Source organism: uncultured Christiangramia sp. (genome assembly GCF_913046405.1).
GTDB classification, from domain to species: domain Bacteria; phylum Bacteroidota; class Bacteroidia; order Flavobacteriales; family Flavobacteriaceae; genus Christiangramia; species Christiangramia marina.
The window spans coordinates 1-57,671 of the sequence record NZ_CAJWRQ010000003.1 but is presented as its reverse complement, the minus strand read 5'-3'; the positions used below and the strand labels follow the sequence as shown (position 1 = coordinate 57,671).

General features: G+C 39.3%; 53 protein-coding genes (1 of these 53 running past the window's edge). 30 read left to right on the top strand and 23 right to left on the bottom strand.

All coding sequences use genetic code 11. The features are described 5' to 3' along the window. Nucleotides 1-998, top strand: the 3' portion of a protein-coding gene (gene ffh, locus QZ620_RS00915; protein ID WP_295178098.1) for a signal recognition particle protein. 331 nt of this gene lie to the left of the window's left edge; the window shows 998 of its 1,329 coding nt (coding positions 332-1,329); the start codon falls outside the window, past its left edge; its stop codon occupies nucleotides 996-998. A 35-nt stretch (nucleotides 999-1,033) separates the two neighbouring features. Continuing rightward, nucleotides 1,034-1,939, top strand: a complete 906-nt coding sequence (locus QZ620_RS00910) for a bifunctional 5,10-methylenetetrahydrofolate dehydrogenase/5,10-methenyltetrahydrofolate cyclohydrolase (RefSeq protein WP_295178094.1) — start codon at nucleotides 1,034-1,036, stop codon at nucleotides 1,937-1,939. A gap of 30 nt (nucleotides 1,940-1,969) precedes the next feature. Here QZ620_RS00910 and QZ620_RS00905 read toward each other — a convergent pair whose 3' ends face one another. From QZ620_RS00905 to rluF, 4 genes are all read right to left on the bottom strand, one after another. After that, a complete protein-coding gene (locus QZ620_RS00905; RefSeq protein WP_295178092.1) occupies nucleotides 1,970-2,368 on the bottom strand; it encodes a YkvA family protein in 399 nt (132 codons plus the stop codon). A gap of 15 nt (nucleotides 2,369-2,383) precedes the next feature. Further along, nucleotides 2,384-3,403 carry an AI-2E family transporter gene (locus tag QZ620_RS00900; protein WP_295178090.1) on the bottom strand — a complete coding sequence of 340 codons (1,020 nt, stop codon included), beginning with the start codon at nucleotides 3,401-3,403 and terminating at the stop codon, nucleotides 2,384-2,386. Nucleotides 3,404-3,431: 28 nt separating this feature from the next. Beyond that, nucleotides 3,432-3,854, bottom strand: a complete 423-nt coding sequence (locus QZ620_RS00895) for a VOC family protein (RefSeq protein ID WP_295178088.1) — start codon at nucleotides 3,852-3,854, stop codon at nucleotides 3,432-3,434. Nucleotides 3,855-3,956: 102 nt separating this feature from the next. After that, the gene (rluF, locus tag QZ620_RS00890) at nucleotides 3,957-4,748 is read right to left on the bottom strand and encodes a 23S rRNA pseudouridine(2604) synthase RluF (RefSeq protein ID WP_295178086.1); all 792 of its coding nucleotides are present in this window, start codon (nucleotides 4,746-4,748) and stop codon (nucleotides 3,957-3,959) included. Nucleotides 4,749-4,867: 119 nt separating this feature from the next. Between rluF and QZ620_RS00885 the strand changes: the two genes are divergently transcribed. The 4 genes from QZ620_RS00885 (at nucleotide 4,868) to dnaG (ending at nucleotide 9,339) form a co-directional block, all read left to right on the top strand. Further along, nucleotides 4,868-5,431, top strand: a complete 564-nt coding sequence (locus QZ620_RS00885) for an RNA polymerase sigma factor (RefSeq protein WP_295178084.1) — start codon at nucleotides 4,868-4,870, stop codon at nucleotides 5,429-5,431. Beyond that, entirely contained in the window at nucleotides 5,418-6,188 is a 771-nt protein-coding gene (locus tag QZ620_RS00880; RefSeq protein ID WP_295178083.1) for a hypothetical protein, read from the top strand. Before QZ620_RS00885 ends, QZ620_RS00880 begins: the two co-directional genes overlap by 14 nt. Before the next feature lie 49 nt (nucleotides 6,189-6,237). Then, entirely contained in the window at nucleotides 6,238-7,266 is a 1,029-nt protein-coding gene (locus tag QZ620_RS00875) for a hypothetical protein (protein WP_295178081.1), read from the top strand. A gap of 114 nt (nucleotides 7,267-7,380) precedes the next feature. Next, the gene (dnaG, locus tag QZ620_RS00870) at nucleotides 7,381-9,339 is read left to right on the top strand and encodes a DNA primase (RefSeq protein ID WP_295178079.1); all 1,959 of its coding nucleotides are present in this window, start codon (nucleotides 7,381-7,383) and stop codon (nucleotides 9,337-9,339) included. Here the strand turns inward: dnaG and QZ620_RS00865 are convergent. After that, nucleotides 9,332-9,970, bottom strand: coding sequence for a response regulator transcription factor (locus QZ620_RS00865; RefSeq protein WP_295178077.1), 639 nt, complete (start codon nucleotides 9,968-9,970; stop codon nucleotides 9,332-9,334). The two genes, dnaG and QZ620_RS00865, sit on opposite strands and share 8 nt — an antisense overlap. A gap of 115 nt (nucleotides 9,971-10,085) precedes the next feature. After that, nucleotides 10,086-10,877: an NAD(+) synthase gene (nadE, locus tag QZ620_RS00860; RefSeq protein ID WP_295178075.1), complete on the bottom strand. Its 792-nt coding sequence runs from the start codon at nucleotides 10,875-10,877 to the stop codon at nucleotides 10,086-10,088. Nucleotides 10,878-10,983: 106 nt separating this feature from the next. On the opposite strand from nadE, the gene gldB reads away from it, so the two are divergent. From gldB to QZ620_RS00845, 3 genes are read left to right on the top strand one after another with little or no spacing between them, the layout of a single operon-like run. Beyond that, complete coding sequence (gene gldB / locus QZ620_RS00855) at nucleotides 10,984-11,943, top strand: gliding motility lipoprotein GldB (RefSeq protein WP_295178074.1); 960 nt, start codon at nucleotides 10,984-10,986, stop codon at nucleotides 11,941-11,943. Continuing rightward, on the top strand, nucleotides 11,943-12,281 hold the full coding sequence (gldC, locus tag QZ620_RS00850; protein ID WP_295178073.1) for a gliding motility protein GldC: 339 nt from the start codon (nucleotides 11,943-11,945) through the stop codon (nucleotides 12,279-12,281). The genes gldB and gldC overlap by 1 nt, the downstream gene beginning before the upstream one ends. Then, nucleotides 12,282-12,641, top strand: coding sequence for a GTPase (locus QZ620_RS00845; protein WP_295178071.1), 360 nt, complete (start codon nucleotides 12,282-12,284; stop codon nucleotides 12,639-12,641). On the opposite strand, the gene QZ620_RS00840 is transcribed toward QZ620_RS00845, so the two are convergent. Genes QZ620_RS00840 through QZ620_RS00830 form a run of 3 tightly spaced genes read right to left on the bottom strand, consistent with a single transcriptional unit; the run spans nucleotide 12,638 to nucleotide 14,728 of the window. Beyond that, on the bottom strand, nucleotides 12,638-13,345 hold the full coding sequence (locus tag QZ620_RS00840; RefSeq protein ID WP_295178070.1) for a hypothetical protein: 708 nt from the start codon (nucleotides 13,343-13,345) through the stop codon (nucleotides 12,638-12,640). The genes QZ620_RS00845 and QZ620_RS00840 overlap by 4 nt on opposite strands. Beyond that, the gene (yihA, locus tag QZ620_RS00835; RefSeq protein ID WP_295178068.1) at nucleotides 13,346-13,951 is read right to left on the bottom strand and encodes a ribosome biogenesis GTP-binding protein YihA/YsxC; all 606 of its coding nucleotides are present in this window, start codon (nucleotides 13,949-13,951) and stop codon (nucleotides 13,346-13,348) included. A 12-nt stretch (nucleotides 13,952-13,963) separates the two neighbouring features. Further along, nucleotides 13,964-14,728 carry an alpha/beta hydrolase gene (locus QZ620_RS00830; RefSeq protein WP_295178066.1) on the bottom strand — a complete coding sequence of 255 codons (765 nt, stop codon included), beginning with the start codon at nucleotides 14,726-14,728 and terminating at the stop codon, nucleotides 13,964-13,966. A gap of 290 nt (nucleotides 14,729-15,018) precedes the next feature. Here QZ620_RS00830 and mraZ point away from each other — a divergent pair, with 290 nt between their 5' ends. Genes mraZ through ftsZ form a run of 13 tightly spaced genes read left to right on the top strand, consistent with a single transcriptional unit; the run spans nucleotide 15,019 to nucleotide 30,504 of the window. Then, nucleotides 15,019-15,489 (top strand): division/cell wall cluster transcriptional repressor MraZ, encoded by a 471-nt coding sequence (mraZ, locus tag QZ620_RS00825; RefSeq protein WP_295178065.1) that lies wholly within the window; start codon nucleotides 15,019-15,021, stop codon nucleotides 15,487-15,489. Then, nucleotides 15,476-16,372, top strand: coding sequence for a 16S rRNA (cytosine(1402)-N(4))-methyltransferase RsmH (gene rsmH / locus QZ620_RS00820; RefSeq protein WP_295178097.1), 897 nt, complete (start codon nucleotides 15,476-15,478; stop codon nucleotides 16,370-16,372). The genes mraZ and rsmH overlap by 14 nt, the downstream gene beginning before the upstream one ends. A gap of 5 nt (nucleotides 16,373-16,377) precedes the next feature. After that, nucleotides 16,378-16,695: an FtsL-like putative cell division protein gene (locus tag QZ620_RS00815; RefSeq protein ID WP_141876881.1), complete on the top strand. Its 318-nt coding sequence runs from the start codon at nucleotides 16,378-16,380 to the stop codon at nucleotides 16,693-16,695. Between the two features lie 7 nt (nucleotides 16,696-16,702). After that, nucleotides 16,703-18,694, top strand: coding sequence for a penicillin-binding protein (locus QZ620_RS00810; RefSeq protein WP_295178062.1), 1,992 nt, complete (start codon nucleotides 16,703-16,705; stop codon nucleotides 18,692-18,694). Further along, nucleotides 18,694-20,160 carry a UDP-N-acetylmuramoyl-L-alanyl-D-glutamate--2,6-diaminopimelate ligase gene (locus QZ620_RS00805; RefSeq protein ID WP_295178060.1) on the top strand — a complete coding sequence of 489 codons (1,467 nt, stop codon included), beginning with the start codon at nucleotides 18,694-18,696 and terminating at the stop codon, nucleotides 20,158-20,160. The genes QZ620_RS00810 and QZ620_RS00805 overlap by 1 nt, the downstream gene beginning before the upstream one ends. Further along, a complete protein-coding gene (gene mraY, locus QZ620_RS00800; protein ID WP_295178058.1) occupies nucleotides 20,160-21,392 on the top strand; it encodes a phospho-N-acetylmuramoyl-pentapeptide-transferase in 1,233 nt (410 codons plus the stop codon). Before QZ620_RS00805 ends, mraY begins: the two co-directional genes overlap by 1 nt. Before the next feature lies 1 nt (nucleotide 21,393). Continuing rightward, on the top strand, nucleotides 21,394-22,728 hold the full coding sequence (gene murD, locus QZ620_RS00795) for a UDP-N-acetylmuramoyl-L-alanine--D-glutamate ligase (RefSeq protein WP_295178056.1): 1,335 nt from the start codon (nucleotides 21,394-21,396) through the stop codon (nucleotides 22,726-22,728). 27 nt (nucleotides 22,729-22,755) lie between these two features. Continuing rightward, nucleotides 22,756-23,964 carry an FtsW/RodA/SpoVE family cell cycle protein gene (locus tag QZ620_RS00790; RefSeq protein WP_295178054.1) on the top strand — a complete coding sequence of 403 codons (1,209 nt, stop codon included), beginning with the start codon at nucleotides 22,756-22,758 and terminating at the stop codon, nucleotides 23,962-23,964. Beyond that, nucleotides 23,961-25,058: an undecaprenyldiphospho-muramoylpentapeptide beta-N-acetylglucosaminyltransferase gene (murG, locus tag QZ620_RS00785; protein WP_295178052.1), complete on the top strand. Its 1,098-nt coding sequence runs from the start codon at nucleotides 23,961-23,963 to the stop codon at nucleotides 25,056-25,058. Before QZ620_RS00790 ends, murG begins: the two co-directional genes overlap by 4 nt. Next, on the top strand, nucleotides 25,058-26,416 hold the full coding sequence (gene murC, locus QZ620_RS00780) for a UDP-N-acetylmuramate--L-alanine ligase (RefSeq protein WP_295178050.1): 1,359 nt from the start codon (nucleotides 25,058-25,060) through the stop codon (nucleotides 26,414-26,416). Before murG ends, murC begins: the two co-directional genes overlap by 1 nt. Then, nucleotides 26,406-27,122 (top strand): cell division protein FtsQ/DivIB, encoded by a 717-nt coding sequence (locus QZ620_RS00775; RefSeq protein WP_295178048.1) that lies wholly within the window; start codon nucleotides 26,406-26,408, stop codon nucleotides 27,120-27,122. Before murC ends, QZ620_RS00775 begins: the two co-directional genes overlap by 11 nt. 3 nt (nucleotides 27,123-27,125) lie before the next feature. Further along, complete coding sequence (gene ftsA / locus QZ620_RS00770) at nucleotides 27,126-28,484, top strand: cell division protein FtsA (protein ID WP_141876890.1); 1,359 nt, start codon at nucleotides 27,126-27,128, stop codon at nucleotides 28,482-28,484. A gap of 28 nt (nucleotides 28,485-28,512) precedes the next feature. Next, nucleotides 28,513-30,504 (top strand): cell division protein FtsZ, encoded by a 1,992-nt coding sequence (ftsZ, locus tag QZ620_RS00765; RefSeq protein ID WP_295178046.1) that lies wholly within the window; start codon nucleotides 28,513-28,515, stop codon nucleotides 30,502-30,504. Between the two features lie 69 nt (nucleotides 30,505-30,573). On the opposite strand, the gene QZ620_RS00760 is transcribed toward ftsZ, so the two are convergent. From QZ620_RS00760 to QZ620_RS00735, 6 genes are all read right to left on the bottom strand, one after another. Next, nucleotides 30,574-30,771, bottom strand: a complete 198-nt coding sequence (locus tag QZ620_RS00760) for a hypothetical protein (protein WP_141876892.1) — start codon at nucleotides 30,769-30,771, stop codon at nucleotides 30,574-30,576. A 73-nt stretch (nucleotides 30,772-30,844) separates the two neighbouring features. Beyond that, on the bottom strand, nucleotides 30,845-31,441 hold the full coding sequence (locus tag QZ620_RS00755; RefSeq protein WP_295178041.1) for an inorganic diphosphatase: 597 nt from the start codon (nucleotides 31,439-31,441) through the stop codon (nucleotides 30,845-30,847). A gap of 1 nt (nucleotide 31,442) precedes the next feature. Next, nucleotides 31,443-32,000: a hypothetical protein gene (locus QZ620_RS00750; protein WP_295178040.1), complete on the bottom strand. Its 558-nt coding sequence runs from the start codon at nucleotides 31,998-32,000 to the stop codon at nucleotides 31,443-31,445. 15 nt (nucleotides 32,001-32,015) lie between these two features. Beyond that, complete coding sequence (locus tag QZ620_RS00745) at nucleotides 32,016-33,539, bottom strand: helicase HerA-like domain-containing protein (protein ID WP_295178038.1); 1,524 nt, start codon at nucleotides 33,537-33,539, stop codon at nucleotides 32,016-32,018. After that, nucleotides 33,536-34,588: an LD-carboxypeptidase gene (locus QZ620_RS00740; RefSeq protein ID WP_295178035.1), complete on the bottom strand. Its 1,053-nt coding sequence runs from the start codon at nucleotides 34,586-34,588 to the stop codon at nucleotides 33,536-33,538. Before QZ620_RS00740 ends, QZ620_RS00745 begins: the two co-directional genes overlap by 4 nt. Nucleotides 34,589-34,637: 49 nt before the next feature. After that, entirely contained in the window at nucleotides 34,638-35,900 is a 1,263-nt protein-coding gene (locus QZ620_RS00735; RefSeq protein WP_295178033.1) for a D-alanyl-D-alanine carboxypeptidase, read from the bottom strand. A 115-nt stretch (nucleotides 35,901-36,015) separates the two neighbouring features. Here QZ620_RS00735 and QZ620_RS00730 point away from each other — a divergent pair, with 115 nt between their 5' ends. Next, on the top strand, nucleotides 36,016-36,648 hold the full coding sequence (locus tag QZ620_RS00730) for a 7-carboxy-7-deazaguanine synthase QueE (protein ID WP_295178031.1): 633 nt from the start codon (nucleotides 36,016-36,018) through the stop codon (nucleotides 36,646-36,648). A 54-nt stretch (nucleotides 36,649-36,702) separates the two neighbouring features. Here QZ620_RS00730 and QZ620_RS00725 read toward each other — a convergent pair whose 3' ends face one another. Next, complete coding sequence (locus QZ620_RS00725; RefSeq protein WP_295178030.1) at nucleotides 36,703-37,281, bottom strand: DUF2911 domain-containing protein; 579 nt, start codon at nucleotides 37,279-37,281, stop codon at nucleotides 36,703-36,705. Nucleotides 37,282-37,539: 258 nt separating this feature from the next. On the opposite strand from QZ620_RS00725, the gene asnB reads away from it, so the two are divergent. From asnB to secDF, 5 genes are all read left to right on the top strand, one after another. Next, nucleotides 37,540-39,144 (top strand): asparagine synthase B, encoded by a 1,605-nt coding sequence (gene asnB / locus QZ620_RS00720; protein WP_295178028.1) that lies wholly within the window; start codon nucleotides 37,540-37,542, stop codon nucleotides 39,142-39,144. Nucleotides 39,145-39,327: 183 nt separating this feature from the next. Further along, entirely contained in the window at nucleotides 39,328-41,268 is a 1,941-nt protein-coding gene (gene gyrB, locus QZ620_RS00715) for a DNA topoisomerase (ATP-hydrolyzing) subunit B (protein WP_295178026.1), read from the top strand. 125 nt (nucleotides 41,269-41,393) lie between these two features. Next, nucleotides 41,394-42,389 (top strand): DUF6588 family protein, encoded by a 996-nt coding sequence (locus QZ620_RS00710; protein WP_366935404.1) that lies wholly within the window; start codon nucleotides 41,394-41,396, stop codon nucleotides 42,387-42,389. Between the two features lie 94 nt (nucleotides 42,390-42,483). Further along, nucleotides 42,484-43,410, top strand: a complete 927-nt coding sequence (gene mdh / locus QZ620_RS00705) for a malate dehydrogenase (protein ID WP_295178022.1) — start codon at nucleotides 42,484-42,486, stop codon at nucleotides 43,408-43,410. Nucleotides 43,411-43,577: 167 nt separating this feature from the next. Next, nucleotides 43,578-46,580, top strand: coding sequence for a protein translocase subunit SecDF (secDF, locus tag QZ620_RS00700; protein WP_295178019.1), 3,003 nt, complete (start codon nucleotides 43,578-43,580; stop codon nucleotides 46,578-46,580). A gap of 830 nt (nucleotides 46,581-47,410) precedes the next feature. On the opposite strand, the gene QZ620_RS00695 is transcribed toward secDF, so the two are convergent. From QZ620_RS00695 to folE, 5 genes are read right to left on the bottom strand one after another with little or no spacing between them, the layout of a single operon-like run. Continuing rightward, the gene (locus QZ620_RS00695; RefSeq protein ID WP_295178016.1) at nucleotides 47,411-47,908 is read right to left on the bottom strand and encodes a DUF192 domain-containing protein; all 498 of its coding nucleotides are present in this window, start codon (nucleotides 47,906-47,908) and stop codon (nucleotides 47,411-47,413) included. Nucleotides 47,909-47,911: 3 nt separating this feature from the next. Next, complete coding sequence (lgt, locus tag QZ620_RS00690) at nucleotides 47,912-48,724, bottom strand: prolipoprotein diacylglyceryl transferase (protein WP_295178014.1); 813 nt, start codon at nucleotides 48,722-48,724, stop codon at nucleotides 47,912-47,914. Nucleotides 48,725-48,768: 44 nt separating this feature from the next. Then, the gene (gene yidD, locus QZ620_RS00685; protein ID WP_295178012.1) at nucleotides 48,769-49,017 is read right to left on the bottom strand and encodes a membrane protein insertion efficiency factor YidD; all 249 of its coding nucleotides are present in this window, start codon (nucleotides 49,015-49,017) and stop codon (nucleotides 48,769-48,771) included. Nucleotide 49,018: 1 nt separating this feature from the next. Continuing rightward, the gene (cysS, locus tag QZ620_RS00680) at nucleotides 49,019-50,506 is read right to left on the bottom strand and encodes a cysteine--tRNA ligase (protein WP_295178011.1); all 1,488 of its coding nucleotides are present in this window, start codon (nucleotides 50,504-50,506) and stop codon (nucleotides 49,019-49,021) included. An 18-nt stretch (nucleotides 50,507-50,524) separates the two neighbouring features. Next, a complete protein-coding gene (gene folE, locus QZ620_RS00675; RefSeq protein WP_295178008.1) occupies nucleotides 50,525-51,202 on the bottom strand; it encodes a GTP cyclohydrolase I FolE in 678 nt (225 codons plus the stop codon). A 153-nt stretch (nucleotides 51,203-51,355) separates the two neighbouring features. Here folE and QZ620_RS00670 point away from each other — a divergent pair, with 153 nt between their 5' ends. Beyond that, nucleotides 51,356-53,185, top strand: coding sequence for a T9SS type B sorting domain-containing protein (locus QZ620_RS00670; RefSeq protein ID WP_295178006.1), 1,830 nt, complete (start codon nucleotides 51,356-51,358; stop codon nucleotides 53,183-53,185). 54 nt (nucleotides 53,186-53,239) lie between these two features. Here the strand turns inward: QZ620_RS00670 and QZ620_RS00665 are convergent, their stop codons facing one another. Next, complete coding sequence (locus tag QZ620_RS00665; protein ID WP_295178003.1) at nucleotides 53,240-54,751, bottom strand: outer membrane protein transport protein; 1,512 nt, start codon at nucleotides 54,749-54,751, stop codon at nucleotides 53,240-53,242. 69 nt (nucleotides 54,752-54,820) lie between these two features. Continuing rightward, nucleotides 54,821-55,957 carry a hypothetical protein gene (locus tag QZ620_RS00660; protein ID WP_295178000.1) on the bottom strand — a complete coding sequence of 379 codons (1,137 nt, stop codon included), beginning with the start codon at nucleotides 55,955-55,957 and terminating at the stop codon, nucleotides 54,821-54,823. A 106-nt stretch (nucleotides 55,958-56,063) separates the two neighbouring features. Between QZ620_RS00660 and proS the strand changes: the two genes are divergently transcribed. Then, a complete protein-coding gene (gene proS / locus QZ620_RS00655; protein WP_295177998.1) occupies nucleotides 56,064-57,542 on the top strand; it encodes a proline--tRNA ligase in 1,479 nt (492 codons plus the stop codon). The last annotated feature ends 129 nt before the right edge of the window (nucleotides 57,543-57,671 follow it).

Below are 57,671 nucleotides of genomic sequence, written 5' to 3'. Positions count from 1 at the left end.
GTAAGACCACTTTCTCCGGTAAACTCGCGAATTTCTTGAAAAATAAAAAAACTAAGAAACCCCTATTAGTAGCCTGTGATGTTTATCGTCCGGCCGCGATCAATCAGCTGCATGTTGTTGGAGAACAGATTGGAGTGGAGGTATTTTCAGATGAAGGGAATCAGGATCCGGTGGCGATCTCTAAAGCGGCAATTGCCTATGCTAAAGAGAATGGTCATAATGTAGTGATCATAGATACCGCAGGTCGACTTGCTGTGGATGAAGCGATGATGACCGAGATTTCCAATATTCACAAAGCGATCCAGCCTCAGGAAACATTGTTCGTAGTGGATTCCATGACGGGTCAGGATGCGGTCAATACGGCCAAAACATTCAACGAGCGCCTTAATTTTGATGGTGTTATTCTTACTAAACTGGATGGTGATACTCGTGGTGGTGCGGCAATCTCCATTAAATCTGTTGTAAACAAGCCAATCAAATTTATTGGTACCGGTGAAAAAATGGATGCGATCGATATATTCTATCCTTCGCGTATGGCAGACAGGATCCTTGGAATGGGTGATGTTGTATCGCTTGTGGAAAGAGCTCAGGAGCAGTATGATGAAGAAGAAGCTAGAAAACTTCAGAAGAAAATTGCTAAAAATAAGTTCGGTTTTGATGATTTTCTGAATCAACTTCAGCAGATCAAAAAAATGGGATCTATGAAAGATCTTTTGGGAATGATACCAGGAGCTGGAAAAATGCTGAAGGATGTAGACATTGATGATGATGCATTCAAGGGAATTGAAGCGATCATTCACTCAATGACTCCGTTGGAAAGAAGTGAGCCTAAAGTTATCAACGCCAGCCGTAAGAAAAGAATTGCTAAAGGTTCTGGTACAACAGTACAGGAAGTAAATCAATTACTCAAGCAATTTAATCAAATGGGTAAAATGATGAAAATGATGCAAGGTGGCGGAGGCCGAAAAATGATGCAAATGATGAAGGGAATGAATTAATTCCCTTTTTTAATACAACGCAAACAAAACACACAATGACAATACTCGATGGTAAACAGGTGAGTAGCGAAATCAAAATTGAGATCGCTGCTGAAGTTAACAAACTAAAATCTCGTGGAGAAAAAGTACCACATCTTGCTGCGATCATCGTAGGAAAGGATGGAGCAAGTTTAACTTATGTGAACAGTAAAGTAAAGGCCTGTGAAAGAGTAGGATTTCAATCCTCACTTTACAGAATGCCACATACTGTAAGCGAGATCGAGCTGCTGGACAAGATCCAGGAATTGAACGAGAATGATGATATTGACGGATTCATAGTTCAGCTTCCTTTGCCATCACAAATTGACACTCAAAAGGTATTGAATGCAGTTGATCCAGATAAAGACGTAGATGGATTTCACCCTACGAACTTCGGAAAAATGGCATTAGATATGACCACCTTCATTCCTGCAACACCATTTGGAATACTGGAACTTCTTGAGCGCTATGATATTCCTACAAAAGGGAAGCATACAGTGGTGATAGGAAGAAGTTATATAGTAGGCAGACCTATGAGCATCCTTATGGGGCGTAGTGGTTTTCCAGGGAATTCCACGGTAACCTTAACGCATGAGTTTACGAAAAATATCACGCAGGTGACGTCTCAGGCAGATATCGTTATCATCGCAGTAGGAATACCAGATTTTCTTAAGGCTGAAATGATCAAAGACGATGCTGTGATTATTGATGTTGGAATTACCAGAGTACCAGATGATAATACTGAAAAAGGTTATGTCATCAAGGGAGATGTAGATTTTGAAAACGTGAGCAAAAGAGCTTCATATATCACACCGGTTCCTGGTGGAGTAGGGCCTATGACGGTTTCAATGTTACTTAAAAATACACTTCTTGCAAGGGAGAGACATAAAAAAAGAGCAGATATTAAGTTGTTAGAACGATAAAAAAAAGAGGGAATTTAATTCCCTCTTTTTTTAAGCTTCCTCTTCAATTTTCCAGTCGAGATAATTATGAAGATCAGATTCTATAAATCTCAATCCAAAAGTAAAGATTGCCATATCATCAATATATCCCAGACCTGGAATAAAGTCGGGTATTATATCCAGTGGATTTAAAATATAAAGAAAGGAGAATGCTACAGTGGCAATGGTGAACCAGGGCACTTTATTATAAACTCCTTTTCTATAGTCTTTCAGCATTCCATACATGAGCTTCGCCAGCTCGCTATATTTCTGTAGTAACCCGGAATTGTTGATCTTATCATCAACCTTATCCTGGCTATCCATAGCGATACTTACATCATTGTTGTCAATCTTTGTTACTTCAGTTTTAAAGTAATCTTCGTCTATTTTTTTCTTTAGGTTTCCAAACATAGTTTTTTCTTTTAGTTATAATCGGTGGTGAGCATTTCCATACTCCTTCTTATAGATCTTCAGAATTAATAAGAATAAGGACACCAATAATGGTCCAAATATTAGTCCTATAAATCCAAATAGCGGTACTCCCACGATCACCCCGAAAAGCGTGATCAATGGATGAACACTTGCCAGTTTTTCAAGTACATAAAGTCGTATAATATTATCAGTTGAGCCTACAACCACTAGTCCGTAAATTAACAGAGCTATTGCCTGGAAGTCGTTTCCCTGCGCGAATAATAGAATGACCGCGGGTAGGACTCCTATAGCTGTTCCTATAAATGGAATCATCGAGCCAATTGCAGTGATCACAAACCAGAAAAAAGGATCTGGAACCCCAAATATCAAGTAACCTATAAGTGCTATTACACCCTGCACGATGGCTACCAGTGGAATTCCCAAAGCATTACTTCTAACCAATTGATCACTTTCGTCGCCAATCACCCGAATATTATCCTTTCCTAACGGGATATATTCGATTAGGGAATGTCTCATTGACTTCTGATTCATAAGCATGTAGTACAGCATGAAATACATGATCCCGATCGCAATAAAGGCATCAAATGTTCCACCGGCAAGGTTCTGTAAGTTGTTCGACAGCCATCCTGTAATTGCAGAAGTGTCAATACTCTCGCTTATATTATAACCTATGTACTCTTCGGCTATATTCAGCTGGTCTTTTAAAGCGCTAAGCACCCTTTCAGAATTTGCAACGGCTTTTCCTATTTTACTGGTAAGCATAATTGCAATTAGTGTGACTGGAACCAGGATGCCAATAATACTTCCGGTCATTAACAGCGTAGCTGCCAAGGCTGGTTTCCATCCTCGGTTTACCAGTTTTTTTTGCCAACCCTTCATGATAACATAAAGTGTTACCGCACCCAGAACTCCAGAAAGGTAAGGAATTACCTCCCTAAAGATCAATACTGAAAGGAACAGTATTAATAGTAATACAAAAATTTGCCGTACAAGTGACGGTTTCAGTTTATCCATTTGGTTGGTTGGTGATGAATAAAGGTTATTAACTCGCGAATAATTGACTCATGTCTTTAAAGGCTTTGAACTCCAATGCATTTCCGCAGGGATCTTTAAAGAACATGGTAGCTTGTTCGCCCGGTTTTCCCTCAAACCTGATATAAGGCTCGATAATAAAATCGATATGTTTTCGTTTTAGGAGGCCGGCAAACTCATGAAATACATCCCATTGCAATACTACCCCAAAGTGAGGAACTGGAACATCCTTTCCATCTACAGGATTGGAAGTAGAACTGGCGCTTTCTTGTGGGTCCTGATAATGTATTACCAGTTGGTGTCCAAAAAAATTGAAATCCACCCAGTGATCACTACTACGGCCTTCGCCACAACCTAAAGTTTCTTTGTAAAATTTTCTACAGGACTCCAGATCAGATACTGGGATCGCTAAATGAAATGGCTGTACTTTCATAAAATTAAAATTGGTTGGTTCAAAATCATGAACGCATAAGGTTCATCCTCTAAATGTAAAAAGAACTACCAATATTAGTACAATAACCAGCCTAATTCTGTGTTAAGATTTGGAGATTCTGGGACGCTTTTTCTTCCCGGTTTGACTATCGTCAAGTACAGAGCCCTCTTCGGTTTTGGTAGATTCGCCGGTGAGTCCATTAATAGTGTCAAGCTCTTCCCTCGTAAGATGACGCCATTCACCTACCGGAATATCCAGGGAAACGTTCATGATGCGTACCCTTTTTAAAGAGGTCACTTCATAGTCTAAATATTCACACATTCTACGAATCTGTCGGTTTAAGCCTTGAGTAAGAATGATCTTAAAAGTATGTTTGCCAAGTTTTTCCACTTCGCATTCACGAGTTACTGTATCCAGAATAGGTATTCCTGAAGACATTTTCTGTATAAAATCTGATGTAACCGGTTTGTTGACGGAAACTACATATTCTTTTTCGTGATTGTTTCGTGCCCGCAGGATCTTATTCACAATATCTCCGTCGTTGGTAAGAAAGATTAAACCCTCACTAGGTTTATCTAAACGCCCGATAGGGAAAATCCTCTTTGGATAATTGATGTAATCAACAATGTTATCTTTCTCAACCCGTGTATCTGTAGTGCAAACGATACCAACAGGTTTATTAAAAGCGATGTAGACATTAGGTTCTTTTAGTTCGGCTTTGGATACTGGTTCTCCATTCGCTTTAACCACATCTCCCGGTTTTACTTTAGTTCCCATTTCTGGAACTACGTCATTTATCGTGATGCGACCCTGGTCAATTAATTTGTCTGCCTCTCTACGAGAACAATATCCTAACTGACTCAAATACTTATTAATTCGAACTTCTTCTGCCATGTCACAAAGATAATAGATACAATCGGGACGTCGGAATTTGAAAAAAAATAAAATTTTTAAAACCTCAGGCCACCTTTCGTAACTTTCTCTCGTCTATATAAATAGAAGGTCTTTTAAAAATGGTAAAAGTAATACAGCTTTTTAAAAACGAATCCTCTCTTATCAAAAGAGCGAGTGCAGGAAACAGGGATGCCCAGAAGCAGATCTATGAAAAGCACGCTCCAAAGATGTTAAGTGTTTGCCGGCAGTATATAAAAGATCTGCAACATGCCGAGGATACCATGTTGAAGGGTTTTATGAAAGTGTTCACTCATCTGGATACCTTTAAAGATGAAGGTAGTTTTGAAGGTTGGATTAGAAAGATCATGGTGAGAGAAAGCATTAGCTTTTTAAGGCAGTTCAAAGAACTACAGTTTCAGGAAGACGACGAATTTGGTCATGAAGTGGCAAATAATATCAATTCTGAAATGGACGTGGCAGATATACAATCGCTTATAGATAGTTTGCCTGAAGGTTATAAGGCGGTATTTGTAATGTATGCCGTGGAAGGGTACAAGCATAGTGAAATTGCTAAGATGCTTGAAATAACCGAAGGGACCTCAAAATCCCAGCTGTTTAAGGCTCGAAAGATGCTTCAGCAAAAAATTAAATCTAATAATACATCTAGTTATGGCGCCAATTAAATTTGAAGAACATATCAGGGAAAAACTGGATAGCCGGGAGATTAGTCCATCAGCTGGAAGTTGGGATAAACTTAGTGAACAGTTAGATGAAAAGGAAAGCTCGGGAAAGAATAATAAATGGTGGATCTCCTCAATAGCTGCAATTTTTGTGCTTGCTCTCTGCGGAATCATTTACCTGAATATGAATAGAAGTGTCGAAAATACTATAGTGAATACTCCGGAAATCCAGAAGCCTTCTGAAAATGCAATTGATGAATTTGAGAGTCCGGTGCGATTAGCAGAACAGGAAAAAACTGAAGAATCCCAGGCCCAGCCGGAGTCAAAACCGAAGTATGTACAGAAAACTGCTTCCGAAGAGATAAGAACTACATCAAACAAAAAAGAGCAGATCGCATCAGTTGAAGTAGAGGAAATGATTAACAGAGAGCCTATAAAAACTGCAACACCAGCTAGTTTGCAGGAATTAAAAATTTCCGAAGAGGTGAATAAAGTATTGGCTGAGGTTTCCAGGCTAGAATCTCAAAACGGAGAGGTAAGCGATACTGAAGTGGAAGCACTGCTCAATAAAGCCATTGCAACTATAGAATATGAAAATGTGCAGAAGTCGAGTGAAATTTCGGCAGACGCTTTACTGGCCGATGTTGAAGCTGAGGTATACGAATCATTTAAAGAGAAAGTTTTTGAGATCGTTAAAAACGGTTACCAGAAAGCTGCGGTGGCGGTGTCCAATAAACTTGATCATTCAGAAGAAAAATAATTTTCCCTATCAGGGTCATTCATCAATCAATAACTAAATACCAAACATCATGAAATCATTACTAATTACATTCGCATTATGTATTCTCAGTTTTAGTCCATGTGACGCTCAAACTGTCGAAATCACAAATGGGAACAAGATCGAAGTTCTAAAGAAACAGCGCGAAAACATTATCAAACAGGAGAAGGACGAACTAAAGGCAGAAGTAGAAGCTATCAATGAGCGGCTGGATAACGAAGAAATTTCCATGCAGGAAGCTGATGAGCTAAAAGAGGAAGCCGCTAAAAAGCATGCGCTGAATATCGAAAATCGCTTGGCTATCCTTGATAATAAAATCGCACTTCTGGAAAGAAACGAGGAATCTAAAGTTGAAAGTGACAAAACATTCGTTTTCTCCTGGAAAGATGAGGACAACAAAGAAGATCCCGATTACGAGGACAAGCGTACAACTTCTACTTTAATGGTAGCTGCAGGATTCAACAATGCTTTACAAGATGGGCAGTCGCTCAATGATTCAGATTTCAAAATTGGCGGGAGTCGGTTTTTCGAAATTGGTTGGGTTTGGAGAACCAGAGTTTTCGAGGAATCTAACTGGTTAAGACTTAAATACGGAATTTCATTTCAGTTCAACGGACTCAAACCTACAGATAATAGATTTCTGGTTGACAATAATGGAATTACAGAATTACAGGAGTTTGAGTATGACCTGAACAAGTCAAAATTTAGAATGGATAACCTGGTCATCCCGGTGCATTTTGAATTCGGACCTTCAAAGAAAATTGAAAATGATGGGGATTATACATTTTCAACTTATAAAAAGTTCAAAATTGGTCTTGGTGGATATACCGGTTTCAGCTTAGGTGAAAGACAGAAACTGAAATATAAAGAGGATGGTGACAGAACCAAAGAAAAATTGAAATCTGATTATAACACGAACGATTTTATATATGGACTGAGTGCATATGTAGGATGGGGAAATACCTCGCTCTACGCAAAATATGATCTAAACCCGATCTTTGAAGATCCAAACCCAGAGTTGAATAATGTATCTCTTGGAATTCGTTTCGACCTTGATTAATTAGCCAATATAGTTTAGTTTCGCGGGGCTTTAAATTTGAGTAATCATTTTTAAAGCCCTTTCTTTTTTGAAGCCTTTACATTTTGTATTTTTCCATTAAATAGTTGTGAAAATTTGATCTCCAGAACCACCATAGATAATGTTTTTGAAACCGCCCGTGTAGAGGAGGTGATCGGGGATTTCGTACAATTAAAAAAGTCTGGTAGTAATCTGAAAGGGCTTAGTCCCTTTACAGATGAGCGTTCACCAAGTTTTATGGTTTCCCCGGTGAAACAGATCTGGAAAGATTTTAGTAGCGGAAAGGGCGGTAATGTGGTTGCTTTTTTGATGGAGCATGAACACTTCAATTACCCTGAAGCGATCAAATATCTCGCGAAAAAATACGGAATTGAAATAGAGGAGACGCAGCAGACAGATGAGCAGAAGGAGCAGGCCGATGAACGCGAAAGTATGTACCTGGTTTCAGAATATGCCAGTAAATATTTTCAGACGCAAATGCATAAGACCGATGAAGGTCAGGCAATAGGTTTAAGCTACTTTAAAGAACGTGGATTTACTTCTGAAACTATTAAAAAGTTCGATCTGGGATATTCTCCAGATGAATGGGATGCTTTCACGAAAAATGCACTTGGTGATGGCTATAAACTGGAATTTCTGGAAAAAACGGGTCTTAGCATTGTTAAGGATGAAAAGACATTTGACCGGTTTAAAGGAAGAGTCATGTTTCCAATTCAATCAATGTCTGGACGGGTTCTTGGGTTTGGAGGAAGAATCCTCGGGAATTCGAAAAAAGCAGCCAAATACCTCAACTCCCCGGAAAGTGATATTTACCATAAGAGTAAAGTTCTTTACGGGATCTATCACGCCAAACAGTCTATTGCCAAAGAAGATAACTGTTACCTCGTTGAAGGGTATACCGATGTCATACAATTTCATCAAAGCGGCATAGAAAATACGGTATCCTCTTCCGGAACTGCTCTAACTTCAGAACAGATCAGGTTGATCAACAGGTTGACCAAAAATATAACGGTCTTGTTCGATGGCGATGCTGCAGGAACCAGGGCGTCTATGCGAGGGATTGATCTAATTCTCGAGCAGGGCATGAACGTGAAAGTTTGTCCGTTCCCAGAGGGTGAGGATCCAGATAGTTTTGCCCGATCAAATTCTGAAGCAGAACTGGAGGAGTTTTTAAAGGAAAATTCTTACGACTTTATTACGTATAAGGCTTCCCTGCTTATGGATGAAGCCAAAAATGATCCTGTAAAGAAGGCAGATCTTATTCGGGATATGGTACAGAGTATAGCGAAGATTCCTGATAATATCCAGAAGGAAGTTTATTTACAGGAATGCTCGCGGATTATGGATATTTCAGAAGCTGTTCTATATGCAACCTTAGCTCAATTAGAAAAAAAAGACGGGAAAACTCCGGCGAGGGCCGAGAAAAAACCCATGCAGGTTGTTCGAAATGAAGAAGCTGCTCCAGTTAAGAAAGTAGATCAGCTTTATATTCTGGAAAGAAAGATCATTAGTCTGCTTGTTCTCTACGGAAGGCAGGAAGGTGAATTTCATGATGTTATTCTAAAACATAATGATCAGGGTGAGCCGGTGTATGAATCTGAAGTGCAGGAGGCCAAGGTATTCGAAAAAATTTACCTGGATCTTCAGGAGGATGAAATTGAATTTACCAATAAGGATTTCAGAGAATTATTTTCGCTATTGATAGAGAAGCTTAATTCTGAGGATGAATTTGGAGTGGAAATGATCATCAATGACCTTGAGAAATCTCAGGCTGTTGAACTTACAGATATCCTGATGGAAGATGAGCAGTATGAACTTCATGACTGGGAACGACATGACATTCCAGTAAAAAGCAAAACTCAGGGAGTTACACAATTCGTAACCCAGACTATACTATCATTACGTAGATTTCTGGTTGGTCGTAAGATCAACGAACTTATGGAAGAAATTCGTCAAGTCTCTTCAGAAGAAGAACGAACAGAAAAGATTCAGGATATTATGAGCTATACCAGTTTAAGTACAATTCTTTCCGATCGTCTGGGCAGGGTTATGTAGTATTTAATTGTAATAATCTGGATTGCGTAATAAGATCTGCAACATTATCTACTTTAAGCTTTTTCAGCAACCTGGTTTTATAAGTGCTTACTGTCTTTTCGTTAATGTCCAGCGCTTCAGCAATATCCTTATTTCTTTTACCGGAAGAAAGCAGATTTAATACTTCCGTTTCGCGGGTAGATAGCTTCTTAAATTTTGTAATCAAACTCTTACCTCTCGTGATACCGGAATTTAATTTTTCGGTGATCTTACGATTTAAGTAGATTCCGCCTCTTGCAACTTGGTAAATTGCCTTCTCCAGAGTTTCACTATCTGTATGTTTGGAAATATAACCTGCGGCTCCGGCTTTAATGGCGCTCAGTGCATACATTTCTTCTGGATGTGAACTAAAAATAAGTGTTTTTACCTCAGGAAATTCCTGCTTGATCCTTCTAATGGCGTTGATACCGTTGATTTGCGGAAGATCCAGTTCCACGATCAAAACATCGGGAGTGTTCTTTTCTAACTGACTGAACAATTGGGTGCCACTACTTACTCTGCCTGTAACCTGTAGTGCCGGATTGTTCTGAAGTACGCATTTAATCCCTTCAAAAATTATTGGATGATGGTCTGCAATTAATACTCGATACATGATTCTAAGTTAAAAACAAGTCCGGGGGTAACTCGTTGAGTTTGGTTTATTTAACTTAAAAATACTGCTTTGACCCCTGATATGGGAAATCAGCTACACATATTCGATAAGATGATTATTTCAACAGATGAACGGGTATGTCGCAAACGGGTATTGGCACCATCTTATGTGTGTTCGCAGCATTCAAACGAGAATAGATCTGGAAGACTTCACGTTGTCTGCCTTCAAAATCTGAAGAGGTTTTCCCCGCTTCTTTTGCAGTCATCGCCCATTCAAGTTCATCGTACGATGCTCCTAATTGATCTTCATCACTTCGGCTGTCACCAAAAAGTCCATCGGTTGGAGCTGCAGTCATGATATCATTAATAATGTTGAGGTATTTCCCCAGGGCATAGACTTCACTTTTCATAAGATCTGCTATCGGACTAAGATCAACACCGCCATCACCATATTTTGTATAGAATCCAACTCCAAAATCTTCCACTTTATTTCCAGTTCCTGCAACAAGGTATCTATGTAATCCAGCAAAATAATAAAGAGTAGACATACGAAGTCTCGCTCTTGAATTTGCTAATGTTAGATCCAGAGAAGCAGATTGTCTTTCCTGCGGCATGACAGATTTAAATTGTTCAAATACCGGGGTGAGATTTACTTCAAGGTTACTTACGTTCGCAAAATTGTGTGCCAGTTCGCTAATATGTTTTCTGGCGCGGGTAACCTGGCTGCTCGCCTGGTGAATCGGCATTTCCAGGCATAGTGTAGGCATTCCGGTTTTTGCGCAAAGCGTTGAGGTTACTGCAGAATCTATACCGCCACTAACTCCAACTACAAACCCATTCATATTTGCTTTTGTAGCGTACTCTTTTAACCAGTTTATGATATGATCAGCGACTTTTTCGGTTTGCATAATGTTGGGTGATTTAATTAGTAAGTAATACCTTTGCCTCACAAATCTAACACTAAAAGCCAATTTTTAAAAGATGGCTGCGTTAAAGCCTTCCTAATTGCCAGTTATGCTGAAAAAGATCCTGTTCTTTATTACAATTATTTCGGTGTTTTCCTGTAATAATCAGTCTGAAACCGAAGAAAAGATCGACAGGATCGAGGTAGATCTGAAAGTTATAAGATTTGAACAGGAATTTGCCAGTACAAAACCTCAGCAATTACCTGAATTAAAACAGAAATATCCATTTTTATTTCCTGAGCAGTTTCCAGATTCGGTTTGGATAGATAAGTTATCTGATACCCTTCAGCTGGAGATTAATCAGGCTGTAGAAGATGAGTTTTCAAATTTCACGAATCAGGAAGATGAATTATATGCACTTTTTCAACATATGAAATACTACTTTCCGGAGTTTGAAGTACCTGTGGTAATTACGGTAACTTCCGAAGTGGATTATAAGAACAAAATAATTTATACAGGAGATTATTTATTTGTTTCCCTCGATACGTATTTAGGTACAGATCATCAGTTTTACACTGGTCTTCAGGAGTACTTGAAAAAGAACTTTAAAAAAAATCAGATAGTAGTAGATGCTGCGGAAGAGATTTCAAAAAAATACGTTCCAGGTCCAGATTCACGAACGTTTTTAAGTCATATGGTGTATTATGGTAAGATTCAGTATTTGAAGGAGATGCTCCTGCCAATGCTTGACCCTGCAAGAAGAATAGGCTATACTGAAGAAGAATTTAACTTCGCCGAAAACAATGAATCTCAGATCTGGAGATACTTTGTAGAGAACGAACTTATTTACGATACAGATAACCAGTTGCAGACACGTTTTCTATTTCCTGCACCATTTTCAAAATTCTATCTTCAGCTGGATGCTGAAAGTCCGGCCAGATTAGGTCAATATATTGGGCTTAAGATCGTGAAAGCATACATGGAAAAGAACGACATATCCCTGGACAGAATGCTAAATACATCTGCTGAAGAAATTTTCAATAAAGCCAATTTTAAACCGAAGAAATAATGCCAGAATTTAGAAAATCTGAGATCAATATAGAAGTTGTAACAGACGATAATCATGTACCTGAGAATATCACCTGGAGTGCTGAAGATGGGAATGTATATAAAGAAGATGCAAAAGCTTTGATGCTATCTGTTTGGGATAGTAAAGATCAGGAAACTTTAAGAATCGACCTTTGGACCAAGGAAATGCCAGTAGATGAAATGAAAAAATTCTTTCATCAAACGTTGGTTTCTATGAGTGACACATATTTTCGCGCTACCCAGGATGATAAAATGCGTGATACCATGAAGGATTTCTGTGATTATTTTGCTGAAAAAACTGAAATCAAGAAGAGCTAATTGGAAAAACTGATCTTTGTTTATAATGCCGATTCAGGTAAACTCAAATCGCTAATAGGAGCTTTCCAAAAGGTCGTGAATCCCGATTCCTACGACTGTAATTTATGTAAACTTACTTACGGTGCTTTCGATGAAAAGAAGGCCTGGAGAGACTTTCGTAAAAACGGAGATCTTGATATGGAATTCCTGCACAGAGATGAGTTTTTGAAAAACTATGCTTCTAAATTTGGACATAAGTTTGAATTTCCTATCATTCTCGCGCAGAACCAGAAAGGTCTGGAAGTTTTGGTGTCAACTTCAGAATTAAAGGAAATAATGGATGTTGAGGAGCTTATTTCAAGAATTAAGGAAAGAACCTAATTTTTCTGATTTTCCGGGAAAAATTGTGACCAGTTTGTTGGCTTAAGATGTTCTAATATTCCCTGCAATCCATATTCTCCGTTGCGAATGAGCATTTCTCCATTTGGTTTTATTATAGCGTATGAACCACATAAGCTTGGGTTCCTAAATATGTTTTTTCTCAAGAAATCATACTGATCCTTAAATATAAATTCAGACTGCTTTTCTTTGAGTTCAGGTAGCTTGATGCCATTTTCGAAATGACTAGAATATTTAACTTGAGGATACTCTTTTTCTAATTGTTTAATGTGTCTGGATATGTATCGATAACTATTACCAACTCGCTGAGAATTCCATTCATTTGGTGCTTGATTAGTGCAATAATCATCTTTGAAGGTGTAGTGTAAAATGAAGGTGGTTTTAGCAGTATATGTATTACCGGTCAGAATAGTCATGGATTCCTTAAACTGCTGGTAATTGATGTTGTAGATTTCGTAAACAGGATGATTGAATCTAATAACCATGCTGCTATCTCGAGCAGCATATTTCCATAATGCGAAATCCCCATCACCAGAAATCAATTTTGCATCAAAGGCTCCTTGTGAAATAGAATTCCCATTTTTATCGAGGTAGTAATCGGTCGAAGGAACTTTGTATACACTACAGCTATTGATAATAAGAGCAATTAAAAGAAATAATGCAATCTTGAAAAGTTTTACTGACATCTATTTATTATTCAACTGTTCGTTGATGCTTTCAATATAATCTAATACTTCATCCTGTCCTAAACCTGCAGATGCTGAAGTGATGAAATATTCCGGCATCTCTTCCCAGGTTTCCAGCATCTCCGCCTTGTAGTTGGCAATATGCTTGTCAAGAACCTTCGGTTTGAGCTTATCAGCCTTAGTGAAAATGATACAGAACGGGATCGCGTTTTCTCCCATCCACTGCATAAATTCCATGTCTATAGGTTGAGGAGAATGTCTAGAATCAATAAGAACAAATGCGCAAACCATTTGTTTACGTTGTTCAAAATATGCAGTGATGAATTTCTGAAATACTTTTTTAGTGGATTTTGAAACCTGGGCATAGCCATATCCCGGTAGATCCACCAGGTGCCAGTTCTTATTGATTAAAAAGTGATTGATCAACTGGGTCTTTCCCGGTTTCGCTGAAGTTTTTGCCAGGGACTTTCTGCCCGTAAGCATATTGATAAGTGACGATTTCCCAACATTACTACGGCCAATGAATGCATATTCCGGCAGGGAGCTGTTTGGACAATGATCAACTTTGGAATTACTTATGACGAATTCTGCAGTTTTGATCTTCATAATAAAAGATTTTTAGATAGCTCTTTCTTTAAGCCATGCGTGAAGCACTTCATTGAATTCCTCGGGATGTTCCATCATAGCGGCATGACCACATTGATCGATCCAGTAAAGATCTGAATCTGGTAATAACCTCTGGAAATCCTCAGCAACTTCAGGAGGAGTGACCGTATCATTTTTCCCCCAGATAATGCAGGTAGGAGTTTTCATCTTTGGAAGATCCTTCGCCATATTGTGTCGAATTGCACTCTTGGCAATGGCCAGTGTCTTTACCAGTTTATTTCGATCACTTACTGTTTCATATACTTCATCCACGATCTCCTTGGTTGCAACCTGAGGATCGTAAAAAACAGCTTCAGCTTTTTTCTTGATAAATTCGTAATCACCACGTCTTGGATAACTCTCGCCCATGGCATTCTCATATAAACCAGAACTACCGGTAATAACCAAAGCTTCTACACTTTCAGGAAACATTTTAGTCGCCAGTAGTGCAATATGACCTCCAAGGGAATTACCAAGCAGAATCACTTTTTCGTAACCTTTATGGTCCAGAAATTCTTTAAGATATTTCGCGAACGTTCCTACACTGGTCTTGAGAAGGGACATTGAGTAAAGTGGTAATTCCGGGATTAACACCTTATAGCCATTTTCCGGAAAGTAACTTACAACTCCGTCAAAATTACTTAGGCCTCCCATAAGTCCGTGAAGAATAACAATCGGGGTGCCTTCGCCTTTTTCTAGATATGTGAATTTCCCCTCCTGCCTTAAGTGATCTTTCATTGATAGCCTTTGCGGTTAGCAATCGCAAATATAGCGATTTCGATACAAGTATAATCATTTTTGATTAACTGCAAACTCATTTCTGGTAAGTGGGAATATAAGATTTCAGCTAAAAACTAAACTAATTGCTCCATTTTTTCCCACGAATTTTCAAGAGTCTGAATAATAAGGAAATAGAGCTATTTCGTAGGTTTTCAATCACATACGGTGGTAAAACTTATCAACATTGTGGTAGAAAGTGGTAAAATGTGGTATTATTTTCAATATATTTGACTTTATAAAGTCAAAGCGTGGTAAATCTCATTGGGACATACGAATGTAAAGTAGATGCTAAGGGCCGGTTAATGGTTCCTTCAGCATTGAAAAAGCAATTGACTCCAATGTTGCAGGATGGTTTTGTGATCAAAAGATCAGTTTTTCAGCCTTGTCTGGAATTATATCCTATGGAACAATGGGATATCATGATGACGAAGATCAATAAACTGAACAGGTTTAAAAAGCAAAACAATGATTTTATAAGAAGGTTTACGGCCGGTGTAAAAACAGTGGAAGTAGACTCGAATGGTCGACTTCTAATTCCGAAGGATCTAATAGGATTTGCCGGAATTGATAAGGAGATTGTCCTGTCTTCTGCGATTGCCATCGTAGAAATATGGGATAAAGATAAATATGAAAACGCCATCGAAGGTTCTTCAGATGATGACTTTGCAAGTCTTGCTGAAGAAGTGATGGGTAACGACGAGCATGATGGACTATCATAATCCTGTTCTTTTAAAGGAATCTGTTGATGGCTTGAATATCCAGCCAGATGGAGTTTACGTAGATGTGACCTTTGGAGGCGGTGGTCATTCCAGGGAGATTTTGAGCAGGCTTGGACCTTCTGGGAAATTATACGCTTTTGACCAGGACAGGGATGCGTTGGAGAACAAGATAGAGGATGAACGTTTTACACTTATCAATGAGAACTTTAGATTTCTGAAGAGATTTCTAAGATTCTACGGTGTAAAGGAAGTTGATGGAATTCTTGGTGATTTTGGTGTTTCCTCACATCAGTTCAATGAAGCTGAAAGAGGGTTTTCAACAAGATTCGATGCCAGGCTGGACATGAGAATGAACCAGGGAGATAAGCTTAGTGCATACGAAGTCATTAATGAATACGAAGAGGAGCAACTGAAGAAGTTGTTCTATGCGTATGCAGATTTGAAAAACGCACCCAAACTTGCCCGTACCATCGTGGAAGAAAGAAAAAAAGGAGCTATAGAAACCAGTGAGCAACTAAAGGATCTATTGAAGCCGCATTTATTCCGCGGAAAGGAAAATAAGATCCTGGCGCAGATCTATCAGGCAATTCGTATAGAAGTGAATCAGGAAATTGAAGTGCTCAAAGAGTTTCTTCAGCAAACTGAAGAAGTGATCTGTAAAGACGGAAGGTTGAGTTTGATCTCTTACCATTCTCTTGAAGACAGGTTGGTAAAAAGATATATAAGGAGTGGGTTGTTTGAAGGAGAACCGGAAAAAGACATGTATGGTAACATAGATGTCCCGTTCAGGAAAACCAGCGGACTCATCATTCCCTCGAAAGATGAAATAAAACAAAATAACCGGGCGAGAAGTGCCAAATTAAGGGTGGCGCGTAAGCTTTAAGAATTATGAAGAAAGGGTTTTACAATATACTCAAGGCTAATTTTCTTATTAGCGAAGATGCTGTAAAAAACTGGCGGTTCATTGTCTATTGTACCGTTCTGGCAATTATCATGATCGCCAGTTCTCACAATGCAGAGAAGAAGGTGCATCAGATCGCAAGATTAAGCACAGAAGTGAAGGAGTTGAGAAGTGAGCATATTGAACGAAGATCAGATCTCATGAAGATCAAAATGGAATCCACTATCACCGAATCTATGTCGGGTAAAGGTATTGGACCGTCTGATACGCCACCGAACAAAATTAGAGTCATCATAAAAGAATAAACCTTAAATGGCAACAACAGAAAAAAGCATCCTGAATCGTATGTATTTCGTGGCCGGCTGCCTGTTCCTCTTCGCAATCGCGGTAGGGGTGAAATTGCTGAATATTCAGTTTGTTCATGGTGAACATTACAAAAGTCTTGCGGAAGAGCGTACTCTAAGAAATTTTAAAATTCCTGCGAATCGAGGGAATCTTTACGATTCTAATGGAAATCTACTGGCTACTTCAGTTCCCAAATATGACATTCGATTTGATGCCGTAACTGTTTCAGACAAAAATTTTGAAGAGAACATAGGAGAGTTGTCTGCTAAGCTGTCCAAAATGCTAGGACGTTCTGCTTCCTATTATTCCCAGAAATTAAGAACAGCGCGTGCAAATAAACAGCGCTATGTATTGATCGCTAAGAATCTTGGGTATTCAGAATACATGAAGATCAAGAGTTTTCCCATGTTCAATCTTGGTGCTTTCAAAGGTGGAATGATCACGGAACAAAGCACGGTTAGAGAGCATCCGCTAGGTAAAATGGGAGAACGAACCGTGGGCTATGAGCGTAGGGATGAGAATGGATATTTTACACGCGTTGGCCTGGAAGGCGCATTTAGTAACTACCTGAGAGGTACAGATGGTCGTCGTTTAAAGCAGAAGATAGCTAAAGGACAATGGAAACCTATTAGTGATAATAACGAAATGGAGCCAAAAGATGGTTATGATGTTATTTCTACTATCGATGTAAATATTCAGGATATCGCGCATCATTCACTATTACGTCAATTAGAGCATTTTGAGGCAGATCATGGTACCGTAGTGGTTATGGAAACCGCAACTGGTGAGATCAAAGCAATGTCAAATCTTGGGCGCACAGAAGACGGGACTTATTTCGAAAAAAGAAATTACGCAGTATACGAAGCCCACGAGCCTGGTTCTACTTTTAAATTAATGGCGATGGTAGCTGCACTGGAGGATGAGGTAGTGGATACCAGCCAGGTTATTGATACAGAAAAAGGTGTGGTGCGGTTTTACGGTCGCCCTGTACGGGATTCACATCATGGTGGTTATGGTGAAATTTCGGCGGCGAAGGCTTTTGAATTGTCTTCTAATACAGCCTTTACCAAAATGATCACTGAAGGTTATAAGAATGACCCGTCCAAATTCGTAGATAGATTATACGACATGGGTCTTAATGATAAGATAGGTCTTGAAATTAAAGGTGAGGGCTCTCCCCGAATTCCTCACCCTCAGGACAAATCCTGGAATGGCTTGAGTTTGCCTTGGATGGCCTTTGGTTATGGGGTGGCAATTACTCCTTTGCAAACGCTAACTTTTTACAATGCGATCGCAAATGACGGTGAAATGATCAAGCCGCGATTTATCAAGGCGGTGAAAGATCGGGATAAGTCTATAATCACCATGGATAAGCAGGTGATGAACCCATCTATCTGTTCTCCAGAAACTGCAGCCAAGGTTCGTGAGATGATGAAGAATACGGTTGAACGCGGCACAGCTGCCAATATCTATACTGAAAACTTTTCGATGGCCGGTAAGACAGGAACGTGCCAGACCGAATACTGGATAGAACCAGGTAGATATATAGCTTCTTTTGCCGGATATTTTCCTGCCGAAGATCCTAAATACTCCTGTATTGTGGTGATTCATAAGCCTAATAGAAGAAAAGGGTATTACGGAAATATCGTAGCGGCACCGGTTTTTAAAGATATCGCCAGAAAGATCTATACCGACACACCGGTGATGGATGAGCTCGAAAATCTTGATTTTGAAGACGAGGATATCCAAGCCGACTTTGACACGTACTACGCAAGCATACAGGATGAAAAAATGCTGATGCCAGATGTTACCGGAATGCCGGCAATGGATGCGATTTCTATCCTTGAGAATCTTGGGATACAGGTTCGGTTGAATGGAAAAGGAGTGGTAAAAAGACAATCTGTTTCGGCAGGAAAAAAAATAGATAATAACGCCATCGTAAATCTTGAATTGAGTTAATGCAGGTTTTAAAAGACATACTCTATAAAGTAAATATTAAGTCGGTTTCCGGAGATACCGGGGTGACCATACGCGATATTCATTTCGATTCCAGAAAAGTTTCTCTAAATGATGTTTTCATCGCTATTCGAGGAAGCTTAAGTGACGGTCATGACTATATTAAAAATGCTGAAAATCAGGGAGCACTTGCTATTGTATGTGAGGAGCTTCCGAAGGAAAAGGTGAATGGTGTTACTTATATTGAAGTAGCAGATTCCAAGAGGGCGCTGGCGTATATTTCAGCTAATTATTACGAGAATCCTTCAGAAAACCTAAAACTGGTGGGAGTTACCGGAACCAATGGGAAAACGACCATTGCGACTTTGCTATATGATTTATTTACCAAAGCTGGATTTAAATGCGGACTACTTTCTACGGTGAAAATCATGGTTGGAAATGAAGAACGTACCGCCATTCGAACGACTCCAGATTCCATAAGTATCAATTCACATCTAAGTGATATGAATGATGCCGGTGTGGAATTCTGCTTTATGGAAGTAAGTTCACATGGAATCGATCAGCATCGTACGACGGCTCTCAAATTTCAAGGCGGAATTTTCACGAACCTCTCGCATGATCACCTGGATTACCATAAGGATTTTGCAGAATATCGTGATGTGAAAAAAAGGTTTTTTGATGAATTGCCAGCTTCAGCTTTTGCACTTACTAATATCGATGATAAGAATGGTGATGTAATGCTTCAGAATACAAAAGCGAAGAAATACAGCTACGCTTTAAAATCCTATGCAGATTACCAGGCTCAGATTCTTGAAAACAATTTTACAGGATTGCTTCTGAAAGTAAGAGACCAGGAATTATGGTCCAGACTGATAGGAACTTTTAACGCTTATAATGTACTTGCTATTTATGCCACTGCGGAATTATTGGGATTAAAAACCCTGGAAACACTTCGAATTATAAGCGAACTGAGTTCGGTTAGTGGGAGGTTTCAGTATATAATTTCAGAAAAAGAAAAGGTAACAGCAATTGTTGACTACGCACATACACCCGATGCACTGAAGAATGTATTGGAGACCATCAACAGTATTCGTACCAAGAATGAAAACTTGATTACGGTGGTTGGCTGTGGTGGTGACAGAGACAGTACTAAGAGACCAAAAATGGGGCATATTGCTTCTGCATTAAGCACCAAAGTGATCTTCACCAGCGATAATCCAAGAACCGAAGATCCGGATAGGATCATCGAGGACGTGGAATCTGGAGTGGAGCCTCAGAACTTCAAAAAGATAATGAGCGTAACCAACCGAAAACAGGCAATTCGAACGGCCTGCCAGATGGCTACAAACAACGATATTATACTAATTGCCGGGAAAGGTCATGAGACTTACCAGGAGGTAAACGGAGAACGATTTGATTTTGATGACCTCAAAATTGTAAAGGAATTTCTAAAAACTCTGGATAAATAATGCTGTATTACCTGTTTAAATTTTTAGAAGATAGATATCAGCTGCCAGGAGCACAGTTATTTGAGTTCCTGTCGTTCAGGTCTGCAATGGCGATCATATTATCGCTGGGAATTTCTACGATCTATGGAAAACACATTATCAATTACCTGAGAGCTAAACAAATAGGTGAGAGCGTTAGAGATCTTGGGCTAAAGGGTCAGACAGAAAAAGCAGGTACACCAACCATGGGAGGCGTAATCATTATAGTTGCGACGCTAATCCCTGTTTTGTTGTTCGCAAAGCTGGAAAATATTTACGTCATCCTGTTGATCATAACCACCCTATGGATGGGAGCGATCGGGTTCCTGGATGATTATATCAAGACATTTAAGAAAGATAAAGAAGGATTAAAGGGAATTTTTAAAGTGATAGGTCAGATTGGACTTGGTCTAATTGTAGGATGTACCATGTATTTCCATCCGCAGATTACTACAAAGGAAGTAATTACAGACACGAATCCTACTGAAAATGTGATTGCCAGAGCTGAGGTTGTAGATATGGGTCCGGAAGTAAAGGATACCAGTACAACCATTCCGTTTGTTAAGGACAACGAATTTGAATACTCCAGTTTAATAAGCTGGATAGATGCAGATCTTGTAAACTATGCGTGGCTGATATTTATTCCTATTGTGATCTTTATCGTAACGGCAGTGTCTAATGGTGCGAACCTTACTGATGGTATTGATGGACTCGCCGCTGGATCATCGGCCATTATTGTATTAACCCTGGGAATCTTTGCCTGGGTTTCGGGTAATATCATATTTTCAGATTACCTGAATATCATGTACATCCCACGGTCTGGTGAGATGACCATTTTTATAACGGCTTTTGCCGGTGCTTTAGTTGGTTTCCTTTGGTATAACACATATCCAGCCCAGGTTTTTATGGGAGATACCGGAAGTCTAACCATTGGAGGAATTATCGCAGTGCTTGCGATTGCGACCAGAAAGGAATTACTAATACCATTACTATGTGGAATTTTCCTGGTGGAAAATCTTTCAGTAGTACTACAGGTAGGCTGGTTCAAATGGACTAAGAGAAAATTTGGTGAAGGAAGAAGGATATTTTTGATGTCCCCTCTTCATCATCATTATCAGAAAAAAGGCAGACATGAAAGTAAGATCGTAGTAAGATTCTGGATTATCGGAATTTTCCTGGCGATACTTACCATCGTCACCTTAAAAGTACGCTAGGATGGAAAGACTGGTCATATTAGGAGGTGGAGAAAGTGGAGTTGGTACGGCAATTCTCGGGAAAGAGAAGGGCTACGAGGTTTTTCTTTCAGATAAAGGAAGGATCAAGGATAAGTACCGTGATGTTCTTACAAAACTGGAAATAGATTGGGAAGATGAGAAACATTCGGAAGAAAAGATTCTGAATGCAAATGTGGTGATGAAAAGCCCTGGTATTCCAGAAACTGCTGCACTTGTTGTAAAACTTCGGAAGAACGATATTCCTGTTATCTCAGAAATTGAATTCGCTTCCTGGTTTTCTGAAACTCCGGTAATTGGAATTACAGGAAGCAACGGTAAAACAACGGTGACCAACCTGATACAGCATTTACTGAAGAACGGCGAGGTAAATTCAGGAATGGGTGGAAATATTGGAAACAGCTATGCGAAAATGGTTGCTGAAAATAAGCATAATTGGTTTGTTCTGGAATTATCCAGTTTTCAACTGGATGGAATCGAAGATTTCAAACCGCATATAGCCATTTTGACCAACATTACGCCAGATCATTTAGATCGCTATGATTACAAATTTGAAAATTATATAGAATCAAAATTCAGAATAACAAAGAATCAAACAGCCGAAGATTATTTCATCTACGATGCAGATGATCCAGTGATCACAGAATGGCTTGAGAAAAATCCTGTGATAGCACAAAAGTTGCCATTTTCGATGGAAAAGAAACTTGAAAAAGGCGCTTACTTAGAAGATACAAACATTGTTATAAAAATAAATAATACCGAGTTTACTATGTCAACATCAGATATATCCCTACAGGGCAAACACAACACCAAGAATGCAATGGCTGCGGCCACCGTTTCTCAGTTGCTTAGAATTAGAAAGCAAACCATAAGAGAAAGCATGGCTAATTTTCAGGGTGTGGAACATCGTCTTGAAAAGGTGCTAAAGATCAACAATGTGATGTATATCAACGATTCCAAAGCGACCAATGTAAATGCAACTTATTACGCATTAGAAAGTATGGAATCTGAAACAGTATGGATCCTTGGAGGTGTGGATAAAGGCAATGTTTATGATGATCTACTTCCTTTAGTGAATGAAAAAGTAAAGGCGATCATATGTTTAGGAGTTGACAATGAGAAAATCAAAAGAGCTTTTGGAAATATCGTGGAGAACCTTGTAGAAACCGGGTCTATGGATGAGGCCGTTAAAATGGCTTACAGATTAGCAGATAAAGGTGATAATGTGTTATTGTCTCCGGCATGTGCGAGTTTCGATCTATTCGAAAATTATGAGGATAGAGGCAGACAGTTTAAGAATGCCGTTCGTAATCTATAAGAATTAATAAAATTATTGAATAGGATAATGAGCAACGTATTTGCAAATTTAAAAGGTGATAAAGTGATCTGGGCGGTAGCAGCTTTGCTGGCGATCTTTTCCTTTTTGCCGGTGTACAGCGCCAGTAGTAACCTGGCCTATCTCCACGGAGATGGTAGTACTACCGGATTTCTTATCATGCACTTTTTTCACTTGCTTCTTGGTTTTTGCCTGTTATTCGCAGTACATAAAATACCTTATCATTACTTTCGGGGAATAAGTATTTTGCTACTCCCCATAGTAATTGTTTTGCTGATTTTTACAATCGCCCAGGGGACCACTATTGATGGTGCCTATGCCAGTAGATGGATACGTATTCCGGTATTAAATGTATCCTTCCAGTCTTCAACTCTGGCTTCGGTCGTATTGATGGTTTATGTAGCAAGATATCTCTCTAAGATCACCGAGAAAAAAGTAACATTTAAGGAGACAATAATTCCGCTATGGGCGCCTGTTTTCGCCGTATTAGTGCTAATTTTGCCGGCCAATTTCTCCACAACGGCGATCATTTTTGTCATGACGCTGATACTGATGTTCTTAGGAGGTTATCCTATCAAATACCTATCAGCCATCGTTGGTGTCGGCATTGTAATGCTGGGAATTTTTGTGCTAACAGCTAAAGCATTTCCAGGTTTATTACCAAACAGGATCGATACCTGGTCAAGCCGAATTGAAACCTTTTTCGATGGAGAGGAAGCAGATGAGCAATACCAGGTCGAGAAGGCTAAGATTGCGATCGCTCAGGGTGGTATTACAGGAACTGGAATTGGTAAAAGTGTACAAAGAAATTTTTTACCACAATCTTCTTCAGATTTCATTTACGCGATCATCGTGGAGGAAATGGGGTTAATAGGAGCTTTTGGAGTAATGCTGGCTTATTTGCTTCTGTTATTCAGGATTGTCATTGTTGCAACCAAAGCAAGTAGCATATTTGGTAAACTGGTGGTAATGGGCGTAGGATTGCCTATAGTTTTCCAGGCGCTTATCAACATGGGTGTCGCGGTGGAATTATTTCCGGTAACAGGACAAACCTTGCCACTGGTAAGTAGTGGGGGAACGTCCATCTGGATGACCTGCATCGCACTTGGAATTATACTGAGTGTAAGTGCAAGAAGAGAAGAGATTAAAGAATTTGAAAATGAGAGCCTGAATGGCGAGGAAGAGAATCCTCTGGATATTTTGAGCGAAGCGATATGAAGAAGAACATGCGAGTTATATTATCAGGTGGCGGAACAGGTGGGCATATCTATCCTGCGATCGCTATTGCAGATGAGATAAAAAGTCGTCATCCAGAAGCTGAGATATTGTTCGTAGGTGCGAAGAACCGCATGGAAATGGAGAAGGTGCCTCAGGCTGGTTATAAGATAGAAGGTCTGTGGATCACAGGGATCGATCGTTCCTTAAGTCTAAGAAATTTATCTTTTCCTTTTAAGTTAATTAGTAGTATCTCAAAATCGAGAAAGATTGTAAAGAGATTTAAGCCAGATGTAGTCGTTGGTACGGGTGGATTTGCCAGCGGACCATTACTGCGTGTAGCGATCTCCAGAAATATTCCAACGCTGGTGCAGGAACAGAATAGTCTTCCAGGTATCACAAATAAAATACTAGCCAAGAACGCAAGTGTTATCTGTGCTGCCTATAAAAATGTAAAAGATTATTTCCCTGCGGAAAAAACTGTCATTACTGGGAACCCGGTTAGACAAGATTTGCTTAAGGTAAATACACTCAGGCAGGAAGCTCAGGAATATTTTAAACTGAAGACTGGAAAGAAAACAGTACTAATTTTAGGCGGAAGCCTGGGAGCAAGAAGGATCAATAAACTTATTGAAACCTATTTGAAAAGGTTCGAACAGGAAAATGTACAATTGATCTGGCAAATTGGGAAATTGTATTATTCAGATTATAAAAAGTACGCTTCAGAAGCTATCGTGGCGAAGGAATATATCAATCGTATGGACCTTGCCTATGCAGCTGCAGATGTGATCATCTCAAGAGCTGGAGCTGGAAGCGTTTCAGAATTATGCGTAGTAGGAAAACCGGTGTTATTTATCCCTTCCCCTAATGTTGCTGAAAATCATCAGGCGAAAAATGCCATGGCGGTAACAGATCATGATGCGGCATTGATGATTACTGAAGATGAACTTACAGCAAAATTTGACCCATGCTTTTTCAGTTTTTTAAAGGATGAAAGAAGACTGGAAAGATTTTCAAGAAATATAAAACAACTGGCGCTGCCTAACGCAACATCAGATATTGTCGACGAAGTAGAAAAGCTGGTAGAAAGAAACTAATGAAGAACCCTGATCACATAGAACATTTTTATTTCATCGGTGTCGGTGGAATTGGGATGAGTGCGCTCGCCAGATATTTTCAGGCGAAGGGCTCTAAGGTTTGTGGTTACGATCGTACACCTTCGAAACTTACGGCAGAACTGGAGAAGGAAGGAATTAATATTAGTTATGGAGATGAGGTTGAGACTATTCCACAGAATATTTTAGAGGATGTGGAAAACAGCCTCGTGGTGTATACTCCTGCAGTTCCAAAAGGTCATAAACAGTTTAATTATTTTCAACAGGAAGGATTTGAGGTCGTTAAAAGATCTGAATTACTAGGAATGGTTACCGTTAATAAATACTGCCTGGCCGTTGCCGGTACTCACGGAAAAACTACCACAACCGCTATTTTAGGTCATTTGCTTAAAGAAACTGGCGCGAAAGTAACTGCATTCCTGGGTGGTATTAGTGAAGATATTCAGTCAAACCTGATCATGCAGGGCGATGAGGTTGTAGTAGTAGAAGCAGATGAGTTTGATCGTTCATTTCTTAGGCTTTCTCCCAACATTGCGGCTATCACCTCTATGGATGCAGATCATCTTGATATATACGGAAGTAAAGAAGAACTGGAAAAATCGTTTAAGGAGTTTGCTGCAAAAATACCTGAAAACGGCACTTTATTCGTAAATAACAAATTATCTCTAAGTGGAAAGACACTTGGCATAAATGATGCGAGTGATTATTCAGCTAAGAACGTAAAAATTGAGAATGGTACTTATGTCTTTGATCTAAAGACTCCTTCTCAAACTATAGAAAATTTAAGATTTAATCTACCCGGCAATCACAATTTGCTGAATGCTATAACAGCCCTGGCGATGGCGATCGAATACGGATCCCCAACCATCGATCTAGCCAGGGCTTTATATTCTTTCAAAGGTGTAAGGCGTAGATTCAATTATAAGATTAAAACCGATAAACTGGTGCTAATTGATGACTATGCTCATCATCCTACAGAGATTTCTGCAGTACATCAGGCGGTTCGTGCAATGTACCCAGACAAAATTGTTCTTGCGGTTTTTCAACCCCACTTGTTTAGCCGTACCCGTGACTTCGCTGAAGATTTTGCCTCCAGCCTTTCAGAATTTGATAAGGTCTTTCTCATGGATATTTATCCTGCGCGAGAAACCCCAATCGATGGCATCACTTCAGCCTGGTTACTGGAACAAATAGAAAATGATTACAAGAGACTTGTTAGCAAACATGCTCTTATTGAATCTATAAGGTCTGAATATGCAGATGTTGTAGTGATGATGGGTGCTGGTGATATAGGAGATGAAGTTGAATCTGTTCAAAAAGCCTTACAGAATGAAGCGTAGTCTGAAGTTTATACAGCCTCTAATTTTAATCCTGCTAATAGGAGGACTTTATGGTTTTGCAGAACATCGCCATAAGAACAGAAAATTAACCGATATCAAGGTTAGTTTTACCGAGACGGAGAACCTCTATGTGACTGAGGAAGTGGTTAATAAATTGTTAATACAATCTAATGACAGTGTCTCGAGCATAGATAAAGAAACTTTAGATTTGAATAGAGTGGAAGCTATGCTTAACGATCATGACATGATTGAAAATGCAGAAGTATTTCTAACACTCGACGGAAAACTGAAAGCGACCGTAAGTCAGAGAAAGCCAATAGGCAGGGTAGCTGGAAATTCTTCATTTTACCTGGATAGAAATGGAGAGATCATGCCATTATCAGAATATTACTCGGCTAGAGTGCCGCTAATGTTTGGTTTTGATGGAAGTACTGTAGCTGAAGTTTACGGGATCGTAAGTTATGTTCAGAATGATGATTTTCTGAGGAAACATATAACGGGAATTACTCGTTTAAATGCTGAAGCCTATGCTTTAGAACTTAGAGAGAATGATTTTCAAGTTTATTTTGGAGATACTACAAAGATAGATCTCAAGTTTAACAATTTTAAGGCCTTTTACAAAAAGGCTACGAAGGATAAGAAATTAAATACCTACAAAAAAGTGAACCTACAATTTGGAGATCAGGTTGTGTGCACGAAAAAATAGTTTATGGAACAGAACGATATTGCAGTAGGATTAGATATTGGAACTACCAAGATTGTGGCTATGATCGGCCGCAAGAATGAGTATGGAAAAGTAGAGATCGTAGGCATAGGAAAATCCAAATCCCTGGGCGTACATCGTGGAGTGGTGAATAATATCACCCAGACGATCCAGTCTATCCAGCAGGCAATACAGGAAGCAGAAGCCGATAGCGGTTTAAAGATCAGTGAAGTGGTAGTTGGAATTGCGGGACAGCATATTCGAAGCCTTCAGCATAGTGACTATATCACCAGGCAAAATCCTGATGAGGTCATAGATTCTGAAGACATTCATACGTTGTGCAACCAGGTCCATAAACTGGTAATGTTACCGGGAGAAGAGATTATTCATGTCCTTCCGCAGGAATTTAAAGTAGACGGACAGGCGGAGATCAAAGAACCTATCGGGATGTACGGTGGAAGACTGGAAGCTAACTTTCATGTAGTTGTAGGACAGGTTTCTTCCATAAGAAATATTGGTCGATGCGTGAAAAGCGCCGGACTGGAACTTTCAGCAGTCACGCTGGAACCTCTAGCTTCAGCTAACGCAGTTCTTAGTCAGGAGGAGAAAGAGGCAGGTGTGGCACTTATCGATATAGGAGGTGGTACTACAGATCTTGCAATTTTTAAAGATGGTATCATTAGGCATACTGCGGTAATTCCTTTTGGTGGAAATGTGATTACTGAAGACATTAAGGAAGGATGTTCAATCATTGAAAAACAGGCAGAATTACTGAAGATCAAATTTGGATCTGCCTGGCCAGGTGAAAACAAGGATAATGAGATCGTTTCCATCCCAGGTTTACGTGGAAGAGAGCCGAAGGAGATCACTTTGAAGAATCTCTCCAAGATCATCCACGCACGAGTAGTAGAGATCATCGACCAGGTTTACCTGGAGATCAAGAATTACGGTCACGATGAGCAAAAGAAAAAATTGATCGCAGGAATCGTTCTTACCGGAGGTGGTGCTCAATTGAAGCATCTTAAGCAACTGGTAGAATATATTACGGGAATGGATACCAGAATAGGGTATCCTAACGAACATCTGGCCGGGAATAACGATTCAGAAACCACCAGTCCGGTATATGCTACGGCAGTTGGTTTGGTAATGAATAGCCTTGAAAAAGGGAATAACAAGTATCAGGAGGAAGTTGTGCTCTCTAAAAACCAAATGGTAGAAGATGAGGTTGATGAGCAAAATCATGATGAGGACGATGATGAGTATGATACTTACAGGGAAGAGCCCTCTTCCAATAAGGTAGCTCGAAAAAGCATCTTTGATAAATGGGCAGAGAAATTCAAGGATTTCTTAGACAATGCAGAATAAAATAGATACAACCAGTAAAACAGAGTTTATGAGCAGTACAGAATTTGGAGACATCTCATTCGATTTACCAAAAAACCAATCGAACGTCATCAAAGTGATTGGAGTTGGAGGTGGAGGAAGCAACGCCATTAACCATATGTTCCAGGCAGGAATAAAAGGGGTTGATTTTGTTGTTTGTAATACCGACTCCCAGGCTTTGGAGAACAGTTCGGTTCCAAACAAGATTCAGTTAGGAGTAACTTTAACTGAAGGACTTGGAGCAGGTGCGAACCCTGAGATCGGTGAGAAAGCGGCAGTAGAGAGCTTTGAGGAAATCAAGCAAATGTTGGATACCAATACCAAGATGATTTTTATCACTGCAGGTATGGGTGGTGGTACCGGGACTGGTGCTGCTCCAATAATTGCAAAACAGGCAAAAGAACTGGATATTTTAACGGTTGGTATCGTGACCATTCCATTTCAGTTCGAAGGAAGAAACAGAAACGAACAGGCACAATTAGGAGTTGAAAGACTGCGTAAGCATGTAGATTCACTCATTGTGATCAATAATAACAAACTTCGTGAGGTTTATGGAAATCTTGGTTTTAAAGCCGGATTCTCGAAAGCTGATGAAGTGTTGGCAACTGCATCCAGAGGAATTGCAGAAGTTATAACGCACCATTATACTCAGAATATTGACCTTCGCGATGCGAAGACTGTATTGAGTAATTCTGGAACTGCGATCATGGGTTCTGCCCAGGCTTCAGGTGCCAGTAGAGCTACAGATGCGATCATGAAAGCACTTGATTCGCCATTATTGAACGATAATAAGATCACCGGAGCCAAAAATGTTTTACTGCTTATTGTATCTGGTAACGAGGAGATCACTATCGATGAAATTGGAGAGATCAATGACCATATTCAGCTTGAAGCTGGACATAGTGCAAACATCATTATGGGTGTTGGTGAGGACGAGTCTTTAGAAGACTCTATTGCTGTAACTATTATCGCTACTGGTTTCGATGTAGAACAGCAAAATGAGATTACTAATACGGAAAGTAAAAAGATCATTCATACCCTGGAAGACGAGCAAAGAGCCGAGCAGGAATTGATCGCTAAAAGAACTGGTTCCGTCTCTGAAGTATCTCAGGATAGAAACGATGATATTGAAGATGCCCAGATAGAATTTGAAGCACCTAAAAAGGAAGAAAAGATCGTTCACACGCTTGATGAGAATGTAGAGGAAGTAGACGAGGTTGGTAAAATTCAGAAGAAGGTAGAAGATATTTACAAAACACCAGATTTCGCACGAAAGCTTGATGTTATCTATGAGGAAGTAAATCCTGAAGAGTTTATTATTAATGATACTTCAGAAACATTGGATACCGAAAATTTTAAGGAATCTGAAGAAGGTAAATCTGAAAGTGAAGAACAATTCATGTTTACTTTCGATATTCCAATGAATCAGAAGGAAGAGAAAAAACAGGCTTCAGAAAAGAAAGAAGAGGTAAAGCGTCATTCTTTAAATGAAGAAGAGGAACAGTCTGCAAGAAATATTCGAGTGAACGAACATGTTGAGATCGTCCCTGTAACCGAAAATTCTGCCACGGGAGTAAAGCGATATAGTCTTGATGATTATATGGAAATGGAACAACAACTTGAAAGTTCTAAGGCTCCGGAAAAGGAAGAAGAAAGGGATGAAACAGTAGCTTTTGAGAAAAAGACCGTAGCGCCAGCACCTTCAAGGGAGAATGACAATGATGAGCATGATCCATTTGATAATCCAATTTCATCTGAAGTTGTGCGTCAACGCACTGCAGAGCGTAAAGCGAAGATGAAGGAGTTCAATTATAAGTTTAGAACTGGTTCAGCACAGATCGATGAGATCGAAAAGCAGCCGGCTTATAAAAGAGCTGGAATCGAATTAAATAATTCGAAGCCTGGCGAAAGCAAACTTTCCAGAACCAGCATCGAGCAGGATGACAATAACGAATTGCATTTTAGAAAGAACAATTCTTTCTTGCATGATAATGTGGACTAAAAGTCACCATAGTGAAACAAAAAAGCTGCCCTTGGGCAGCTTTTTTTATGTTCAGATTTTGCGAACTTATTACTTTCGTGCGGGAACTTCATCTGTATCTCTTCGATATTTAAGCATGGAAATTCCTGCTACGAAGAATACAAATCCCAGGATGGTAAGTGCCCAGGGGCTTAACATAAGTGCTATACTTCCAAAGATTCCTAGAACTCCCATTACCAGTGCGATCGCACCACCAACGGTCATAATCATTGCTAAAACTTTAATCATAAGACATTAAAATATTGGTTATCAGAATTAAAAGTATCTATTTAATTTATTCAGAAATCAATATTAACAAACTTTACAATTTTAACCGAAGCCTTTCAATTTCTTTAATTGCTTCCTTCTCATCACCCCAACCTTCGATTGTCGTATTGTCTTCCAGATCATAATTTGAAAACCAGGTCTCCAGAATATTTTGTGCTCCGGGGTAATTTTTGGATAGTTGCTGATAATTTTCAGCCTGTATTGTTCTTAATTCCCTTCTGGCTGGGATGGCAATAATTTTAAAGTCTTCTTCGCCCGCATCTATCATTTTGATCATACCAATTGGAATGAATTCCACGATATCTCCAGATTGCAGTGTGCTGCTAAGAATCATAATGTCCAGCGCATCACCATCACCTCCATTCGCGGGATCTGAATAAGTGGAAGGTATAAACCCATAGTTCGCAGGATAAGCCAGGAAATCAATAATCCTTTCCTTACCATTACGAAGGGAAGTACTAAAAAGTCTTAAGTCCTTATCGTATTCTACTTTAGCATTTGTACCTGCTGGTATTTCGATCACTGCCTGGTAATTGCCTTTTTTCGAAAGTAAACTGGTAGCCAGCAGGTCCTGTCTGGATTTGCAGGATGCAAACAGTATTACAATAAGAATAGCCAGGTACCTTCTCATTCTAGTTCCAGTAGATCATAAAGTATTTGATCTTTGCATCATCCGGGATTTGTGAAGCCATGATCTTACTATCCGTATCATAACGAAGATTAGACGGTAACTGTGATTTGTCTATTGTAATGTAAGCATTGATCTCATCCAGAAATACCACGGCAGAATTTATCGTATTCTCGATCCTTGAGATCGTATAATTCTCCATGATATCCTTGAAGGTACTATTTACACTTAGTCCGTTCTTAGTTTCGTATCGGGAATCAAGTATGCGAATATATCCAATGGTACTGGTAGAGTCGAATTCCTGCAAGGGTTCCAGGCTCATTATAGCTGCACCATCTTCACCAAAGATCTTGATCTCATCTGTAGAACGAAAGTCATCAGGACCGCTTGTTTGTCTTACAATACTATCATTTTGGAAAATGCTATCTAACTGGTTGATCTTAACCTCCTTTTTCAAAGGTCCCACTTGCGTTGGAGTTATTAGAAATGGGTTTTCTTCATCACTCGTGCATGATACCATCGCGGCGCAAAGGCCTAGAAAGATTAGAGCTTTTTTATACATAGATTTCGGTTTCCTTTATTTTAAAAATTTATTCAATATTCCCATTACGCCGCGTATAAAAGTTGCACTCGTTAGCACTTTGATGATCGCTCCTTCACGGGAACGTCCGCTTTTACGACGGCTACTGGTTTTTGTTACTTTTTCTCGCTGATCTTTAGCCTGTTGTTTTGCTTCTTCACGATCTGCTTCTTCGATCTTTTTATTCAGGATCTCGTAAGCACTTTCGCGGTCAATTTCCTCATTATATTTACGGGCAAGTTCAGAATTTTTGTTGATTTGTCTTAATTCTGAATCACTTAATATGTCCATTCTACTCATTGGCGCGCGCAACATAGTCGCTACCAGGGGAGAAGGTCTTCCTTTTTCGTCTAATGCTGAAACCATAGCCTCTCCAATACCTAACGAGGTAAGCATATTTTTGGTATCGTAAAATTCTGAAATCGGGTAATTTTCAGCAGCAAGTTTAATGGCCTTACGGTCTTTAGCTGTAAAAGCCCTTAATGCATGCTGAATTTTAAGTCCCAGCTGTCCCAGAACTTCTTCAGGAACATCGGCCGGATTCTGAGTGACAAAGTACAATCCAACACCCTTGGAACGTATCAGTTTTACAATACTTTCAATTTGATCTAGCAATGCATCTGAAGCTTCATCAAAAATAAGATGTGCCTCATCTATGAATAAAACAAGTTCCGGTTTATCCATATCACCTTTCTCTGGAAAGGTTGAATAAATTTCAGCAAGAAGTGAAAGCATGAAGGTGGAGAATAATTTTGGCCTGTCCTGAATATCGGTAAGCCTCAAAATGTTTACATATCCTTTTCCGTCTGATGTTTTTCTCAGGAGATCGTTTACCTCAAAAGACTTTTCACCAAAGAACAGATCTGCGCCTTGTTGTTCCAGCGCAATGATCTTCCGCAGAATAGCACCTGTGGATGCGCTTGAAATTCTACCATATTCCTTGCTGATCTCCTCCTTGCCTTCCTCTGTGGTATACTGAAGCATCTTTTTAAGATCCTTAAGGTCCAGAAGTGGCAATTGGTTGTCATCACAATATTTGAATATGATCGCCATGATCCCGGATTGGGTATCATTTAGATCAAGTATTCTTGATAAGAGCACTGGACCAAATTCACTGACTGTTGCTCTGAGTCTTACTCCATCCTGTTCTGAAAGGCTTAGCATTTCTACTGGTGCAGCATCTGGAGAGAATGGAAACCCCAGTTTTTCATGACGCTCATCTATAAAAGTGGCACCTTCTGAAGCTTTCGCGATTCCACTAAGATCTCCCTTTACGTCCATCAGTAAAACCGGCACTCCTTTCTGAGATAGGTTTTCTGCAAGGATCTGCAGGGTCTTTGATTTTCCGGTTCCTGTAGCTCCTGCGATTAATCCGTGGCGATTCATCGTTTTTAACGGAATCTTTACTGGAGCATTTGCAAAAACTTGTTCGTCGAGCATTCCTGCGCCCAGATAAATATAATCACCCTTTGTACTATATTCCGAAGATATGTGATCTACAAACTTTTCTGATGTGGTCATTTAACTGCAGGTTTTAATAATTTAATAGTTCCGGTTTTGCTATCTATTTCAGCTTCAATTCCGTTAGGGATGGTGCTATTGTCATCTATATGACCAATCATTGCACCTGAGAATGCCGGGATATTTAAAGGTTTTATATAATGGTCTATAACTTCCTCCATAGTAAGTGAACCGTAGCCACTTCCGCCGGGATCACAGCCTGTACACTTTCCAAAGACAAATCCTGAGATTTTATCCAGTATACCACCAAGTTTTAGTTGGGACATCATCCTGTCTACGGCATAGATTTTTTCTCCAATATCTTCAAGATACAGGATCTTATTCGACCAGTCCGTAGGGAAATATGGTGTTCCCATAATTGAGGTAAGTACAGATAGGTTTCCACCCAGTAATTCCCCTTTGGCGTTACCAGTATTGATAGTTCTTATTCTATTGCCGGTTTGGACTTCCAGAAAGTTCAAATTTTCTGGATTTGAATATTCGATCATATCTCCTTCGAATAACAGCCGGTGAAAAATATCGTAATTAAAAGTATTCCATGAAGAGCTTGCCATAGGTCCATGAAAGGTCACTAAACCAGTTTTTTCGTACATCGCAAGATGCAATGCTGTAATATCACTGTAGCCTATGAAAATCTTCGGATTCTTACGAACGAGCTCGTAATCAAGTTTGTCTATAATTCTTGCAGCCCCCGAACCTCCACGAAGTGAAATGATCGCATCTATTTCAGGGTCACCAAACATTTGATTCAATTCTGAAGCACGTTCTTCATCGGTTCCTGCCAGGTGGCCGTATCGGTTTTTCACAAATTCTCCAAAACTCACTTTTAAACCCATCGCTTCCAGGTTTTCCTTGGCGATTTCAAAAGGTTCGCTGTCAAAAATTGCTCCTGCAGGACTTGTTATTCCAATAGTATCTCCTTTAGAAAGTCTTTTCGGTAGAAGTTTCTTATTAGTTGAAATTTGCCGCTCTGCTGTTGCTGAAAATGATTGTAGGGGAATACTTAAACCGGCAAGTCCCAGGCCGTAAACAAAATTGCGTCTTTTCATAGGTATGTATACTGTCTCGAAAATAGGGAATATTTGGAACTTCTAAAATTCAATAGTTGTTTCTAATGTGAATAAGAAGCTTTGAAACTTCAGCTTTGATCTCTTTTGCAGAACTCATATGATTCGAATTCATAATACTGAAAATTAAAAGTCGGTCGCTATTCGTTTTAAGGTATCCGCTAAGACTATAGTTATTTTTTAAACTTCCTGATTTTGCAAATACGAATGCTTCTTCGTCCGTTAGTAAGTTTGCAAGTGTTCCATGCTTCCCAGCCGTAGGGAAAATGGTTGAAACCCAGGCCTTACCTTTTTCGTCTAATAAAACTTTCAGAATGATTGCCAGATTAGCAGGAGTATTCATGTTGTACCTTGATAAGCCAGAGCCATCTGCCCATTGGAATTCATCAGGCAATCCTTTAAATATACTATTTTTAGCGTGATCTATAGAGATTTTAGTGCTCATGGTATCCGTCATTTTTTCTGAAATCATGATAAGTAATTGTTCTGCAATGAGATTATCGCTGGTATGCATCATTTGCTTGTAAATACTATCGGAAGCCACAGATTTTATATTATGACTGGCTTTTGGTCCTGGCGGGATGATTTTAATAGTTCGACCAATTTCTTCCTCAATGATCCTGATGCTCAATTCTTCTGAAGTTTCAAAAGGAATTCTTAGAGTATCGTTCTTCTGAAGTTTCTGTGGAATCCTGAATTCATTCGTTCCCTTAAGTTTTTCCAGTGTTTCCGAATTAATAGTTCGGGTATAATTGCTAAAAATTTCCGGAGAAACTTTAAGATCTTTATTCTCCATCGTAAAACTTGCTTTATTCCCATAAACTGGTATTGCGGATATTTGAGGGGAGAAGGCATATTCAAAATCGTCCCAGCTCCATCCGGCACCATACATTTTCTGCTTCCAGTTAGCTTTTTGATAATAGATAGAATCCTTGGCATTCCGTAGAAATTGCAATGACTTACTGGAAGACACTTCTGAATCCAGTAGTCCAGGATCACCGGTAGCTGAAAAGATCAAAGAATCTTTAGCCTTCCGGTACCTGAATGTTATGATGCTGTCCTCCAGGAATTTTATAGCGGAATAAAGGCTTAATATTTTGGTGTTGGAAGCTGGAGTAAAAGATTTGTGGGCATTATATTGATAGATATTTTTACCAGTCTCTGCATCTAAAAGTGCGATCCCGGTAAATCCATGGTGAATCTTCTCAAACTTGGTTGTTTTCCGCGATAAGCTAGTAGCACATGAACTCAGGCCGAGAATGAATAAAACTGCTAGGAAGACCGTCAGGCGCATATTAAAATTTTTGACTTAAATATATACTTTATCATACTTACAATTAAACCAATCGTTTGCAAACTCAAAAACAAAGGTTATTTATCCTGAAGTATAATGATTATCTTTGCCGGCTATGATTTCAGAAGAGACAAAGAGCCTGGTTGATAAAGGAATAATGCTTCCGCTAATGGAAGAATTTTATACGATCCAGGGTGAGGGATTCCACAAAGGAACGGCTGCATATTTTATAAGGATTGGTGGTTGTGATGTAGGTTGTCACTGGTGCGATGTGAAGGAAAGCTGGGATGCCAGTACGCACCCGCCTACGCATGTTGGGGAAATCGTTGAGAATGCTACCCGACACAGTAAAACTATTGTGATCACGGGAGGAGAACCATTAACCTGGGATATGACAGCTCTGACTCAAAGTCTCAAGAAACAAGGTTGTGATATTCATATTGAGACTTCAGGAGCTTATAAACTTACGGGTACCTGGGACTGGATATGTCTTTCTCCAAAGAAAATCAAATTGCCAACCGAGGAGATCTATCCTTTGGCCAATGAGTTAAAGGTTATTGTTTTTAACAAACATGACCTGAAGTTCGCTGAAGAGCAGGCGGCGAAAGTAAGTGAGGACTGTATTTTATACTTACAACCTGAATGGAGTAACCGCGATAAAGTGATCCCAATGATCGTTGATTATGTAATGGAAAATCCGCAGTGGAAAGTATCGCTACAAACCCATAAATATTTGAACATACCATAAAAAAAACGCCCGACAGGGCGTTTTTTAAATTATAAGCTGCTGCTGGACTACATATTAGTTAGCATTTTTAAATGGAACTTTTACATAGCTGTTGTCCCATCCAATAAGAAGGTCTGCACCGTTCTTAGCTTCCTGGAAAGCCATAGATAGAGATTCAATAGTATTAGGAGCCTGTCTTACTGGTACATTGATTCTTACCTGATCTTCCTTATCTGTATATTCATAAGAACCCCATGTGTTGGTTTTACTGTTAAGAATAACAGTCCATTCCTTTTCTCCTGGAATTGTGTATAAGGTATAATTTCCAGCTTTTACCGTAGCATCTGCAACTTTCATGTCTTTGTATAAAGTAACTTCAGTTGCTTCATTCGCTCCTGTTCTCCATACCTCACCATAAGGTACCAGTTTACCGAAGATCTCACGATTTCTTTTTTGTGGTCGGCTATAAATAACTCTCGCGACTGCTGCATCATCTTGGTCTCTGTAGAGCGCAAGATCCATTGGACTGGCATCTACTTTGGAAAATTTAAGTTCTTCCTTTGAGTAGTTTACCTTATCGTCATCCTGTGCGTTAATAGGGCTTGCAACGAAGAAAAACATTGCACTTAAACCACCTATGATCAATTTTTTCATAATTCTAATATTTGAATTTTAGTTAGTATAAAGATAAGACGCAGAGAGGTGTGAATTGTTAAAGAAGCACCAATATGCTGTTAAAATTTTAGCTGAGCTTTACAAATGGAAGAAAAGTTTGAAATTTATAATGATATACTACCATTTGATATGTAATTTTTAATTTAGACTTTTCAAATATAATTATTATTGAATATTATGTTTTCATTTATATAGCTTCAGCCCATATTTGTCCCATAATAATAAACAATATAAGTCATGTGTGGAATTTTAGCAGTTATCGGAAAAGATCTTGACAAAAAAAAGATCGCTGATCTTTCAAAAAGAATGTCTCATAGAGGCCCTGATGAAAGCGGACTGAAAATTACTGAAAAAGGTTATGTGTTAGCTCACGAACGCCTATCAATCGTAGATCTCACCACAGGTATTCAGCCTATACAAGGAACTGAATCTGCCTGGATGGTACACAATGGAGAGATCTATAACCACATGTCACTTCGAAATAACGAATTAAAGGATCATACTTTCAGAACTACCGGAGATTCTGAAGTAATCGTGCATTTGTATGAAAAGTATGGTCTTGAATTCGTAGATAAATTAGATGGCGTATTCTCATTTGTGATCATTGATGGTGATGACTTTATGGTCGCCAGGGATCCAATTGGAGTAAAGCCACTTTATTATGGTAAGGACGAGGCAGGTTCCATGTGGTTTGCCAGTGAAATGAAATCTCTTGCAGATAGCTGTACTGAATTTCATGCTTTTCCTCCTGGACATTATTATACTCCAGAAACCGGATTCGTAAGATACTATTCTCCAGAGTGGTTCGAATCTGAAGTGGCTACTCAGCCAGCAGATCTTAAAAAGCTACGTGAAAGTTTGATCGAAGCGACCAGAAAGAGATTGATGGCAGATGTTCCTCTTGGTGTATTGCTTAGTGGTGGACTCGATTCGTCATTAACAAGTTCTATTGCGGCGAGACTAATGAAAGATAGTGGCCAGACTTTGCATTCCTTCTCTATTGGATTGGATGAAGCGGCACCAGATCTTATTGCAGCACGTAAAGTTGCAGACTTTCTGGGAACTGAGCATCATGAAATTCATTTCACCGTAGAGGAAGGGATCTCTATTTTGAAGAAGCTCGTATGGCATCTTGAAACTTACGATGTTACTTCAATTCGCGCCAGCACTCCAATGTATTTTCTCTCTAAAGCGATTGCTGAAAAAGGGATTAAGGTTGTATTGTCTGGAGAAGGCTCTGATGAGATCCTTGGTGGATACTTATATTTTAAAAACGCACCTTCTGCGGAAGAGTTTCAGAAGGAAACCATTAGAAGAGTACAGCGTCTTGCCACTGCAGATTGTCTGAGAGCCGATAAGTCAACGATGGCCTATGGTCTTGAAGCAAGAGTGCCATTCCTGGATAAAGCATTTTTAAAAACCGCTATGGAAATAGTTCCTGAAGAAAAAATGCCGGTAACTTATGATGGTATTGAAAAATATATTTTGAGAAAAGCATTCGATACTCCTGAAGAACCTTTCCTGCCGGAAGAAGTTTTATGGAGACAAAAAGAGCAATTTAGTGATGGTGTAGGATACAACTGGATCGATCAGTTAATTGATCATGCTTCAGAACAGGTGACAGACGTCCAAATGGAAACTGCGGCAACAAGGTTTCCTGTAAACACACCAACTTCAAAAGAAGCTTACTTCTACCGTGAGATCTTTCAGCAGCATTTCCCTCAGGATTCCGCAGCCAAAACAGTAAAAAGATGGATCCCGAAATGGCAGAAAGACCTTGATCCCAGTGGAAGAGCCAATGAAACTCACGTAGCTCCTGGAATGAAAAAAGTAGCTGTGTAAAACTGGTGTAAATATTTGAATTTCCTCAAAACCCGAAATGTGAAAATTATCTTAAACATTTCGGGTTTTTCCACATAATTTGTTGATAACTTCGATGCTCATCACAGGTCTATAACCTGTTAAAAGTATGCGAATTGTTATATTTGTTCGTTATCCAAAAGAGACAAAATTAATTAGCATAATATGAGCGAAGAAGCTAAGAAACATAATTATTCTGCCGACAGTATTCAGGCGTTGGAGGGGATGGAGCATGTTCGAATGCGGCCTTCCATGTATATTGGAGATACCGGGGTTCGAGGATTACATCACCTGGTTTATGAAGTTGTTGATAACTCCATAGATGAGGCCCTTGCCGGACACTGTGATAATATAAAAGTTACTATCAACGAGGATAACTCGATCACTACTGAAGATAATGGTAGGGGTATTCCTATTGATCTACATAAAAAAGAAGGAGTTTCTGCGCTGCAGGTTGTAATGACCAAAATTGGTGCAGGTGGTAAATTCGACAAGGATTCTTATAAAGTTTCCGGTGGACTTCACGGTGTTGGGGTAAGTTGTGTGAATGCACTTTCTGAGCACCTTACGGCTACTGTTTATCGTGATGGCCAGATCTGGCAGCAGGAATATGAACTTGGAAAGCCATTGTATCCGGTAAAGCCTACAGGTGAAACCGATTTGAGTGGAACGATCGTTACATTCAAACCAGATCCTAGCATTTTTCAACAAACTCTGGAGTATAATTATGATACTTTGGCCAGTCGTATGCGTGAATTAGCATTTCTGAACAAAGGAATTCGAATTAGTCTTACAGATAAGAGGAATAAAGAGGATAATGGCGAATATGTTCAGGATCATTTTCATTCTGAAGAAGGACTAAAGGAATTTATAAAGTTTCTGGACGGGAACCGTGAGCCGATCATTGGTCATGTAATTTCGATGGAAGGTGAAAAGAATGATATTCCTGTTGAGGTTGCCATGATCTATAATACCTCGTTCAGCGAAAATCTACATTCCTATGTAAATAATATCAATACGCATGAAGGTGGAACTCACCTTTCCGGGTTTAGACGAGGATTGACAACTACACTTAAGAAGTATGCAGATGCTTCTGGTCTGTTGGATAAGATTAAATTTGAAATTACAGGAGATGATTTTCGTGAAGGACTTACCGCGATCATTTCTGTAAAAGTTGGGGAACCTCAATTTGAAGGTCAGACGAAAACAAAATTAGGTAACCGTGAGGTTACTTCAGCAGTATCTCAGTCGGTTTCTGAAATGCTGGAAAACTACCTGGAAGAGAATCCGAATGATGCAAAAACCATTGTTCAGAAAGTAATCTTAGCTGCGCAGGCAAGAAATGCCGCGAAAAAAGCCCGTGAAATGGTTCAGCGTAAAACTGTCATGAGTGTTGGCGGTTTACCTGGGAAATTATCTGACTGTTCAGAGCAGGATCCCGCACAATGTGAAGTATTTCTGGTAGAGGGAGACTCGGCAGGTGGAACAGCCAAACAAGGTAGAGATCGTAAATTTCAGGCGATCCTTCCATTGAGGGGTAAAATTCTGAATGTTGAAAAAGCGATGTCTCATCGTGTTTTCGAGAACGAGGAGATCAAGAATATTTATACAGCACTTGGAGTAACTATAGGTACCGAAGAAGATAGTAAAGCTTTGAATCTTTCAAAATTGAGATATCATAAGGTAGTTATCATGTGTGATGCCGATGTAGATGGTAGCCATATTGAAACTTTAATCCTCACTTTCTTCTTTAGATACATGCGCGAATTGATCGAAAGTGGTCATATTTTTATTGCTACTCCGCCACTCTATCTTGTGAAAAAGGGACAGAAGAAACGATATGCGTGGAGCGAGAAAGAGCGTGATGAAATCGCAGAAAGTTATAGCGGAGGTGTTCAGATCCAAAGATATAAAGGTCTTGGTGAGATGAACGCTGAACAGTTATGGGACACCACGATGGATCCTGAATTCAGAAAATTAAGACAGGTGAATATCGATAATGGAGGAGAGGCCGACAGGATCTTTTCTATGCTAATGGGGGATGAAGTTCCGCCAAGACGTGAGTTTATTGAGAAGAATGCTAAATATGCAAATATCGATGCATAATTTTCACTAACATAGTATGATCTAAACCCACACTAAAACTAAGTGTGGGTTTTTTTCGTTTAATATTTACGGGACTATTATCTTTACCAACCTTAACACCTATAATTTAACCTAAATCAATTACCGTGAAAAATTTAAAATATTTCTTTGGCTTATCAGCCATATTCATGGCATCTTCAGTGAATGCACAGCAAACAGATGTAGATTTATTAGTTGATGATCTTCTCATATTAGCAGATGGATTTGCAAAGCCGGCGGCTGAGAGTGCAGCTTATCAAGCTACAGCCGGGTGGTTCACCTCTGCAAAATCACTTGAGAAATGGAAGGTAGATGTGTCTTTGCATGCCAATGCTATTTTTGTTCCTTCTAGTAAGAAAGAATTCAGTGTCAATAATAATCAGTTTGGTATTCTAAAAGTTACCGGAAATGATAGAGCTCTTTTGCCCACCGCATTTGGCGAGGCTTCCGATGTTGAGTTTGAAAGTAGACGGGATTTAGAATTTAATGGCCAGTCTTTTTCAATTCAAGGCTTGCAGGCTATTGATGGCATAGATAAAGGGGCCCTATTATACCCATTTGCACAGGTTTCAGTAGGTCTACCATTAAATACCCAAATTGGATTCAGAGCTCTTCCCGCCTTGGATATAGATGGATCTGAGTTTAGTACCTATGGAGTGGGTTTAAAGCACAGTCTAAGTCAGTATTTTGGAAGAAGAAGAACACGTCAGGATGATCTTGAGGTAGCGGCTATTGTTGCCTATGATATATTTGATGTGAAATATGAATTTGACCCTCTGGACGTGCCGGGTATCTTACAGCTTAGTCAGATTGATGTAAATGCTGGAGTTTGGATGGCAGAAATTATGGCTTCTAAACGCTATGAGAGTTTCGAGATCTTTGGAGCTCTTGGCGCAGCACAGTCAGATTTCGAATACGAATTTGGAGGAAGTGGTCTAGGACTTGGACTTGTAAATAACGAGATTTCACGATTGAATGATTCACAGGCTCAATTCAAGGGAGATATCGGATTTAATTTATACTTCAATAGTTTCAAAGTTAGTACGATGGCAACTGCTGGGAAGTATGTAAATCTTAATGTTGGGTTGCACTTCCTTCTTTAGGCAATACTTGATTTAACCATTCCTTATTATTAAAACTGCTTCGTAATTCGTAATTTCGCTGTCATTATTAATAGAAATTAAATATAATTTTAACATGAAAGTTACCATAGTAGGAGCAGGTGCAGTTGGTGCCAGTTGTGCAGAATATGTAGCCATAAAAAATTTCGCTTCAGAAGTAGTATTGCTTGATATCAAAGAAGGATACGCTGAAGGAAAAGCAATGGATCTAATGCAAACGGCGACACTAAACGGTTTCGATACCAAGATTAGTGGAAGTACAAATGATTATTCTAAGACAGCAAACAGTGATATCGCGGTAATTACCAGTGGTATTCCTCGTAAGCCGGGAATGACAAGAGAGGAATTGATCGGGATCAATGCAGGAATCGTAAAAGAAGTATCTGCGAATTTGATCAAACATTCTCCAGATGTAACCTTGATCGTGGTTAGTAATCCAATGGATACTATGACTTACCTGGTTCATAAAACTACGGGACTTCCTAAAAATAAAATTATTGGAATGGGTGGAGCATTAGATAGCGCTCGTTTCAAATACAGATTAAGTGAGGCTCTTGAATGCCCACCGTCAGATGTTGACGGTATGGTGATTGGTGGACATAGTGATACTGGAATGGTGCCACTAACTCGTCTGGCTACTAGAAATTCTGTACCGGTATCAGCCTTTTTAGATACAGATCGTCTTGATCAGGTTTCAGAAGATACGAAGGTTGGAGGAGCTACCTTAACGAAACTTCTTGGAACCAGTGCATGGTATGCGCCAGGAGCTGCTGTTTCAGGTCTTGTTCAGGCGATTGCTTGTGACCAGAAGAAAATGTTTCCATGTTCAGCCTTACTGGAAGGTGAGTTTGGATTAAATGATCTTTGTATTGGAGTGCCTGTTATTTTAGGTAAGAACGGTATTGAAAAGATTGTCGAAATCGAGCTGAACGATGCTGAAAGAAATAAAATGAAAGAAAGTGCCGAGGGTGTGAAAAAGACCAACGGATTGCTAGACGTTTAAGCTTGTAATAAACTTTCCCGACTATACTCTAAAGCCACATTCTATGTGGCTTTTTTGATGCTTTTAAAAGTTAAAATTATCCAAAAAAAAATATTGGGATTTGAATTATGAAGTCCTATATTTGTCCGTTTTTAAAATAGACCTAATAATCAATAATTTGAGGAATAATGCAGAATAAAGGACTGATTAAAGTTTTTGCAATTTTGTTTGGGCTGGTATGTCTATACCAGTTGTCATTTACATTTTTGACAAACAACGTTGAGAGTGATGCTGAGGAATTTGCCATGCAGAAGGTTGGCGAGGATGTAGAAAACTACTCAGAACTTCGTGACCAGGCAGAAGCAAGGTATCTTGATTCTATTGGAGATAATGAAATTATCGCCGGGATCACTTACGATTCAGCAAAAGACAAAGAACTGAACAAAGGATTGGACCTTAAAGGTGGTATCAACGTAATTCTTCAAATTTCAGTTAGAGATATTTTAAGCGGATTGGCGAATGATTCTCAGGATCCAGCTTTTAGAAAGGCGATCGCGGAAGCAGATAAAGCTCAAACCGATAGCCAGGAGAACTATGTAGATCTTTTCTTCGAAGCTTTTAACAACATTCCTAATGCTAAACTCGCATCTCCAGATGTATTTGCTAACAAAGCATTAAGTAGTGAGATCAACTTCAACATGAGCAATGAAGAAGTTGAGCCAATTATCAGACAAAAAATTGACGAATCTATTACTTCAGCGTTTGAAGTACTTAGAAAGCGTATCGATAAGTTTGGTGTAACTCAGCCTAACATTCAGCGTTTAGGGAATTCAGGAAGAATTCTTGTGGAATTGCCAGGTGCCAAAGATATCAGCAGGGTGAAGAATTTACTTCAGTCTACTGCACAACTTGAATTCTGGCATACTTACAAAAGCAACGAGCTAGGTGGATTCCTGGTTCAGGCGAACAATCGTCTTGCTGAAATGAAAAAGTCTGAGGAAGTTACTTCCGAAGAAGAAATAGATTCAGCAGCAACTTCAGGTGACAATGAGATCGATGATCTACTTGCCGATGCTGAAGACAGTACTAGTGTTGAAACTGGAAACAATCCGTTGTTTGACTTAATGGCTTCTCCAGGTTTTCAAGGCGGGCCGGTTCTTGCAAACTTCAATGTTCAGGATACTGCGCAGGTAATGGATTACCTTCAAATGCCTCAAGTAAGATCATTACTTCCTTCAGAAATGCGTTATGCTAAATTTGTATGGGGTGTTGCAGATGAGGATACAGAAACTGCTGCATTATATGCATTAAAAGGTAACCGTAACATGGAACCACCACTTAGTGGAGGTGTGATTACAGATGCACAACAAACGTACGATCAGTTAGGTCGTATTGCAGTGAGCATGCAAATGGATGGAACAGGAGCTAAGATCTGGGAAACCATGACAGGAAAAGCTTCTGCAGAACAAAGCCAGATCGCGATCGTTCTTGATAACATTGTATATTCTGCACCAGGTGTTTCTACCGGAGCTATTGCTGGAGGTAGAAGTGAGATCACTGGTGATTTTACAATTACTGAAGGGCAGGATTTAGCGAACGTACTTAGAGCAGGTAAACTTCCAGCTTCAGCAGATATTATTCAAAGTGAAGTAGTAGGACCATCTCTTGGTCAGGAAGCTATCGATAGTGGTATCATGTCATTTGGTATCGCACTTATTCTGGTATTATTATGGATGATCCTTTACTATGGTAAAGCGGGAGTTTATGCAGATATCGCCTTAATCGTGAACATTTTGTTCATCTTTGGTATACTTGCAGGTCTTGGAGCGGTATTAACGCTTCCTGGAATCGCCGGTATCGTATTGACAATAGGTATGTCTGTAGATGCGAACGTACTTATCTTCGAGCGTATTAAGGAAGAACTTGCCAAAGGTAAGGTTCAGAAAGAAGCAATTGCAGATGGATTTAAGAATGCATTGTCTTCCATTCTGGATGCCAATATCACTACAGGTCTTACAGGTCTCATACTATTCTTATTAGGAACTGGTCCAATTAAAGGTTTTGCAACTACTTTATTAATTGGTATTGCTACTTCTTTATTTACAGCGATCTTTATTACTAGATTATTTATCGATGGATATGGAACAAGAGGGAAGTCTCTGGATTTCTCAACTTCTATAACTAAGAATTTGTTTACGAACATGAATATCGACTTTCTTAAGAAGAGGAAGATCGCTTATATCGTTTCAGGATTATTTATCGTAATTAGTTTAGGTTCATTATTTACTCAAGGACTTAACGAAGGTGTAGATTTTGTTGGAGGTAGAACTTATACGGTAAGGTTTGCAGATGATGTAAATCCTACTGCTGTAGAGAAGGATCTTGCTGAAGTTTTTGGAAGTGCAGAAGCTAAAACTTTTGGCCCGGACAATCAGTTAAAGATTACGACCAAGTATAAAGTTGATGAAGAAGGTGCTCAAGTTGATGAAGAGATTCAAAGATCTCTGTTTGATGCACTTGGTTCATACCTTCCAGCTGATATTTCCTATGAAGAATTTGTTGATGGAGCTGATGATAAGCAAGTTGGTGTAATGCAGTCAATGAAAGTTGGTGCTACCATTGCAGATGATATTAAGAACGCTTCATTCTGGGCAGTATTAGGATCCTTAATCGTAGTATTCCTTTACATTCTATTGCGTTTTAGAAAATGGCAATTTAGTTTAGGAGCCGTGGCTGCGGTATTCCACGATGTGTTGGTCGTATTGGGTATCTTCTCTTTACTATACAAAGTAATGCCATTTAACATGGAGATCGATCAGGCATTTATTGCAGCGATCTTGACGGTTATTGGTTACTCGCTGAATGATACGGTGGTAGTATTCGATAGAATTCGTGAATTCGTAAACGAACATTCTACATGGCCATTAGGAAAGACGGTGAATGCCGCACTTAACAGCACGTTGAGTAGAACTTTAAATACCTCGCTTACTACCTTGGTAGTACTTCTTGCGATCTTCATTTTTGGTGGGGAAAGCATTAGAGGATTTATGTTCGCATTGATCATTGGTGTGATCGTAGGTACCTATTCTTCACTTTTTATCGCTACTCCGGTAATGTTCGATAGTGTAAAGAAGAAAGCCTCTTTGGAATCTAAGAAAGAACCGGTTACTGAAGAAGTTACTACAGTTTAGAACTAACCGAATATATATTGAAAAAGGCTTCCAATCTGGAAGCCTTTTTTTATGCTGAATCATTGCTGAATCATTGCTGAATCATTGCTGAATCATTGCTGAATCATTTCTGATTTTTTTGTTTTAGAATGACTTCCGAAGGCGAACTTCAACCTTTCTTCTGAAGCAATAAGCAGAATGGAGATTTTGAATATGTTAAAAGCTCGCTGATATTTCTGAATATCATTCTAAATGAGGTTGTTAGCCTTGATTGCGAACATCAGACTATTCTAGCAAGAAGTTTCTAGTGAAAATATATAATTGCCAACATCACTAACGAAGGTTGTGGGAGATGCTTTTCTGTTGAGTTTGTATTAATTCACACAGTTAGACTGATTGTTTTCATCTAAATGTAACTGCTAACGTCTATTCAAGCTGGTAGTTTGCCTTCCTTTTCAGCGATAAAATTTTTCAGGTGTAGTCAATTAGAAAATTTGTGACAATAGTCATAATACCCACAATGATTGCTAGTCTTTTAAATCTGAAGTGTTTAAGAAGCGACACCACTATTAAACCCGAAATATTGGTCATTACAGTTTTGAGATAGGAAGTGTTTACTTCTGCCTTTGAGGCTTGGTCGATTAAAGGGTTGTTTAGGTCTAAATTGTTTCTTAGAACTTCGGCAATTGATACTATGATTAGAACATTAATTGAACTGATTACAATCAGGAAGATTGAATTGATTGCATTTTTGTCATTCATTGCTGAATTCGTATTTGAAGACGCATCCATTCTATAGAAATTTGACATTTTGCGACATCGCTCAGAAGCAACGTAAATGTTAGGATTTACTATTCTCTATCCACACTAAATTTACTTTCTGAATTAATTCCCCACTCATCGGCAAGACCTGCATTGATCTCTAGTACAAATTGCGCTGGTCCATCTGAAGGTAGGTTGGTTTCATCACGCGGGGTCGCATTCTTTTGTATACTCACCAGCGTACTGTCCGTGTTATAATATAGAATGTCCAGAGGTATATAGGTGTTTTTCATGTAAAAGTTCCTTACGCGAGCATTCTCGTATACAAATAACATTCCCTGATCGCTTCCCAAGCTTTCACGGTACATCAGCCCCGTTTGCTTTTCATAATCTGTTTCTGCAAGCTCTACGTCGATCTTTCGGAGCGTGTCACCATTAGAATGAATTAGATACACTTCTGCTTCCTTATTAAATACTATAGGATCGGTTTCAATAGTATCCTCTTTTTCCGTAGAATTATCACAGGAAATAAAACCAAAGCTAAGTGTGATAGCCAATAGTCCATTACGAAAAAAACCTGTTCCCATGATCTATTTTTTGACTGGGCGATACATAAAGTAAAGTCCTGCGATTACGAATGGAATACTTAACCATTGCCCGGTATTTAATAACCAGTTTGCGCGTTCACCTACTTGTGGTTCTTTAACAAACTCTACAAAGAATCTTACGGTCCATAGCAATACCAGGAAGAGTCCGAAAATGTACCCAAGCTTTAGTCGCTTTTCAGTTTTCCAGTAAATGAACCAGAGAAGTAGAAATATTAGCAGGTAACAGCCAGATTCATAAAGTTGTGCAGGATGTCTCGCGAAATCTTCGCCTAATTTTTCAAATACTACTCCATAATCTGTTCCGGTAGGCTTTCCTATAATTTCAGAATTGATAAAGTTTCCAATTCTAACAAAGATAGCTCCACTGGCCACTGGAATTACGATCCTGTCCAGGATCCATAAAACTGGTTTTTGAAGTACTCTCTTAGCATATAAATACATGGCCACTATAATTCCTATGGCAGCTCCATGACTCGCCAGTCCTCGAAATCCTGTAAATTGAAATTCTGGCTCAAATCTTACTGGCAAGAAAATCTCCAGCAGGTTATTTTGAAAATATTCCCAGTCGTAGAACAGGACATGTCCTAATCTGGCACCTATTAAAGTTGCCAGCACCGTGTAGATAAATAACGAATCCAGTTTCTCTATGTCTATTCCTTCGCGAACATAGATCTTTTTCATGATGTACCAGCCAAGCGTAAACGCGATGATAAACATTACACTATAATAGTGCAGATTGAAAAAGCCCAGATCCAGTCCTTCTGATGGATTCCAGTGTATAGCATTAAATAACATAGAGATTAATTTGAATAGCGGTAAATATACATATTTGAAGATTCTTAACCTTCTTTCGAGTCCGATTTTGGCGGTACGGGATCATAACCTTGGCCACCCCAAGGATTGCAGCTAAAGATTCTTTTGATAGCCAGCCAACTTCCATAAACTGGTCCATGAACTTCTATGGCTTTAACAGCATAGCTTGAACATGAAGGTGTGTATCTACAGGTAGCCGGAGTTAGTGGAGAAATGACAGCCTTGTAAAATCTGACCAGTGAGATCAAAAATGCAGACAAAGCTTCGCGTAACATTTTAATTTAAACTAAATGTGGTTCCATCTTTCCCATCCTTCAGCTGAATACCCATCTCCATTAACTGATCCCGGATCTGGTCGCTTAAGGCAAAATTCTTGTTTGCACGTGCTTCAGCTCTAAGTTGTATCAATAATTCGATCGTGCCACTTAGTTTATCGCCATCTGTTTCCGCTTCAGAATTCATTTCGCTTAAGCCTAGAATATCAAACATAAAGACCTTCATGGTGCCCTTCAATTCTTCCCTGTCTTCCGAAGTAATACTTACAGAACCTTCCTTGATATTATTAATGATCTTAACTACATCAAAAAGTTTAGCGATGACGATCGGACTATTGAAGTCATCATTCATGGCGTCATAGCAGGATTGTTTCCACGATGACAGATCAAAATCTGTTTTATCTGAAGTTTGAATCTCATCAAGACTGTTATATGCGTCCATCAACCTGTTGAATCCTTTTTCACTACCCATAATTGCATCACTACTAAAATCGAGGATGCTACGATAATGAGCCTGAAGAATGAAAAATCGAACTACGTTAGGGCTGAATGCTTTTTTTAGCACATCGTTTTTTCCGCTAAATATTTGTTCCGGTAGAATAAAATTACCGGTGCTTTTTGCCATTTTCTTCCCATTGAGGGTCAGCATGTTGGCATGTAGCCAGTAATTTACAGGAGACTTTCCGCTGGCAGCTTCTCCCTGAGCGATCTCGCATTCATGATGTGGAAATTTTAAATCCATTCCGCCGCCATGAATATCGAATTCTTCTCCAAGGTACTTTGTGCTCATGACTGTGCACTCGAGATGCCATCCAGGAAAGCCATCACTCCATGGTGAAGGCCACCGCATGATATGTTGCGGTTCAGCTTTTTTCCATAAAGCAAAATCCTGAGGACTGCGTTTGTCACTTTGAGCGGCAAGTTCACGTGTATTGGCGATCATATCTTCGATCGCTCTACCGCTTAATTTCCCGTATTGATGATCCTCATTGAACTTGATAACATCAAAATAAACTGATCCGTTTGCTTCGTAAGCATATCCCTTTTCAAGTATAGTTTTGATGATCTCTATCTGCTCCACGATATGACCCGTTGCAGTAGGTTCGATACTGGGAGGCAGGTTATTGAATTTCTGAAGAATATTGTGGAAATCGACCGTATACTTCTGGACTACTTCCATAGGCTCTATCTGTTCCAGTCTGGCCTTTTTCGCGATGCGGTCCTCTCCGGTGCTATCTGCTTCATTTTCCAAATGCCCGGCATCGGTTATATTTCTTACATACCTAACTTTATAGCCAAGATGCTTTAAATACCTGAATACAAGATCAAAGGAGATAAAAGTTCTGCAGTTTCCTAAATGAACATTACTGTAAACGGTAGGTCCGCAAACATACATTCCAACATTACCTTCGTTTATTGGCGTGAAAATCTCTTTTTCACCGCTCATAGAGTTATAAAACTTAAGGCCTTGTTCCTGGTATAGCGCCATGAAGAAAATTTTTAATTCTTAGAAAGAAGTATCTAATTTAATGTAGTCAAGAAATTCTCTGCGAACTTCTTTTTCTTTGAAAGCTCCGCCAAACTCACTCGTTACGGTGCTACTTTCGATATCACGAATTCCACGGCTATTCACACATAAATGTTTTGCGTCAATGACACACGCGACATCTGGTGTTCCAAGTGCATTCTGCAATTCCTGAACGATCTGCATAGTCATTCTTTCCTGAACCTGTGGTCTTTTTGCGTAATAATCCACGATTCTATTCATCTTGGATAGACCTATTACCGTGCCGTTAGATATATAGGCAACATGTGCTTTTCCTACGATAGGCAGAAGGTGATGTTCGCAAGTAGAATAAACAGTGATATTTTTCTCCACAAGCATTTCTCCATACTTATATTTATTCTCAAAAACTGAAGCTTTGGGTTTGCGTTTAGGATGTAGCCCTGAAAATATCTCGTTAACGAACATTTTTGCAACCCGCTGCGGAGTCCCTTTAATGCTGTCGTCTTCAAGGTCCATTCCAAGAGTATCAAGAATATTTCTTACATCCTTTTTAATAAGTTCGATCTTTTCATCGTCGCTAATCTCAAAGGCGTCATCTCTAAGAGGGTTTACAGCGCTACTGCCAGCGTGTGCATCACCCATTTCATCTATATCGTTCAAAATTTTATCTACTTTCATGCGTTTTGCAATAATAGTCGGTCAAAACTGTTTTGGCTTGCAAAGATACATAATTTATAAGGTTTACAGAATCTGCAAAATCAAATGAACGTGGGAGATTGTTTGCCCATATTTTCATATTTTGCACTAGTTTGGTTGAGGCAGCCCGAAGGTATGAACATCAGATTTCAGTTATTTATTTTTCTTTTTATTATTGCGGGTTTTTCGGCCTTTGCTCAGGGGTCAATTTGTTCGAATATTGAACCTTTCTGCGCAGGAGACCAACGCCTTACTTTCCCTAATTCAAATTCTACCAACAGCAGCCAAATTTCAGGGGAATTTGGTCCCGACTATGGTTGTCTGGAAGAACAGCCATATCCTGCGTGGTTCTTCCTTCAGGTAGAGGATAATGGAAATTTAAGATTCAGAATAAGTCAGAATAGTAGAGAGGATGGAAGGGGCGTACCCCTTGATGTGGATTTTGTGGTTTGGGGACCATTTCAAAGAGATGAAGATTACTGCAGTGCAGCAAACCTTAGTGAAATGAACCAGGTGGATTGTAGTTATTTACCAGATTCGATAGAAACTATGACCATTCCAAATGCCAGGGAGAATGAGATCTATGTCGTGGTGATCACTAATTTTGAACAGGTGCCGGGCTTTATAAGTCTCGAACAGACCAATACAGGAGAAGGCTCAACAGACTGTTCCATCCTTGAGTTTGATCTTGGAGATGATATTGCGGTTTGCGGGGAAGATGAATATTTACTCGATGGAACTTCAGATGAAGATGCAGAATACCAGTGGTTCAAATATGATGAGTCATCACTGGAATATGTTGAGATTCCAAATGAAACCGGGCCAACCTTACTGGTTACCGAAGAAGGGGATTATAAGCTGATTGTTACTGATGTTCTGGAAAATAAAACTGAAGAGGATGAAATCAATATTTCCTTTTATGATATTCCTGAAATATTTCCTGCGGAAGATCTTGCCAAATGTGATTCGGGTGCTACTGTAGATTTGACACTAAGAAACTCACAATTACTTGGAGTTGGTGCTGAAGTATCCGATTTTACAGTGAATTTTTACGAAAGCTTACAGGCCGCTGAAGATAATAATGCAATTATAAGTCCTCAGAATTTTCCATTCGAGCAGGGGAAACAAATTTTTGCCAGAGTAATTCAGAATGTGTCTGGATGTTTATCTGAAATCCAATCGTTTAAACTGACTATTTTTGATTTCCCGCAATATACCTTAGCTGAAGAAACAATTTTATGTGTCAATCTCTCTGGGGCTGCCATCGGTAGTTCCATCGTGGGGGAAGATCTTGGTGAAGGTTATCAATATGAATGGATTCTGGATGGAAATATTGTTAGTACAGAAGCCCGTTATACTTTAAGAGAGTTACCTGGCAATGGCATATTGGAGCAAAATATCATTCATGATGAATCTGGTTGTTTTCAGTCGTATTCTACAACCATTCAGCCAGTTTCCCGACCTGAAACTCTTGAAGTGAACATTTCAGGCTCAGATTTTGGAGATGGATATGTGATCAACCTTGCCACAACTGGAGGTATCGGACAGGATTTTGCATCTTACGAATATCGATTAGATGGAGGAAACTGGAGAAGTTCACCAAGATTCAAAGACGTGAGACCTGGAAATCACGTAGCATATGTTAGAGAATCGAATGGTTGCGGAGAAACCAAAAGCGCTTCATTTTTTTTGGTTGGTTATCCACGATTTTTCACTCCGAACGGCGATGGATTTAATGATGACTGGCAATTAATTACAGATCAGAACATAGAGATACACGAAGTGATGATCTTTGATCGCTATGGAAAATCTATTATAGAGCTTAATTCTGGAGAAGATTTTTCCTGGGATGGCACAACTAATGGTAGACCGCTTCCGGAAACCGACTATTGGTTCAAGGTAATTTATAGTACTAGTGATAAAGACCGGGAAGAGTTCATGGCTAATTTTAGTCTTATTAGATAAAAAAAAAGCAGGTCTTAAGACCTGCTCTTTTCTGCGTTAAATATAATATTGAATTTACAAGCCTATAGTAAGGGTTGCCACAAATTGAGATAGATCTCTGTCCAAACTTACAGGATTGAGAACTCCAGAATTGAGTGGGCGAATCTGCTCTTCATAATTTGAAGTTTCATAAGCTATATCCAGGTTTACCGACCCAAAATTATAACCTAAACCCGCGCTATAACCATTTAAATCACTACGAATCTCTTCATTTTCAAACGGACTGGCTTCATAGCGATATCCAGCTCGAAAACTTAAAGCTTTCAACCTGTATTCTCCACCAACTTTAAAAGCGGGTGCCATTTTCATTGTTTCAGCTATAGCATCGTTCAAACTCTGGAAAAACAAATCGTTCTTTGGTTTAAACTGAACGTTACCATAATCGGTTAGGCTTAGATCACCGCTTATTAATCCATTTTTTCCGAATAGAAAGGCAACGCTACCAGTATGAGAAGAAGGAGTTTGAAAATTATATTCAGGATACACATTGATAATATTTGGAGAAACACTAACGAATTCACCAGTACTACTATAAGTTTCCAGATACTGCGAAGTCTCCTCAAACATGTTAAACCAGGTAGGTGATTGGTAGGTATAACCAAGTCTTACATATTCACCAGCTTTTGCAATCGCACCTAATTGAAAACTAAAACCATCTCCATTGGTGCGTAGATTGTTTCCGAAATAAATTCTGGAAGTGACATTAGGATCATTTGAGGTATTAGAATGTAGTTCAGAGATCTCTGTGAACTTATCGTAGTTTATAAAATGACTATTTAAATTAAGTCCAAGATATAGCCAGTCTTCGTACTGTGTTGCGATATTAAAGCTCAATTTTCCATTAAGACCGGTTGTATTGTATCGGTATTGCTGATCAAAACTTCCGTCTTCAACAAGAGAAAAATACTCAGTATTATCGGGGTCGTCTTGGTTGGCTTCTATTACATAACCCTGGTAACCTAAAAAGGCCTGTTGTTCATCAAAACCAAAGTTTTCTCCAAGGAAAGAATACAAATCGGCTATATTCTCATCATCTCTAAGCTGAAGCTGATCCAGTGGAATTCCGTTGGCTTTCTGCAGAAAGTAGGCGTCTACAGATTGACGGGATATTCCGCCGGTTACAAAGTTATTATCAAAGTTGGAAGTTGTATTGAAATTGAGTCCAAGGCTGAATTTACTTAACTTTTTATCTGAACTTCCCTGGAATACAAAAACTCCACCAACATTTCCCAGATCGATCTCGTCACTCTTGGAATATGAGGTGCTACCATGATACCTTAGATTATCATCTGTATTTCTTGACTTCAAACTGATAGTAGCAATACTATTCAGGAAAACTGCAGATGAGGCAGGATTACTAGATATTGCTGAAATGTCTCCACCCAAAGCTCCAAACGCACCACTCATACCTATATATCTGGCAGTTCCGTTAAGTTCTGATCTTGAATAACGATAAGCATCATCAATACTTTGTGACCATAGATTACCTGCAAAAACTAGCAGGCATATTAGAAATATCTTATTCATATTGTATAAAATAAAGGATGAAAAAAGCCTTGCTGAAATTAACCAGCAAGGCTTGAATAATGTGAAATTTTATCTTCCACCTCTACCACCGCGCGAGGTTCTGCTAGACCCACTGGAAGAACCACGACTGGTACTTCCAGAGCTTCTGGATGAACTAGTAGAACTACGAACGCTTCTACTGTTCGAAGAACTTCTTCTTGATGGCGAAGTAGTTTGTGTTGATCTACTACTGCTAGATCTTGTGGATCTATAAACTGGACTTGAAGTTCTTGTATTAGAAGTATCGTAGTATCCATTTCTATCCGTTCTTCTACTAGTACGTGAATACACATTATTACGATCGTAACCATCACTTGTGCCTCTGGCTCGGGATCTGGATCTAGCTGCATCAGCCTGAGCATTTCTAATACTTCTTATGCTTTCAGAGTAACCGCTTCTTCTATCATTGGATGACCTATAATCATTAGTATTCCTTCTGCCACGATTATAGGCGACATTATTACGATTTCTACCTATATAAGGATACCCATAACCGTATCTATTATAAAAACCATTGTTAAACCAAGGATTTCCAAATCCAAAGTTATAACCGTAGGACCAGCCATATCCAAATCCACCATACCCCCAAGGTCCGCCAAATCCCCCATAACCCCAACGATTACCGAATCCAAAAGCCAAACCTCTACGTGCGTAAGGATTAAAGAATGGATCGAAAAATGGATCATAGAACGGATCATAAAATGCGCCAAAGTATGGGTGTCCAAATCCGTACCCCCAACCAAGTGGTCTTCCAAATTCGAAACCAGATCCATTATTTATAATGTTGACAGTATAAGTATCAGGATCATTACCCCATGGTGCATTCCCTTCAACATACGCTACATCTCCTCCAACTTCAGAATAATTATCATAACCATCATTAGATGAGTAGCTATCCACATCTGTGAAAACATCACTCTCGAGAAGTTCACCAACCATTTCAGATTGCTGGGCAAACATATTTTTATAATAATTGTTCTGATTATTTGGTTTCACCTGTGTTTGCTCGTTACCTGCCTGTTCCCATATACCTGGTCTGGATTCGCCATAAATCCCATCAGTTTCATATCCAGAATACTGGTAAGATGAGCATGCTCCAAGACTTAAAATTATAGCAGGAAGAAACAACAGTTTTAGCCGGTTTCGTAAGAGGTAGTAAGTTTTCATCGGTTATTCTTTTTATTGTTGGGCATTCTAAAAATGGTTAGTTTTGCCCGAACGGTTAGTACTTGACTATCCTTAAAAACACAAGTTTTGTGCCAAATTACGAACTATGGGTAAGAAGTTAACAAGCAGGAGCGAAGATTATTCAAAATGGTATAACGAATTGGTGGTCAGGGCAGATCTGGCTGAGAATTCAGCAGTTAGAGGCTGTATGGTTATTAAGCCTTATGGATATGCGATCTGGGAGAAAATGCAGGCTGAATTGGATAGAATGTTCAAAGAAACAGGACATCAGAACGCTTATTTTCCACTTTTTGTACCCAAAAGTCTGTTTGAAGCAGAAGAAAAGAATGCAGAAGGCTTTGCTAAAGAATGTGCTGTCGTTACTCATTATCGATTGATGAATGATGAAGATAACCCTGGCAAGTTAAAAGTAGATCCTAATGCAAAACTAGAAGAAGAGCTCGTTGTAAGACCAACTTCAGAAGCGATCATTTGGAACACTTACAAAAACTGGATCCAGTCCTATAGAGATCTACCTATAAAGATTAATCAATGGGCGAATGTGGTTCGATGGGAGATGAGAACTCGCTTATTTCTAAGAACTGCGGAATTCCTCTGGCAGGAAGGTCATACTGCGCATGCAACCAAAACCGAAGCGCTTGAAGAGACTGAATTGATGAATAATATATATGCTGAATTTGCCGAAAACTTTATGGCAATTCCAGTAATAAAGGGTGCGAAAACTGAAAACGAACGATTTGCAGGAGCATTGGAAACTTACTGTATTGAAGCTCTTATGCAGGACGGAAAGGCTTTGCAAGCTGGAACCTCTCACTTTTTGGGTCAAAATTTTGCGAAAGCATTTGATGTGAAATACGCTACAAAGGAAGGTGGATTAGAGCATGTATGGGCGACGAGCTGGGGCGTTTCCACAAGATTGATGGGTGCATTGATCATGACCCACAGCGATGATCATGGACTGGTTTTACCTCCGAAACTTGCTCCCACGCAAGTCGTGATTGTTCCAATATATAAGGGAGAAGAGCAATTAGCTCAAATTTCGGAAGTTGCAGATGATTTGGTAAAAGATTTAAGAGCAGCAGGGGTATCGGTAAAGTTTGACAATAATGATAACCAGAAACCAGGCTGGAAATTCGCTCAGTATGAATTACAGGGAGTTCCATTAAGAATTGCAATTGGTCCTAAAGACCTGGAGAAAGGTACGGTTGAACTTGCCAGAAGAGATACGCTGTCGAAAGAATTCTTGAATAGAGATGAAGTAGTAGGTAAGATACCTGCATTATTAAACGAAATTCAGGAAACTTTATATACCAAGGCCAAGAATTTTCGGGATACTCATATTACAGAAGTAGAGACTTTTGATGAATTTAAAAATCAATTAAAAGACAAGGGTGGTTTTATCTCTGCTCACTGGGATGGTAGCCCGGAAACTGAAAATAAGATCAAAGAGCTTACGAAAGCTACTATTAGATGTATTCCTTTTAACAGGAAAGAGGAAACTGGTAAATGTGTTTTAACCGGTAATCCATCGGAAGGAAGAGTGCTTTTTGCAAAAGCCTATTAAAAAATTTAAAAATTTTTGTAGAACATTTGCGGCATTCCAAAAAAGTTGTATTTTTGCATCCGCATTTGAAACAAAATGGTCCGTTCGTCTAGGGGTTAGGACGCCAGGTTTTCATCCTGGTAACAGGGG

Bases quoted from the DNA above. Each gene is read 5' to 3' on its own strand.
- QZ620_RS00910 (WP_295178094.1), top strand. From the start codon at position 1,034: ATGACAATACTCGATGGTAAACAGGTGAGTAGCGAAATCAAAATTGAG.
- QZ620_RS00905 (WP_295178092.1), bottom strand. From the start codon at position 2,368: ATGTTTGGAAACCTAAAGAAAAAAATAGACGAAGATTACTTTAAAACT.
- QZ620_RS00900 (WP_295178090.1), bottom strand. From the start codon at position 3,403: ATGGATAAACTGAAACCGTCACTTGTACGGCAAATTTTTGTATTACTA.
- QZ620_RS00895 (WP_295178088.1), bottom strand. From the start codon at position 3,854: ATGAAAGTACAGCCATTTCATTTAGCGATCCCAGTATCTGATCTGGAG.
- rluF (WP_295178086.1), bottom strand. From the start codon at position 4,748: ATGGCAGAAGAAGTTCGAATTAATAAGTATTTGAGTCAGTTAGGATAT.
- QZ620_RS00885 (WP_295178084.1), top strand. From the start codon at position 4,868: ATGGTAAAAGTAATACAGCTTTTTAAAAACGAATCCTCTCTTATCAAA.
- QZ620_RS00880 (WP_295178083.1), top strand. From the start codon at position 5,418: ATGGCGCCAATTAAATTTGAAGAACATATCAGGGAAAAACTGGATAGC.
- QZ620_RS00875 (WP_295178081.1), top strand. From the start codon at position 6,238: ATGAAATCATTACTAATTACATTCGCATTATGTATTCTCAGTTTTAGT.
- QZ620_RS00865 (WP_295178077.1), bottom strand. From the start codon at position 9,970: ATGTATCGAGTATTAATTGCAGACCATCATCCAATAATTTTTGAAGGG.
- nadE (WP_295178075.1), bottom strand. From the start codon at position 10,877: ATGCAAACCGAAAAAGTCGCTGATCATATCATAAACTGGTTAAAAGAG.
- gldB (WP_295178074.1), top strand. From the start codon at position 10,984: ATGCTGAAAAAGATCCTGTTCTTTATTACAATTATTTCGGTGTTTTCC.
- gldC (WP_295178073.1), top strand. From the start codon at position 11,943: ATGCCAGAATTTAGAAAATCTGAGATCAATATAGAAGTTGTAACAGAC.
- QZ620_RS00840 (WP_295178070.1), bottom strand. From the start codon at position 13,345: ATGTCAGTAAAACTTTTCAAGATTGCATTATTTCTTTTAATTGCTCTT.
- yihA (WP_295178068.1), bottom strand. From the start codon at position 13,951: ATGAAGATCAAAACTGCAGAATTCGTCATAAGTAATTCCAAAGTTGAT.
- QZ620_RS00830 (WP_295178066.1), bottom strand. From the start codon at position 14,728: ATGAAAGATCACTTAAGGCAGGAGGGGAAATTCACATATCTAGAAAAA.
- rsmH (WP_295178097.1), top strand. From the start codon at position 15,476: ATGGACTATCATAATCCTGTTCTTTTAAAGGAATCTGTTGATGGCTTG.
- QZ620_RS00815 (WP_141876881.1), top strand. From the start codon at position 16,378: ATGAAGAAAGGGTTTTACAATATACTCAAGGCTAATTTTCTTATTAGC.
- QZ620_RS00810 (WP_295178062.1), top strand. From the start codon at position 16,703: ATGGCAACAACAGAAAAAAGCATCCTGAATCGTATGTATTTCGTGGCC.
- QZ620_RS00805 (WP_295178060.1), top strand. From the start codon at position 18,694: ATGCAGGTTTTAAAAGACATACTCTATAAAGTAAATATTAAGTCGGTT.
- mraY (WP_295178058.1), top strand. From the start codon at position 20,160: ATGCTGTATTACCTGTTTAAATTTTTAGAAGATAGATATCAGCTGCCA.
- murD (WP_295178056.1), top strand. From the start codon at position 21,394: ATGGAAAGACTGGTCATATTAGGAGGTGGAGAAAGTGGAGTTGGTACG.
- QZ620_RS00790 (WP_295178054.1), top strand. From the start codon at position 22,756: ATGAGCAACGTATTTGCAAATTTAAAAGGTGATAAAGTGATCTGGGCG.
- murG (WP_295178052.1), top strand. From the start codon at position 23,961: ATGAAGAAGAACATGCGAGTTATATTATCAGGTGGCGGAACAGGTGGG.
- murC (WP_295178050.1), top strand. From the start codon at position 25,058: ATGAAGAACCCTGATCACATAGAACATTTTTATTTCATCGGTGTCGGT.
- QZ620_RS00775 (WP_295178048.1), top strand. From the start codon at position 26,406: ATGAAGCGTAGTCTGAAGTTTATACAGCCTCTAATTTTAATCCTGCTA.
- ftsA (WP_141876890.1), top strand. From the start codon at position 27,126: ATGGAACAGAACGATATTGCAGTAGGATTAGATATTGGAACTACCAAG.
- ftsZ (WP_295178046.1), top strand. From the start codon at position 28,513: ATGAGCAGTACAGAATTTGGAGACATCTCATTCGATTTACCAAAAAAC.
- QZ620_RS00760 (WP_141876892.1), bottom strand. From the start codon at position 30,771: ATGATTAAAGTTTTAGCAATGATTATGACCGTTGGTGGTGCGATCGCA.
- QZ620_RS00755 (WP_295178041.1), bottom strand. From the start codon at position 31,441: ATGAGAAGGTACCTGGCTATTCTTATTGTAATACTGTTTGCATCCTGC.
- QZ620_RS00750 (WP_295178040.1), bottom strand. From the start codon at position 32,000: ATGTATAAAAAAGCTCTAATCTTTCTAGGCCTTTGCGCCGCGATGGTA.
- QZ620_RS00745 (WP_295178038.1), bottom strand. From the start codon at position 33,539: ATGACCACATCAGAAAAGTTTGTAGATCACATATCTTCGGAATATAGT.
- QZ620_RS00740 (WP_295178035.1), bottom strand. From the start codon at position 34,588: ATGAAAAGACGCAATTTTGTTTACGGCCTGGGACTTGCCGGTTTAAGT.
- QZ620_RS00735 (WP_295178033.1), bottom strand. From the start codon at position 35,900: ATGCGCCTGACGGTCTTCCTAGCAGTTTTATTCATTCTCGGCCTGAGT.
- QZ620_RS00730 (WP_295178031.1), top strand. From the start codon at position 36,016: ATGATTTCAGAAGAGACAAAGAGCCTGGTTGATAAAGGAATAATGCTT.
- QZ620_RS00725 (WP_295178030.1), bottom strand. From the start codon at position 37,281: ATGAAAAAATTGATCATAGGTGGTTTAAGTGCAATGTTTTTCTTCGTT.
- asnB (WP_295178028.1), top strand. From the start codon at position 37,540: ATGTGTGGAATTTTAGCAGTTATCGGAAAAGATCTTGACAAAAAAAAG.
- gyrB (WP_295178026.1), top strand. From the start codon at position 39,328: ATGAGCGAAGAAGCTAAGAAACATAATTATTCTGCCGACAGTATTCAG.
- mdh (WP_295178022.1), top strand. From the start codon at position 42,484: ATGAAAGTTACCATAGTAGGAGCAGGTGCAGTTGGTGCCAGTTGTGCA.
- secDF (WP_295178019.1), top strand. From the start codon at position 43,578: ATGCAGAATAAAGGACTGATTAAAGTTTTTGCAATTTTGTTTGGGCTG.
- QZ620_RS00695 (WP_295178016.1), bottom strand. From the start codon at position 47,908: ATGGGAACAGGTTTTTTTCGTAATGGACTATTGGCTATCACACTTAGC.
- lgt (WP_295178014.1), bottom strand. From the start codon at position 48,724: ATGTTATTTAATGCTATACACTGGAATCCATCAGAAGGACTGGATCTG.
- yidD (WP_295178012.1), bottom strand. From the start codon at position 49,017: ATGTTACGCGAAGCTTTGTCTGCATTTTTGATCTCACTGGTCAGATTT.
- cysS (WP_295178011.1), bottom strand. From the start codon at position 50,506: ATGGCGCTATACCAGGAACAAGGCCTTAAGTTTTATAACTCTATGAGC.
- folE (WP_295178008.1), bottom strand. From the start codon at position 51,202: ATGAAAGTAGATAAAATTTTGAACGATATAGATGAAATGGGTGATGCA.
- QZ620_RS00670 (WP_295178006.1), top strand. From the start codon at position 51,356: ATGAACATCAGATTTCAGTTATTTATTTTTCTTTTTATTATTGCGGGT.
- QZ620_RS00665 (WP_295178003.1), bottom strand. From the start codon at position 54,751: ATGAATAAGATATTTCTAATATGCCTGCTAGTTTTTGCAGGTAATCTA.
- QZ620_RS00660 (WP_295178000.1), bottom strand. From the start codon at position 55,957: ATGAAAACTTACTACCTCTTACGAAACCGGCTAAAACTGTTGTTTCTT.
- proS (WP_295177998.1), top strand. From the start codon at position 56,064: ATGGGTAAGAAGTTAACAAGCAGGAGCGAAGATTATTCAAAATGGTAT.